Here is a 57,671-nt window from a genome sequence, read left to right on the forward strand (position 1 = left end):
ATACCAGCTGACAATCCCTTCGTAGGCACCTCCGGTGCGAAAACAGCCGTCTATTCCTATGGTCACCGAAATCCTCAGGGGATGATCGTACATCCTGAAACCGGTGATGTATGGGTACACGAGCATGGTCCCCGGGGTGGCGATGAAATCAACGTAATCAAGAAAGGAGCAAACTACGGTTGGCCGGTAATTTCCTACGGCATCAACTACAATGGTACCATATTGACGGAAAAAACCCATGAGCCGGGAATGGAGCAGCCGCTATATTACTGGGTACCCTCCATCGCACCAAGTGGATTGGCTGTGGTAACAAGCAACCACTATCCTGAATGGAAAGGAGATATCTTGGTAGGTTCGCTTAGCTTTGCCTACCTCGAAAAACTAACCTTAAGTGGAAATAAAGTGGTGAAGCGAGAACGTGTCATCGATGGTTTGGGTCGGGTAAGGAACGTGGTAATAGGACCCGATGGGTATATCTATGCAGGTATCGAAGGCAAGGGAATCGTGAAAGTGGTACCTACCAAATAGTCCCCTTTCTTCCGCTTAGCATCTACCCATGAAGCGAATTATGCTGCTCTTGTTGGTGACTATCCTCAGCACATTCCTCGTTGAGGCCCAGCAGGAGCCTCCAATTATTCCCCTTCCCGCAGATTTCTCACTAAACGATGGCAACTTTCTGCTCGACCGGGAGGTTGCCATTCGTTTTCCGAACGAGCTGGCATCAGAGGCTGCCCACTTTCGTCAGGAATTGTTTAGAAAAACGGGCATACCCGTGATTACCCGGTCTGGAACCGATTCACGTATCGAATTGGGGCTGGATCCTGAGTTGACGGATGCGTACCGACTGTCGATCACTCCTGGCCTGATCCAGGTTATTGGGGCTGATCCCGATCAGGTACACCATGGCCTGGTTTCCCTTATTCAGTTAGCCGAAAGTTACATGAGCGATAAGCAGGTGGCAGTCATCCCTTCCTGGCAGATCGAAGACCGTGCCGGCTACGGTTGGCGGGGATTGATGCTGGACGAATCCCGGTATTTTTTTGGTGTTGAAAAAGTTAAGCAGATTTTGGACTACATGTCCTATTACAAGCTAAACCGCCTTCATTGGCACCTAACAGATAGTCCAGGATGGAGAATTGAGATAAAAAAGTACCCCAAATTGGCGCTGGTTGGAGGTATTGGAGATCACCACGACCCAAATAAGCCCAGCGCATTTTACACTCAGGAAGAGATAAAAGAGATCGTTCGCTACGCCGCAGAACGAAAAATCACCGTGATTCCGGAAATTGACATGCCAGGGCACGCTACGGCCGCCAATAGAGCTTATCCGGAGTTTAGCGGAGGCGGATCAGCAGCCTACCCGGAATTCACCTTTCATCCAGGTAAAGAAGCCACCTATACCTACCTGACAGAGGTACTACAGGAGGTAAACACGCTCTTTCCCTCCGCAATGATCCACCTGGGTGGTGATGAGGTCAGCTTTGGAAATGAAAAATGGGCAAGCGACCCAGATGTTAAACGCTTAATGCAACAAGAAGGGCTAAAGGACTTAAAAGCTGTGGAAGATTACTTTATCCAACGAATGGCAGATTCCGTCCTTCACATGGGAAGCAAGGTGTTGGCTTGGGACGAAATGGCTGACGCTACCCTTTCCAAATCCGAAAGTATCATTTTCTGGTGGCGACACGACAGACCCGAGCAACTTGAACTGGCACTCAAAAACGGGTATGCCACGGTGGTCTGTCCCCGAATCCCCTACTACTTTGATTTCGTTCAGGAGGATTTCCATCAATTTGGCCGAAAATGGGCAGGTGCCACTGCACCGCTGCAAGCTGCCTACGAGTTTTCGTTGGATGATCTACCCATTTCCTCGGATTTCGACAAGGATCTCATTCTCGGACTGCAGGCAAACTTATGGACGGAAACCGTACACAACAGTCAGCGGATCGACTTCCTGCTGTTTCCGCGGATCGCTGCACTGGCAGAGGCCGCATGGACACCGGCAGGGGCGAAAAAGTTTGCGGATTTCATGCTTAGGTTAGACGGTCATTTACCTCGTTATGAGCGGGATGGCATCTATTTTTATCATCCAAGGCAGCCTGAATACCATCCTGAGCCGGTGTATAGGCCTTGACATTTCCTCTATTTGATCACCTGAAAAGCAGACGCCTGCCTATTGAACGGCAAGGCGTCTTCATTGCGTAGGTTGAAACGCTCGTTGATCTGACGTATTAGATGATCCACTCCAAACTCGGATCCTGGAATAAACCCTGGGACAGTAATCACTTGGGCCAATAACCCGCCAAACCCCCGGTGCATGACCCCTCTAGGCAAGTAAACCAGATCACCTACATCCAAAGAATACGATTTGAACAGATCTTTGGTCTGCTCTAGGGTTATCTTATCGGGCCGGGAAAGTAAATGTACCTTTTCCGAAGTAATCAATTTGGCTCCTGGTAGCACCATTTGCACCAAGTAAAACTCATCGAAACCTATGTCCACCGGGTGGTAATGGCTAAATGAATCCATAATTCGCACACGATGCGCATTGATCGCATGGTACACATACTCCCCTACCTCCTTTTTCCAAGTAAGCAGAATACGGCGGTACGCATTCGTTTCCGTGGCACATCCACCTGGTTCGTCCGTAATGTTGGGATCCCAGTCAGGCCGTATAAAGGCAGGAATATGATCTGCCGGCTTTTCCGGAATGGTAAAAACCAACATGCTCAACAGGCTATCTGCTTTCATGGTTTCACCGTTTTGAAGCATGATGATATCGCCGACAGATACCTTACTGGAGCGTTCCCCGCCTTGTGCGTCGAAGATCGTGGCAGTACCTCCTCCCTCCTGCAAAAACACCACCTGCGTGAGCTCTTTTGACCCGAGAGACATGGACCTATCCACATAGTGAAGGTCATATCCCGGATTTCGCTTTCTAAATTCCGCTTGTATTTCAGCCAGGCCCTCGTGATTGGCCTGTGAAAGTTTTGCTATTTTTATCTGTTCCTCTTGGGCAAAAACCGGGTTTACGTGGTTTAGAAACACGTAAACACCAAATACCAAGAGCACTTTCAATCGCTTTTCCACTTTGTTATGTACGTTTTACCTACTGATTGGTTAACCTTATGACAGTCATCCAGCAGGCATCATTTTCCCTTTTCTACCTTTTGAATAACTGAAAAAATGCTTAATTTTCCAAGTGTAGCCTTACGATCTGTTTGATTAAGCTGATAGTTGGGCTCCTTTTATATTCTATAACAGCTTAATACAGTAAAATGCCGTACCCACTACGTGCGCCTCAGCCTGCGAGGCGTTTGAGGGATAATTACCTGCGTTTCATGGAGCAGCCCGAAATCCGTGACTTTACCGACCGGGGAGGCGTCGTCTGCCTTGCCTGCAATGGCAGACCTGTCGAAGATTTATGTGCACTGGCTGAACTTGGCCACACCACTTTTGGCGAAAAGTATGTACAAGAGGGCCTACCAAAATTGAAGCAGCTTCAAGCTCGCTTTCCTAACGTACGCAGGCAATATTTCGGAAAGCTACAAACCAATAAGATCAAACGGGTTATCCAATACTTCGACCATGTAGAATCGGTTGCCTCGGAGCGGGAAATAGACCATCTAAAAAAGCATCTCTCTTCCTACGCCGAAGAAGCGAAAAGAACTTTTTTCCTGGAAGTCAATATTGGGCAGGAACCTCAAAAAAATGGTGTCCTACCTCCATATGCCAGACACTTGCTCGACTATGCAACCGAAAACGGACTGCCCATTGACGGGCTGATGGGCATTCCGCCCAAAGGGTTGGATCCAAAACCCTTCTTTGGTTCGTTGAGAAAACTGGCAGATCAATTGCACCTTCCGGGTTGCCAAATGGGGTTCTCAAGAGACTATAAGGAAGCCATTGCGTTGGGATCTACCCATATTCGGATCGGAACACTGGTATTTGAAGGAACCTGTGCATGATCTTACCAAAAAGCCAAATCTACCAGTACATACGAAAGACCTACCGGGCTGTCTTACCGATCATCCCCGGGGTTCTTTTGGATGCCATGGTGCTGATAACCGCCAAAAAGTGGAGTCAATTTGTAAGCATGTTTATACTTGAAGTACTATTTTTTTCGGGTAAACAGGAAGATGCCGAGCGATTGGTAGGCTTATGGGTTCACAAATTCCTCTCGAAAAGAACCGACCCGTTTGATCAATTCCCTGTCGGTGCACCCACAAAGATGCCGCCATCGCAGAGATCTGTTTCGTTTGCATCAGTACTTAGCCGATTCTACGAAGCCGTTGCCCCGCTGCAATCCCAACCCTTTTTGGCATTTGGGACCCTTCTGGGCTACGTAAGGGAAAAGGATTTCATCCAATGGGATAAGGACATTGATATCGGGTTTTTCAAGGAAACAGTGGATCTAGCGAAATTGAAGCGTGGCCTAAGACGGGCCGGTTTTCGAATCGTGGAAGACAGTAGCGATGGTTCTCCCTATAAACTCAAATGCCAATTCGGCAACTCCCCCTTGGTAGAAGTGGTGCTATTTGGGATGGAAAACGGACACTGCATCACCTATGGAGCTGTCATGGGGCAATTTATAAAACGCTACCGAAAGCCGTTCAGGTTAAAAGCGGTTCCGTTTCTGGAGACCACTGTGTATGTCCCGGATCCTCCTGAGGAATTTCTAACCGAGAACTACGGAAATTGGCAGCATCCCCAGCCCATTTACAGCCACATTTTCCACTCAGAGTTAACCGATTATAATTCATCCATTATACGCTTTTATGCCAAGCGCACCTTTTGTGCTCACCTTTTGGAAGGAAATGCCCTCAAAATTACGCACTTCTTGGAGCTCTTTGTACATAAGTACCCCAATGATCCTTTTTGGACTGTACTTCAAAAACGACTAACCCCGTTCCTGCCATGATAACTGTTTATGCTAAAATGGTCGCTGACCTTTTCCACCCCGGACATGTGGCCTTTCTAAAAAGAGCCCGCGAATTGGGAGACCGTCTCGTGGTACACGTTGTTTCCGATGAACGGGTAGCGAAAGCTAAACGGAAGCCCATTATGACCCAGCAGGAAAGGATGGCCGTATTGGGCGCTTGCCGATTTGTGGATGAGGTACGCTCAGATGGGCCAAGAGAGGTAAGTGATGCCTTTTTGGATGATCATGGGTTTGATCTTTTCGCCTACGGGTATTCGGACGAGCGTGAACGGAACACCAAAGCCTACGAATACCGAAACATCTCATCCGAACGTATCCGTATTATACCCTACAGCACGGAGATTTCCACCACCCTACTTATTCAGCGGGTAAAAACGCTGCTTTCCACGGAATGATATGGGCGAAAAGACGCTCTCCTATAGATTCACTTCACGCCTTCCAAAAACAACCAACGCGAAAACATAGGCCAATAGAAAGACAATGACAAGGAGACTGAGGGATTCATCATACCTAAACCGAAATACCTCAAGCCAAACCAGCAGTTGGAGAATCAAAAACGACATCCCCACTACCCAAAGCGGCTTGGCTATTTTCACCTTACTTTCAAAACCTGTTATATCCAGTGGTTTTTGAGGTAGAGGCTCAGCGGTGTTTGATCGTAAAAACCTAACCAGGGCATACCAAAATCCGGCACCCATGAACAATACGGCCAGGATAGGAACTAGCTTGTATTCCCCCGGGCTTACATACACGTAGATCAAAATGCCCACTACCCAGAGCGGGATGAGAAATGAAACATAATTTAGCCTCATAATCGTTTCTAAAAAAACTCCCAACTTACTACAACCAGGGCCCTAGATAACCCGCACTATTTGCTAGCCCAACCTCATATAGTAGACCGCCACAACCACCAATGCCAGGTTAATCAATAGCCGAACCCCAGCCCAAACCTTGGCCCTTTTCGGATAGGCCTTAGACTCGGAGCCCAAATCGTATATCAGCTTACCAATCAACAGAATGTTTACTGCCAACAACGCCAGCACACCATACCACAGAACAAAGGGCCATTCGAAAATGCGTATCAGTCCGGAAAATACGTACGCCGACATAGTTAGCACGCTGGTATTGCTTTGCAGTTCGTTCGGGTGGAAAAAAGAGGTATTTTTAGCTTTCATCGTCTTAGTACGCAAATATATTTCCGACTCACTGAAAAAAAATTTCAGTGAGTCTCCTATTATTTATTTCCTCCAAACCTATCAACCAACTCAACATACGATAATACTATCGGTAGGGAAAAAAAGGGCTTTAGCAATACGATATAAAAGCCGAAAAAACGGATAGAAATCCGCGATCTATCCCCCTAAATATTCAGTTCCAGCTTTATCTGTTTCAAATCAGACAATAAGTCTTCTTTCATCTGCTGGGTATAGATTCGATAAATAGATCCAAGATTTTGATATTCTATAAGTCGTTCGAAATCTCGCATGCGTGCCATCCATGTTACACCGTCCGTTACCAGAAAAAAATAGGTATCGCTTCGTTTCTCAGCAATGATTCGACGAACATCGCCAATTACGTCGCTTTGCTTACTTCCCGTTGCACCATAGGCTTTGACCTCGATTACTATGCTCGGATGTTGGGTCGATGGGATGCAGAAATCAGCTTTGGCGGTGGTAAGTCCCGTTGCGCCAACAAAACTTTTTCTAACCTCATATTGATCAAAAACTTCAACGACCAATTTCTCCACAAAATCTTCCAGGTTTTTACCTCTTCGTTGACCCTTTATCGCGCTTCCCCTTCCGATCTTTAGACGTTCCTGAACAACCTCCTTCCAAGTATAGTCTCTAGACATAAGCCTGTCGAGCGCTTCCAACAACCCGAAATCTTCCAGCCTTTTAACATATTGATCGGGATCCTTCTTAAAAGCAGTTTTGCCATGACCACTCTCGCTGTCATAAAAAATGCCTTTCAGTGTTTCCGTGAACTCATCCTTCGAAAGTTCAAGAACCAACCTAAACAAAGTGATCGCAGCTTCAAAGTTTTGTTCCAGTAAATCGATTAAGTCACTAGCCTTCACTTGGCTATTGACCGCGAATTTGGACAGTATATCAATAAAATTTTCGGAAAACTCATCCTGCCAATCTGTCGCTACAACCCCGAGCTTTGGGATGAGTTCATTTTTTGTTTGTTTGTGCCGCTGCATCTCTATTCCCTACCAATGATTAAAAACTCGCTGACTTTTGACCTCGATACGGTTGAATGATTACCAAAATGATATTTATGCGGCTTTGTCCTTACTTCAATGTTTGTTTTGTGATTCTTCATAATTGCGGCCAAGGTCTCTAAATCAGGGTAAGCATTAGAGGAATAAGAGAGAACTAAGGTGCTTTGCGCAAATTTCCCAAACATCTGATCAAATGCCTCAATCGCCGTTTTCCTGTAAGAAAACGGTGTGAATTTCTTTTTGATTTTCTTCACTTTTGTATTCTCCATTATCTCCTCACCGACCCAGTATTTGGACAACCCTTCCAAAAAATGGTATCTCTTGGTATAGCAATTATCATCTGACGATGGCACATAGGGCGGATCCATATATACCAAATCCGGCTTGTATAGTTTTTCGCTAAAATCAAATACGTTCCCATTAAAAGAGGCATTCTTCTTTCCGTTATCAAAAACTGTAGCATTGTATGCCGCCACTTGCTCAATAAAATGGGACTCCATTGATAGTTGCAAATCCCGCCTTCCGTCGTTGTACTTATCCAGATTGCCAGAGATGGTGAATACACCTCTGGGTTGCTTCTTCAGGCATGACCTAAACAATGCTGTGTACGCCAACGCCTGTTTGTAGGGCGACGATAGACAACGGATGTTGTGACTAACTTTATCCAGAAATACCAAGTCATCTTTATCGTAAAACACCTTGTCAAAAGTCCGCTGAATAAAATCATCCGCGTGACCATCCATATTCAAAAGACTTTCCAGGTCATTCTCATCCAATTGATCTACGTTGTTTTCAATCACGGCTTTTGAAATGACCGAAGAAAAATGAAGAAAATCATTTGAATAAACTTTCTTGTTCATGGACTTCAACAAAAAAGAAACAACACCAGATCCTGAAAAGGCATCAAGAGCTGACTCAAATTCCAAGGAACTAAAAGTTTCATAAATCCACGGAATCAGTTTGTATTTGCTCCCCATATACCTCAGAAGTGGATAGCTCCGCATTCTATTTGAATCCACCTGTTCATTGAGATCGGGTATAAAAAGCTGCTCCATAGGTTAAAAATTAAGTAGGCTTTGTTTTGCTCCTTTGTTTCTGATATACCTCGCTTGTTCTTCCGCGACAGCAAAGACGTTTTCTGAACACTGATATTTATGGGCTTGTTCAATTAGAATATCCGCCACATAGCGCTCCTTAGTCGTCTGATAATCCAAGGAAAAATAGTCTACCAACCCCCCAAGTTTCGAAAATGGAAATTTCTTTTTCCCTCTTTCTATTTTGCTGATGTCGGTATAAGGAAGATCTAAATCTTTGGCCAACCTGTCCTGCGTTAGCCCCTTTAATTCCCTTTGTTTCCTCAAAAATTCACCAAAAGTTGACATTTCAATCACTTGATAAAATTTAACTTGACTGTTTTTTGGCAATATATCGAAAATATTAAAATAATAAATCGAATAGGTGGAAAATTTCACCGTCTACTGTCGAGGAAAACGGTAAAACAGTTCCTGAAACAAACAGATTAATCCTCTTGCTTTTCCGTTCTCCACCATTTCCAACCCAAAACCAGAAAAGACCGGCATTTTTCCGTAATTTCCCACCCTAAACCAAATAGCTCTATAATGACTAGACTTTACATCGTATTTTTCGCACTTGCCTGGATTTCCTGCTCGGGGCCACCATCCCAACGAGCAGAAATCAATGTGGCCGACGGATGGCGCACGCTCTTTAATGGAAAAGACCTGGAAAACTGGCGCATCAAAATCGCCAAACACGAACTGGATGAAAATTTTGCCAATACATTTCGTGTGGAAGACGGCCTCATGAAAGTACGCTATGATGGGTACGAAGCCTTTGATCGGCAGTACGGCCATATATTCTATGACGAACCGTTTTCCTATTACCTGTACCGCGTAGAGTACCGCTTTGTGGGCGAACAAGCCCCCGAAGGCGAAGGCTGGGCCCTGCGCAACTCGGGCGTCATGCTGCACGGTCAGAAACCGGAAACCATGACCAAATACCAGGACTTCCCCATCTCCATCGAAGGCCAGCTCCTGGGTGGAGACGGCACCAACAACCGGACTACCTCCAACCTCTGTACACCCGGCACCAACGTGGTGATCGACGACGAACTCTTTACCCCCCACTGCCTGAACTCCAGTTCCAAAACCTACCATGGAGAACAATGGGTAGTGGCTGATTTTCTGGTTCTGGGCGACAGCATCATCCACCATATCCTGGAAGGGGACACGGTATTGACCTACCATAAGCCCCAGATGGGTGGCGGCAACGTCAGCAACCACAATCCAGACGTGAAAAAAGACGGCCAACTCATCTCCGAAGGCTATATCTCCCTGCAAAGCGAGAGCCATCCCATCGACTTTCGTCGGGTGGAGATCTTCGACCTTTCCGGCTACCAAGCGGAGGGGCGATTGGAAGAAGCTCTACGTGCGCTGCGAAAAGCAGAAGGCTACTAAAAAAATTACCCGAGAAGCTGATTCGCTCACTTCTCGGGTGAAACCATTTCATTGAGCGTATTACAAACTACACCCGTACACCGGTGGTACCTCCACCTGCTAAGGTGATGTCCACCGGCTTGTTGGATTGCCATGAACCTGCGGTAAAATCGGGTACGTCGATCGAGTTGGAGCGATTGGCCACTGACCACTCGCTAAGCGGCGTTATGGCAGACCAAAGCGCAGCATCGTACACATCCTGATCCAACGGAAGTCCGTTTCGCAGGCAATCGATCATGCGCCAGTCCATCATAAAATCCATGCCTCCATGGCCTCCGATCTGCTTGGCCATCTCCCCTACTTTTCGGACAATCTCCGGCGTATATTTTTCCTGTAACGCCTTCATATCTTCTTCCTTCAACCAGCCATGCCCATCGGATACTCCCTCCTGTGGCCATTTTTGCGCCATGGCCTTGGTGCCGCTTACCAAATGAATGCGGGAATACGGACGTGGAGAAGTCACATCATGCTGAATCATAATAGACCGGCCCTTTTTGGTCTTTACCATGGTGGTGTTCATGTTACCGCGATATCTTTCGTTGGCAAATGAATTGTAATAGGAGTCTTCGGCTGCAAGCTTTTGGGCGTGGGCCTGCATCATAAAGTCCTTGCTGGACAACGAGGTTAGGTAGTCCATCTGATCACCCCGGTTGATGTCCATGATTTGGCAGATGGGGCCCAGCCCATGGGTTGGGTATAGGTTTCCATCTCTAAAATTTTCGATCAAACGCCACATTTCCTGATAACCCGACCCCTTTTTGAAATTGAGGTCCATCAGGTCGTGGATATAAGCACCCTCGCCATGAATGATTTCACCAAAATAGCCATCCCGCGCCATGCTCAGGGTCATCAGTTCAAAGAAATCATAGCAGCAGTTTTCTAGCATCATGCAATGCTTCTTGGTACGCTCAGACGTCTCTACCAATTGCCAGCATTCTTCCAGCGTAACGGCAGCGGGCACTTCGGTGGCTGCATGCTTACCGGATTCCATCGCATACACCGCCATAGGGGTATGCCACTGCCAGGGCGTAGCGATGTAGATCAGGTCCAGGTCATCCCTATCTACCATCTTCTTCCAGGCATAGGAACTGCCGCTGTAGGTCACAGGTTTGTGAGGGGTGCCCTCGAGACTCTTAACCACCTTATCCACCATTTCCGGACGTAGATCGCAAAGGGCTTTGATTTCCACTCCTTCTATTTTGCTTAGCCGATTCACAGCTCCAGGTCCGCGCATGCCCAGCCCAATCACTCCCACCCGGACGGTATTTATCTTTGGTGCTGCAAAGCCGGACATGTTGAATCGCTGATTGTGTTTTCTCAGACTTTGGATCTTAACCTGGTCCAATTGCTCCTGACTGAAGCCACTGATTCCTGCTCCAACCAGTCCCATTCCCGCCAATCCGGATATCTTCAGAAAATCTCTTCTTTTGTTACTCATACTTACTGCTATAAAATTAATGTTATCGGGTTTTCGTAGATCAATTGCTCGGAAGGTAAGGTAAATCGCCAATTCCCCGTCCTCTTTTTACATGAACAGTGCTTATATCTTGAAGAATATTTTCTTTTTGTACAGAAAATAGCACAGGTACCACATGGCTCCCAAAGTCAATAGGGAGTTGATCAGCTTTTGGAACGATTCGGGAACACCGATCGCTTCCAAGACGCCCATATTGAAGATTCCCACAAAACCGAAGAGCCACGATCCAAGTACGTTGGCGAATAGATAGATAAAGATCGGGTTCATTCCGACTATAATAAACCCGCGGGTCCAAGATTGCACCTTTTTCATATCCACCAGCCAGTAAAACAACGCCAAGGCAAGCAAGGCCCATCCTCCGGAGGCCAGCACAAAAGAAGTGGTACTGATCCGCTTGATGATCGGCGTCAACGAAGTCCAGTCCAGGGCATAGCCCAATACCAGACTTGCCAGTCCAGCCAGCGCAAAGACTTTGATTTTCTGGTTATCGTCACGTTGGCTCAGGAGGAAGTTACCGCACATAGCCCCCCAGAGCGTGTGCACGGCAGTAGGTATGCAGTTGATGGCTACCCAACCGCCGCCGTTGATCTTACCCATCAACAACATATCGGTGTAGCTGCCAAAATTTTCACCCTTGACAAAGGGTGTTTCCGGGTTGTATAGTCGATACATCACCTCGGTGAGGATCAGCAGGCCCACGGATATGCCAAGTTGAACCTTCCAAGGCTTTTGCAACAAGAAGTAGGTCAAAAGGATGGTAAAGGAAAGTTGGGTAAGCACATTCCACAGCTCAAACACCAACTTTTGGCTGTATACGCAATGAAGACCGGTGCCAAACAGAAACAGCAGAAAACAGCGCTTAAGGATGTGCCGGGTGACCTGTGAATTGTCTCCTCCTGCACTTAGGCGCTTATTGAGGGAAAAAGGCATGGCCACGCCCACGATAAACATAAAGAAAGGCTGTATCAAATCCCAAAACCTCAGTCCATTCCAGGGATGGTGGGTAAACTGAACCATCAGGCTGTGCCCGAAGGAATCTTCCGGAAACATGCCGATCAAGTGACGGTACAAGAGCGCACTCTCTGCAATCAGTAAGAACATAGTGATGCCCCTGTAAGCATCCAATGAAACCAACCGTTGTTGGCCTGTGAGGTTTGGTGTAGACATGTGGAGGGAAAATCGTTAGTCGCTTCAAAATAGGTTTAGATCAAGCAAATTGACTAATCCGAAGAAAGGTCAACCTTCAAATATACTAGTTCCCGACAAACGCCCAAACAACTTTGCTTGGAATGGCTCAAAATACACCGTTCAGCAGAAAACAATAGGCAAAACTTGGGAAATCCATACGATATTGCGGCCAAACTGGTATATTCATAAAAAAATACCTATGAGATACCTTTTGCTTTTACTCGCATCGTTTGCAATAGCCTGCACCGGCACAGCTCCCGGTGATCCTACCGAAACCAAAATCACAACAGAAGCCGATGTGAATCAACTGCTTCTCAAAGACCATAAGCCCGTATCCCTTTACAAAAATCAGCACACGCCGATCAGCAAGGCAAAATTCCCGGTCATCGACATGCATTCCCATACCTATGCCCGCACGGTGGAAGAGTTGGACGCTTGGGTGGAAACCATGGACCGGGTGGGCATAGACAAAACGGTACTGCTTACCTACGAAACCGGTCCGAAATTCGATTCCCTGATGCAGGTGTATTCCCGGCACGAGGGGCGGTTTTTACTTTTCTGTGGATTTGACTATACGGGCTACGACCAGCCGGGATTTGGACCGGCAGCCGTGAAGGAGCTGGAACGCTGCGTAGCCGCCGGAGCGGTGGGTGTAGGCGAACTGGGCGATAAGGGATCCGGATTATTTTACTCCCGGCCTACCAAGGCCTATGGGATGCACGTAAACGATGCCCGCATGAAGCCCCTGCTGGAAAAATGTGCGGAGCTCAATATCCCCATCAATATCCACGTAGCCGAACCTATCTGGATGTACCAACCCATGGATGAAACCAATGACGGCCTGATGAATGCCTTCCGCTGGAGACTGGATGACAAAGAAGGCATCGTAGACCATGCCGGCATGCTGGAAATCCTGGAGGATGCAGTAGCACAAAACCCAAAGACCACCTTTATCGCCTGCCATTACGGTAACTGTTCCTACGACCTGAGCCTCGTCGGAAACATGCTCGACAAATACCCGAACCTCTACTTGGACAACAGCGCAAGGTATGCGGAAACAGCCACCATCCCCCGTACCGTAAACAGGTTTTACAGCCGCTATGCCGACCGAATACTCTACGGAACCGACATGGGCAGAAACGAGGCCATGTACCTGACCACCTTTCGGATCATGGAAACCGAGGACGAGCATTTTTACGACCGGGGGATCTCGGGATACCACTGGCCTATGAACGGCTATGGACTGAGTGAAGAGGTATTGAAGAAAGTGTACCACGATAATGCCAAAAAAATGCTGGGGCTTTGAGCCCGGCAAAATGGCCCAGCTTGGAGAAGGCTGACAAACGAAATGGTTCGATTCCAGTCTACTTCTATTTTTGTAAAGATACTGATTCTTATATTTACTGTGTTTCGCCCACTATAATTAAAGTGAGGTTAGTATCAGTCCCTCTCATCTCCAATTATAATAAAATCTAAATTATTCAACTCAGGAGATAAAATGTTTTCTAATGAAAGCTTGCCTGTTAATTCGTTAACACAAATTTTAAGTAATCTTTGATATCCATCATCATTAAAATTTAATATTATATAATTAAAGGTCGTTAGATCTAGTACTTCCTTATCTTGAAATAATATTTTTGGATTTGTAATTTCAGAAATTGTCAATGTATGCTTTTCATGATCCCATGATAAAGATGTTACATATTTAAGTTTAGGATGCTTACACAAAACATGACTTAGATGATCAATCTTAATTATATCATTTCGCTGAATCAAATCTTTCCAATTTGTTTTTTCCACTGAATTAATTATTAGATTATCTACTTCATTAAATACTTCTCCCGTAGAAGGTATACTAAAATAATCGCTTGCCATTTTCAAGAATTCTCCTGAATTGTACATCCAGAACAATTGTCCAGACTTATCTGCAAACTCTTTTATTAATTCCTCTCGAGGTATAAACATTTTATTTGATGAAGAATCAACCCACCAATCTTCCTTCAGATCATCATTTATGAAAATTATATTTTTCTTATTTTGCACAGAAAATTTGATTATTTGCAACCACAAAATTAAATCACCATATTTTTGGAATCCAATTTTCTTTGAGTTAGAAAAATCCTTATATCCTGGAGGAATTTGATTATCATACCTAAACTTTCCGTGTTCTATAATTTCTAATATTTCATCGAAACTAAATTCCTCTCCTATAATAAAATTCCTATATATAGAATTATAAATTATATCCTCTTTTGATTGTTGATTCAGTTTTTCAATTTGAAGCTGAACTTGTTTATCCAAATCCTTTTCAAATTTTTGAATTTCTGAATCAAGTGCGTCGAAAATTTGGGGATCGAGATATGGATGCTTATCTGATTTTTTCGTTCTTTTCTTTAGTTCATCAAAGTGATTCTTTATACTCTTTAAATGAGAGTTCAAATTAATATATCGTGATTTAGCATTTTGAAAGCCTTTGCCTTTGTTTTTATCTAATTCAAAAGCTACATGGTTTGGAATCCATAAACATCCCTTAGCACGCTCGAATATTTTTTCAAAAATCATAACAGTTTGTTCCGAATATTCGTAGAAGTTGAGTAACGAAGAAGAATCGAATACAAACACACAATTATCCCAAAGTAATTTCTCTTTTTCTTTTGTTATAAAATATTTTGAATATTGGTCTCTCATATTTTCTGTATTGAAGCTGACTAATTATTGCCACTACCTTTTGATCGGCACACCTGCCTACCCTACCGCCGCTTCTGCTTTGCCTTCCTATTTCTCAAATGAGAAAACGCAATTAACGATAAGCTGACACCAAGTAACATCGAGCTAGTTGAAGTGAGCGTCCATTTACCGGTAGCCTCTCCACCAACTAACGAATACAGAACAATTCCGAACGAACCTCCCGCACACGCTAGCAGTACAAATAAAACCATTCTATCTTTTTCCATTTTCCTTAAAGTTAAAGAACAACCTAGATTTCACCCAACACGTGCCGGAAAAGAGACGTTCTGCCTGCACCTGCGCAGAGATTATTTCACCAAGCCTAACCTGTAGTCGCTGTTGCAACCGCGGCTGCTTCGGATCCATTGTACCAAGTGCGGCACCTGATCGACTTGATGTGGTATTGGTTCTTTTAGCTGAACTTGACCCCAACATTAAAGATAAAACCACCTCACTGAAAAAAATTTCAGTGGATCATTTTTTACCAAAGCGATTAACAATATTTCTTCAACCACTCCTAATTACTCACGGATTGGACAGCACAATCCTTCGATATGACGTCAAGGATGGCAAACCGGTATCTTCTACTTCCAAGATGATATGCAGCTCCCTGCCTTTTAAATCGGGCATGGAAAACCGTATTTCGTCGGCATGGGGGGCAGGAAACTGCAGATCTCCGCCCGTACCACCGGCCTCGCGGTAAACCCACCAGTGATACCTCAGCGCGTGCCCATCCGGATCGTGGCTTCCTTTGGCACTTAGCAGCACCTCCGCCGCAACGGGTACCTTGGCCGTTGCCAAGGCTTTGCCCTCGTTTCCATTGAGCACCACCACGGGATTATGATTGGCTCCCGTAAAATCATCGGCTATGTTCCAATCCATACGGGCGGCAAAGTCGTGCTGGTAGGCTTTTCGGAAGCGCCATATAGTGGCCTGATTCGATGCCTCGATGCGGCCGTCGGGCAGACGCACCTCGTCTTGGGTATGCACCGAGGAAGTCCAAATACTACCTGCCTCACCAAAGGACCTATACCGCTCGTATCTTCCTCCCCATCCCCCGTAGGTGGGGCTTTTGTACCAAGCCAGTCCATTTTGGATCAACCCGATAAAGGAAGGGGTATCTCCCTCCATGATGTAGTCCGAGGGAAGGTAATTTTCCCCCAGCGGTCCATGCCCTTCCATCACATGTTCCCGCAACCAAGGATTGTCCACCAACTCAAAATAGTACCCGGGCCCATTTTTATACCATCGGTCTCCGGATATCCCGGTCCAGGTAGCTTTGTAGTACTCACGCCAATTGTCCCCCGCACTGGCATCTACGATGTAAAAAATGTCGGGGAATTCCTGTCGGATCCAGGGGCCTGCAAAATCCTGGTCGGAAATCGCGTAGACACGGATTTTCTCCACAAAACGCTTCACTTCCTCCTCTGAGCGGGTTTGACGCACTTTCCAAAGGGCCTGAGCCAGGCAGTTGGCCCCACCCCAGACCGATACCCATAGCGGTCGGGGATCTGATCTATCCACCGCGGCTATCAGCAAGTCGGATCCGGGGGAGTCCTTGCCCTCTCCTACCCCATCCATGCTGTACAGCGGCAGATGGGAACGCACCACACCGAGTAGTTCGGCTTCACTTGGATAGCCCGAAGAATGGATATCCAGGTTTTTTTTGACCTTCCCGTAGTCCCGAATCAACTGTTCGATCTTATCCTGACGGGTTTGATTGCGGAGGTGGGTACTGGTGGTGGCTGCGATGCCCTCTATGTCCATTTCGTTGGCATACACCAACAGACGTACCAGAGACTGCTGGTCATCGGGCTCGTTGGTGATGTCCGTCAGTACAAACAACCGTTGTTTTGCGGGCTTTTCAAATGCTAGCTGCGTCTGGGCTACAGTCCCACCAACCAAGAACAGTAGGTTAATCAAGAAAGCAAATCGGTGAATCGTCGTCATAGGTAGATCGTTTGGTACAGTGTTTTTATCGAGTCAGGCTGCCTTAACCTGACCTAGTCGAGTATATCTTCCAAAAGCTGTGCATATGCATCGGCATATTGCTGCATGCCCCAATCGGTGGGGTGGGTGCCGTCAACGGTCGCGTCCATGGAGAGACCAATATCTTCTTTTGAAAGGTAATAGATTTCCTCTACCCCTGCACCCAGCAATTGGTTATAAATATCCTGAGACCAACGGTTTACCTGCCTTACGGCCAACTCCCGCTCTCGGTCCGTGAATGCATCGGAATACCCTGCATGTTCCACCAGCACGACGGGCGTGTCGGGATGCGCCTCTTTAAGGTTTAGCACGGCAGTCTTTAACCGGGATTTCACATCCTCCTCAGTCCAATTGGTAGGAACCAAATTGGGGAGGCAATCCAAGATATAGACAGATGCCGGAATCTGATGGATAAACTCCAGTACTTCCGGCTCGAGCCGGCCGTTTCCGGAGAATCCGAAATTGATAACCTCCCGGCCTAACAGTCTGCCCATGATAGCCGGCCAAGCCATACCCGGTCGGGATGCGCAGGCACCCTGCGCAATGGAGGTTCCATATACCACGATGGGTAAGCTACCTACGCCTCTCGGAAGTATACTCAGCTTGGATAAGGCTGCGACACCCAACGTCAATTGATCCACTCCATTGTATAGCGGCAAGTACAAGCGATATTCTTTTGTTGCCGCCGGAGCCGGATTTACTTTAAAGGTATAGGAAACGGTGTCCTTAAACGAGTAGCTTCCCCTCACCCATTGCCAGTTGCCATCTTCGGCCAAAACGTACAAATCCAATCCACTCACTCCGGTCGCCGACATGTGAGGCATTTCCAGGCGGCTGGAAGTTGGGACCAAACGGGCGTGTATTTCTGAGGCATCGGTAGTAAAATGTATCTCCAGCCCGGCCGAATGGCGGGAGAGATTCCACACGGCATCCCTTATTTTTCCTTCGGCTTCCGGAGGTAGGCGGTTATAGCCAATCCCGTCAAACCCTTGGGCATGGATACTGTGGGAAAAATCAAGAGGATCTATCCAACTAAGGTTCTGCTGGGACAGCGCAGGACTGGTTAAAAATGTGGTGACCACCAAAAGGGCAACGACGGCACTAGTATAGCTTGTCTTCATAAGAAAAACAGGATAAGATCAACAAGTTCGGATATTTACGGGGAAATATCAAACCATCGACTCTATAGCTAACGCTACGTCTAAGAAGTACCCTACAAGCTCAGAAGACGGTTGACTAGCTTATCAAAGGACGGGCTCAATCTGATTGGATTTAAAAAAAATTCCGCATCAGCAACGCTTCTATCAAGGCAGTTTGTTTGGTCTGCCAATTGGTTGGATAGTTTTCCAAGGCATTCTTGGCGTGCAATCGAGCCCTTTCGGAGTCGCCAACCTTGTCGTAAATTACAGCTGCTAAAAATTGATTAAAATAATAGTCGCCCAGCTGCAACGATCTTTCCAGGTATTGCAAGGCGTTGTTTTCATTTTCAGCCAAAAGGTGAAAATCCTCCCAGCCTACAGATTTGGGGTCAGAAAAATCAAGATTATCAGGCAGCTCCAATTGGTGATAGGCCAACATCGTGGCCGACAGCATTTCTAAGGAGCGCTTTGTTCTGGGGTACATGCTATTATTAAAATACGTTCTGAAAAATAAAGGAACCTGGGTTTTTTGCAGTAGTCCCTTTTTCGCAACCCGCCTTAGTCTTTTCTCAATATCCCTACTACCATTAAAAAAATAGGTAATTTCCCCCTGCGGGTTTAAAAAGAAAAAGTTAGGGGATACAAAATAATTCGACAAGACTGATTCTTCGTTATTTTCCAGTACAACATTGGTGCTGTCAATACCTGAATGCATAAGCTCACCAATCGATTTAGCTTTCAGCCCGTCCTTATGGCCGTATGCCACATTGATGAACCGAGCGTTCATAAATTCGCCGATCTCACGGTTTGTCCCCAGTCGTTGATAGGTCATCATAGAATACCCACAGTGCGTACTCCCGAACATCACAAAGACGTGCTTTTCTTCTTCCTTTGCTTTTTCCAAGGCCTCTTTGAGCGTGATTGCCTTAAAGTCTACACCTTGACCTATTGATGTAAATTCCACAAAAAAAAGCCCAATAACCAATAATATGGTTTTACAATCATTCATATCATCTTTATATACCTTTCAAAATCAGGATATTAACCTAATTCATTTCAATAAAAACCATAGGTTAGGGCACAACCGAAAAAAGGCACAAACCTTGGCCTCAGGTCAATCTAGGAATCTAACCCGTGCAATTCCCATCCCTAATTTACCACTTACTGCTCAAAGTTACAGCTTTCGCCCTTTAACCTTAAAAAAAATCCCCCTCCGGATGATCGAAGGGGGATTTCATAATGTATCAACTCACCTGTCTGGAACCTTAGGACCTGTCAGCCGTCGGCTTAAGATCAGTCAGACTGGCGATTTTTACCGGGGCGTTACGCTCTATGCTTCTGCGCGCGGCCACTCCAATCAGCACCGACATCACACCGTCCCTGATACCTGCTGAATGCTTGTAGGGATCTTCCGCATCGGGGTTTTTGAAGATTTTATCGTGCAGTCTACGGTCACCACCACCGTGGCCACCCCGCTCGCTCACCACATTGACGAACTGGGGCTTTTCAAAATTCTTGTGTACCACCAATGGCTCTTGATTCATATCGTCCAGGTTTTGGTTCATCTCTGCTGCGTGCAACGCTTCCTGGTCCAAGTTTTCCTTACTCATAAATGGGATATCCAACCAAGCATCTATTCGTCCGTTTTGGCCGTTGAAAGATACCTTCCAGCCTTCGTAGGGACTATAGGTAGTCAAAGAATAGTTCACAACGGCCTTATTTGCATACTTGATCTGCGCCGACATTTTATCGTGTATGTCGATTTCATGACGGTATACGCAACCATCTCGAATATAGCCATCATGATGTTCATTGTTTGCGTAGAGATTCATTTCATGACGACTCTTGGAAATATCCCAATAATACCTGCAATTAGCCTTATGGGCGCAGGATCGGCAACTTTTGCCTCGAAATGGGCCGTTGCTGCCATAATGCTCCAAGGCTCCGTAAGCAAACACTTCCTCAGGATCAGAATCCAGCCACCAATTTAACAAGTCGAAGTGGTGTGTGGCTTTATGTACCCAAAGTGAGCCTCCGTTTTCAGTAACACCGTGCCATCGTCTGAAATAAGAAGCACCGTGGTGAATGTTTAGGTACCAGTGGAAATCGACAGAGGTAATTTCACCTATTTCCTTGTTTTGGAGCAGCTCTTTAATTTTGGTGATATAGGGACTCCATCGGTAATTAAATCCTACAATGAGGTTCTTATTGGACTTTCGCTCAGCATCCAGAATCTGCTGACATTTGTTTTCGTCCGTGGTCAATGGCTTCTCGGTAAGCACATCGCATCCAAACTCGAGCCCTTTAATGATAAACTCGTGGTGGGTTGAGTCTTTGGTGGTGACAATTACTAGGTCTGGCTTGGTTTTGGTGAGCATCTCATCAAAATTAACAAACGTTGGGCAACTGACTCCCATATACTGTTTGCCGTAGGCCAACCGCCCTGGGTTGATGTCGCTTAGCCCTACGAACTCCAACAAATCCCCATATTGCTCCACAAGACGTTTACCCCAAAACGAAATACCTCTTACACCGGTACCCACCAGCACTACGCGCATTTTTCTGTTCATCCCAAAGCCTGTCAACGGCGCAGCAAAGGCAGTGCCTGCTGCCAGCATGCTCACAGCGTGGAGAAAAGACCTTCTTGATAACTTACTTTCCATGGTTATTAAAATTAAGAAACTGCTGAATTTTTAGACATTTTCACCCGCACAGCATATTTGTGCAAACGTTTGCATTTTAGCCAGAATTTTGGGTTTTGTCAACAAAAAATATATTTCGACCAACCTTCAAAATACATTTAGCTAAAACAGCACATGTTAACAAAATTCTACAATCGCACATTTATACCCAACTAAACAATATATTATAATGAATTTAATTCAAAATTAGCGCTTTATTTCATTTACCTCCTTAAGGGATTACCCCCCTATTGATGCTTATTTATAATCGTTTTTAATAATTTGCATGGCTTTACGCCTTATTCCAACCCAAATTTCCTAACTTGGATGGCAGGAAAATAGGGAAATATCACGTAATCGGAGCTTTTTTCCGGTTGTTCACATCCTCTTGGTTCCGACTACACCACTTCAATGGTACCGAACATCGTGAACGTACCACCCTTCTCCAGCTTGAATAGCGTACAACATTTCACCATAAAAGAATAATACCATATGCAAAAAATCAGATGGGGGGTGCTTGGCGCCGCCAAAATCGCCCGCGAAAAAGTGATACCCGCCATGCAGGGAAAGGAACATTACGAAGTAACCGCCATCGCTTCGAGAAGTTACGAAAAGGCCAAAGCTACTGCAGAAAGCTTGGGAATTTTGAAGTATTACGGATCTTACGAAGCATTGATAAATGATCCGGACATCGACGTAATCTATAACCCTCTACCAAACGACCTGCATATACCCTATACCTTGAAATGTATCGAAGCCGGCAAACATGTACTCTGTGAAAAACCGTTGGCCCTGAATACGGAAGACGTACAGTTGCTCATGCGAGCTAGGGATAAAGCAGGCGTAAAGGTGGGTGAAGCGTTTATGGTGGCATCAAACCCTCAATGGAAAAAGGCTCGAGAAATCATTGCTAGCGGGCAACTAGGTACCTTGCGTGCCGTGCAGGGATTCTTCAGTTACTTCAATAGACAAAAAGATAATATTCGGAATATCCCGGAAAATGGTGGAGGTGGGGTATGGGACATAGGATGTTACCCCGTATTCACTTCCCGTTTTGCCTTGGGCGAAGAACCGCAGCGCTTAGCCGCACTACTCGATTTTGATCCGGACTTTGGGACTGACCGAGTAGGATCAGTCATCCTGCAATACCCGTCGGTTCAAATGACCTTTTCCATCAGTACCCAGCTAATGCCCTATCAGCGGATGATGTTCTATGGCGAAAAAAAGGCGCTGGAAGTGCGCATACCCTTTAATGCCCCGGTAGATCAGCCCAACGAACTACATATCCACCACGGGGATATTTTGGGACATCAAGTGGAGGTGCTACAACTTCCGGTAAGTGACCAATATACGGAACAGGCAGAGGAATTTTCGCAAGCGATACTACAGAATACCGATGTACCGGTTAGCTTGGAATCTGCCTATCAAAACACGCGAATACTCCAGGCAATCTTTCAGGCAGCCAAGGAGGAACGATGGGTAAACTTGACGTAAAAGGTTATAATCCGCCTACCGAATACACTATTCTCCCTTCGACTATGGTATGTTGCACGCAGATATCGTCGTTAAAGACCACGATATCTGCGTCCTTTCCTACGGTTAGTGATCCCTTCCGCTGCTGCACACCGCAAATTCTCGCGGGTGTGGTACTCATCATCCGTATAACTTGAATCAAAGGAACGTCTCCCTCCCTCATCATTGTGCGAACGAGCCGGTCAGAAGTAGCTACACTGCCCGCAAAAGAACTGCGGTCCGGCAGTTTGGCAACGCCATCTTCAACAATGACTGCTAACCCATCCTCCTTGTGGCCTAAGATACTCTCCGTGGAAGAAGTACCTGCAGCCCGCATGGCATCGGTAATTAGTGCAATTTTATCAGGCCCTTTTATCTTATAAATGAGCTTTAAAAAGGGTGCGGGCAAATGTACCCCATCACCGATTATTTCCACATCCAGTTCATCCAATAATAGGGAACTTTCAATCACTCCTGCAAAACGAAAAGCATTTCTGCGGGTAACTCCAGACATCCCCGAATACAGGTGGGTAGACAAAGAATAGCCACTCTCTATGGCCGCTAACACCTCTTCATACACCGCATCGGTATGGGCGATTGCGGCGAGTATACCGCATTCCCGTAGTCTGCGGCCAAATGCCAAAGCACCGTCTCTTTCGGGAGCTGCGCTCCAGCGGTTTATTAAATGGGCTTTTGCCAATATGGGCTCATATTCCCTGGGATCTGGATCGCGAATATATCTGGGATCCTGCGCCCCGCGCTGATTCATCGAAAAGTAAGGACCCTCCAAATGTAGCCCCAGAAACGATGCCCCCCGCTTATTTACAGCGAGCGCTTTTTCGTAGATTTCCAAAATACGGAACAAATGAGACGACTCGCTTGTGAGGGTGGTCGGAACCATGGCAGTGGTGCCGTATCTAGCATGCAGTTCCGCAATCTGAAGGAACCCCTCCACCTCTGCGTCCATAAAATCACACCCCCCACCTCCGTGTACGTGGATGTCGATAAAACCAGGGGAAACGTAGTGACCCTGAGCATCCAATTCAGGAATGCCTGGGATCAGCCCATTGTTTCTGTCGATTTTAGCAATTTTGCCATCCTTTATCCATAAACTAGCCTCAGACAACACCTCGAAGGGAGTGATAACCTTTCCGTTTATAATCTGAAAATCTTTGCTCATTGTCTGTTTACTACCCATTGAAGTTACTTCACCTACAAAAGTAGGAATTTTATTGGTTTTGGATGAAAGAACCTGACAGATAAGCCTATCCATCTGGACTGATTACCAGAGGATAGAAAACTTTTATAAATTTTAACTTTAAAAAAGATTTTTTTTAGTTGGTAAAACCATATATTTGTATTCCAACAATTACGTTGTCTTCCTTTATTGTTGGAATTAACCTACTAACTTACTCAAAACCCCACAGGCTTTGCTTGCGGGGTTTTTGGTTGCTTTTGAGTTACTTAGGGCTTTTCAGGCCGGGCTTTGCTCGGATTCTCCGTTCTTAATAGCCATTAAAAAAGCTTTCCCGGATTACTCATCCAAGAAAGCTGATCATCGTGCAATTCTATAAACCCGAGGAAAGCGGACTAACCAAGTGCGGCCACTACACCTCGGTAATATCCCACAGACTCAGAAATTCCCTGTAGTGGTGTTTTCATATCCTTTTCATACTCCAAGCTAACCTTTCCCGTGTATTTCACCTTACGTAGCATCGTTACAAAAGCTGGAATATCAATCACTCCCCTACCCAGTTCGCAGGTCTTGCCTTCCGCTGCAGCAGCGGTTACGTTCTTCAGGTGTATGTCAAAAATGCGGTCCTTGTACTTCTTGAGATCTGCTATGGGATCGTGGCCATCACGAATATTATGCCCCATATCGAAACAAAGCCCGATGCGCTTGTCCAGATCTTTGATAAGGTTCACCGTTACGGTCGCATTCGGATAAAGCTTATCTTCCGGACCGTGATTGTGGATAGCAAAACGGATATTGTATTCCTTCACTTTTTGGTCCAGATAGGGCAAATCCTCATGAAGCGGTATACCTACGATCAGGTCTACACCTACTCTTTTGGCATACTCAAAAGCCCGATCCATTTCCTCTCGGGTGCGGCAATAGATAGGCCCAACCGCATAGCCTGTCACGTTGGATGCCGCCAATTGCGCATGGAAGGCCTTAATGGTGTCTGAATTGGCATCTAGCGGAAGATGAAAATCCTTGATACACAGGTAATTTACCTCCAATTTGTTAACCATCTCCAAGGTATCCTCCAGGTTAAAGTGAACAAATGTATAGCCTGCAAATCCAAGGTGGAAGGAATCTTCTTCCTTCGAAGGCTTCGCTATCGATGGTAGCGGGGATGAGGTGATCGCCGTACCGGCTACGACACCCAGCAATCCCTTCTTCATAAAATTTCTTCGAGTATTGTTTTGTGACATGATGTTTATTTTGGTTTATTATGAGTTATGTTCCCTGGAAAGTTCTACAATCTGTTACAGAAGCAAACGCAAGATAGAGGGTTCTCTTAAAAGTTGGATGGTTTTTAAGCAAAAATTGTGCTTTCTTTACACCAGCAGAATTGCATAGGCTATAAATCGAATAACACGGAAATGAGACCTTACATACTTGCAGAGACTAACTGGAAAGCGCTAAAAGATGAGTCCATCGAATTGGCCGTTTTGCCATGGGGGGCTACAGAGGCCCACAATTACCACCTACCCTATGGCACCGATGTATTTGAGGCCGATGCCATAGCGGCAGCTTCCGGAAAAATCGCATGGGAAGCAGGTGCCAAGGTCATGATCCTACCCACCATTCCATTTGGTGTAAATACGGGACAAGCAGACATTTACCTGGATATAAATTTAAATCCCAGTACTCAACTCGCTATTCTGAAAGACATCGTAGCCGTTCTACACCGACAGGGAATTCCTAAACTACTTATACTAAACAGCCACGGAGGCAACGATTTCAAAACCATGCTTCGCGAAATCGGACTGATTTATCCAGATATGTTTTTCAGTACCTGCAACTGGTTTCAGGCCATGGATAAAACGGAGTATTTTGATGAAATGGGCGATCATGCAGATGAGATGGAGACCAGCCTAATTCAGTACCTACATCCCAGCCTGGTACTACCATTAGAAGAAGCCGGAGAAGGAAGGGAAAAAAAATCCAAAATCAGCGGCCTGCGCGAGGGCTGGGCTTGGTCGGAGCGTAAATGGTCGATGGTCACCCAAGATACCGGTATTGGTAATCCCAAATGCTCCACTCCCGAAAAGGGTGAGCGCTTCCTCAGGGATGTGAGCCAAAAACTCGGTCAGCTTCTCATTGAAATTGCTTCCGTAGACATTCAAAATCGGTATGAATAAACCTCGAAAAACAATGCAAAAACTCATCTATTTGGTTCTATTCGGAACACTGCTTATACAGATGAACCTGAACGCACAGGAGTTTACGAGACAGGATACCCTGCGGGGCTCAGTGACACCGGAGCGCGCTTGGTGGGATTTGGTGTACTATGACCTAGACATTCAGGTAGACCCGGACGCCAGGACAATCGTCGGCAAAAACACCATCTATTACACCGTCCTAAGTCCCAAACAAGTTATTCAAATCGATCTACAAGAACCCATGGAGGCCAAGACGTTTTTGCAGGATGGCAAAAAGCTGAACTACCGTCGTGAAGGTAATGTGTATTTTGTGCAACTGGAAGAACGGCAGCGGACGGGTGATTTAAATGCGATCGAAGTATCGTATGGTGGTGAACCCGTAGTAAGCACCAATCCCCCTTGGTCAGGAGGTATTACCTGGTCTACCGACAGCAATGGCAACCCGTTTATTGCCAACTCCAACCAAGGCGACGGTGCCAGCATTTGGTGGCCTTGCAAGGACCACATGTACGACGAGCCAGACAGTATGCAAATCAGCGTTAGGGTGCCAAAGCCCTTGATGAACATCTCCAACGGACGGTTGAGAAACGTGATTGAACACCCCGATCATACCAGAACCTTTCAATGGTATGTGGACAATCCGATCAATAACTATGGAGTAAACATCAGTATAGCTGACTATGCACAATTTGGTGAGATCTATGTGGGTGAAAAGGGTCCTTTGACCCTTGACTATTTCGTGCTTCGGGAAAACCTAGAGAAAGCCAAAGAACATTTCAAAGATACTCCGAAGATGATGCGTGCTTTTGAGTATTGGTTCGGTCCCTACCCATTTTATGAGGATGGGTTTAAACTTATTGAGGTTCCCTACTTGGGAATGGAACATCAGAGTGCGGTTACCTACGGCAATAAATACCAAAAAGGGTACCTGGGAAAGGATTTTAGTGGAACTGGATGGGGGATGACTTTTGACTACATCATCATTCACGAGGCGGGCCACGAATGGTTTGCCAACAATATTACCTACAAAGACATCGCCGATATGTGGATACACGAAAGTTTCACTACCTACAGCGAAGCCTTATTCGTCGATTACCATTATGGGAAACAGGCCGGAAATGAATATATTATTGGTGCCAGGCAGGTCATCCGGAATGACAAGCCCATCATTGGGATCTATGACCTGAATCAGCGCGGATCCGGAGATATGTACTTTAAAGGTGCCAACATCCTACACACCCTGCGCCAATGGGTAAATGACGATGAAAAATGGCGGCATATTCTTCGGCAGATGAATCGTGAATTTTACCATTCTACTACCACTTCAAAAGAGGTAGAAAATTTCCTCATACGGGAAAGTGGATTACCGCTTGGCCCCTTCTTCGACCAATACCTCCGTACGGCTGATGTACCCATCTTGGAATGGAAAGCCGAAAACGGCAAGCTAGCCTATCGTTGGACAGAGACGGTAGCCGGATTTTACATGCCTGTACGTGTGGTACAGGGGGACACTACCCACACACTCCATGTAATCAATGAATGGCAAGTAACCGATCAAGTGAATCCCCATACCCCGTTTGAAATAGATCCTAACCTGTATATCTTTCAACAAAATAGCCGGTAATCAATCGGAGAAAAATTATAAAACGAAAATGCAAGAAAACGTTAAAATCGCCATTATCGGTTGTGGAAACCTCGGTTTATCTATAGTCAACGGCTTACTGGACAGTCCCGATTTTACCGGAAAAAATCTAGTGGTCACAAAACGACATCCCGAAAGCCTCTTTTATTTACAATCCCAGGGAATCACGGTTTTGGCAGACAATAAAGAAGCCGCAAAAGACGCAGACTTGGTAGTCTTGGGGGTAAAACCCTACAATGTGTCCGCTGTCTTAAAGGAAATTAAACCGGTATTATCTAAGGACAAACAAATAGTCGTATCCCTGGCTACGGGCATCACACTAGACTTTATGGCCGATCACCTGGAGGCTGGCACCTCGGCATTTCGCGTCATGCCCAACATAGCGGCGGATATACAAGCATCCGTTACCTGTCTTTGCGGGGCGAACTTCAGCGAGGACGACGAAATCATGGTGAAGAAAGTGTTTGGCTGTATCGGGATATGTATCACAATCGAGGAACACCTGATGGAAGCAGCCACCGTACTTGGGGCCAGTGGGATTGCCTTCGTGTTGCGCTTTATGCGTGCAATGACGCAGGGAGGTATTCAAATCGGATTTGACGCGAAAACGGCAAATAAAATTGTCACCCAAACGGTGATGGGTGCTGCGGAATTGATTCAAAAGAAGGGACTCCACCCCGAGGCTGCTATTGACAAGGTAACTACACCCAAAGGCTGTACCATTGAGGGGCTGAATGAAATGGAACATCATGGCTTTAGCGCTGCGATGGTCCGTGGGGTATTGGCATCGTACCGATTAATTGAAAAAGGATGAAGAAGGTTCTTGTTTGGCTATTGGGTGCTTCGGTAGTACTGGCCATTGTTTTTATGGTAGGCCCCAAGGAAAGCACCCGTGACCTTAGTGGTTCGTACCCCGAAGTGCCAAGTGATTTGGCATTGCTGGAATCCTACGTCAAACAGGGCGAAGATTCAGTAGTGGGGCTTAAACCCAACAACGAAGCCCGCATTGTTTGGGCTAACCCCCAAGAAAAGTCAAAGACACCGTATAGCATCCTGTATGTACATGGCTTCGGTGCCAGTCAAATGGAGGGAGACCCGGTACACCGGACGATTGCCGAGCATTTTGGGGCCAATCTGTTTCTCACCCGCCTTCCCGAACACGGCATCGACCGGGAAAATGCATTTGAATACCTCAGTCCCGAAAAATTGGTTCAAGGAGTGCGAGATGCCTACACCGTTGCCGCCCAGCTGGGAGATCGCGTAATTGTGATAGGGACCAGTATGGGAGGTGCATTGTCTTTGATACTAGCATCCGAACGCCCCGAAATACACGCGGTGTTGCTTTATTCCCCCTGCATTGTGGAGTATGGAAATCAATTGGAACCCCTTTTTCAGCCTTGGATGAAACAGTTAATGAAAGCCACCATGACAAATGACCAAGGCGTACAGGAAGTGCCAAGAGAGGGAGATAAGGCCAAATATTGGGCTAACCGGTACCATATCAATGCCTACACCAGTCTAGCAGTTATGCTACGCAGCACCATGACCCCAAGTACCTTTTCAAAAGTATCACAGCCGATATTGATGGCATATTACTACAAAGACGAAGAAAATCAGGACAAAGTAGTTTCGGTACCTGCCATGTTGGAAATGTTTGAGGCGATCTCAACCCCTGAAGCTAAAAAGGTTAAAAAGGCCTTTCCCGAATCAGGAGACCATGTAATCGCTTCCAGCATTACGTCCAAGGATTGGGAGGGTGTATTGGAAGAATCTATCCGATTTCTAGCGGAAGTAGTGAACGTTCCCCAAGCAACGATACCAAGCCTCTTACCTGAATAAGAAAAACCATACAACGGATCCCTAAAAGCCCGTTTGCCGTTGTAGACAAACGGGCCATTTATGAATCGCTTCTAGGGAAACCTTATTAAAAGCCACTGGCTATTCCGATAATAAAACTAATTACCAGTAATACCAGAAACAAGTAGAAAATCACCTTTGCTAAAGAGGCCAACCCAGAAGCTATCCCAGTGAATCCCAAGATAGCAGCGATCAATGAAAGTACCAGAAAAACAATGATCCAAGTTATCATAGCGTAAAACGTTTGGTTAGTTATACCCCTTACGTTACAAACACTATTCCACGAATGAGCGAATGGAAAATTATTTCCCTTTGAATTAAAATTGTTCCAGTATTTTAATCCGTTTTTCAATAGGCGGGTGCGTAGCAAAAAGACCGGTGATCATACTCATTATTCCCGAAGATTTATCGGGTCGGTTCTCAATAAACATCTCCGCCACATCCTCACTTTTCACCGAGGCAACCCGATAATTTCCTGAAATTTTACGCAATGCTGAAGCCAACGCCATAGGGTTTTTCGTCATCTCGGCAGCACCACTGTCGGCCATGTATTCCCGCTTGCGGGATATGGCAAATCGAAATAACATGCTTAGCAGAAAAGCGACAAACGCAATCACCATGGCAATCAAAATAGCCCTGTTGTCTTTGTTTTCTCGCCTTCTTCCGCCTCCATAGATCATGTTGCGGAATAAAATCTGGGCCACAAAGGAAAAAATACCCACAAAAATGACCGAAACAATCAAAAGCCTCACATCCTTATTCCGGATATGCATCAACTCATGGGCGATGACTCCTTCTAGCTCTTCATCGGTAAGCTTGTCAATAATTCCCCGGGTCAATGTGACGGTATAGGTTTTTTCATTGATGCCGCTGGCAAAGGCATTCAGCGCCGGATCTTCAATTACATTCACTTTGGGCATCCGCATTCCTTTGCTCATACAAAGATTTTCTACTAAGTTATACACCCGCATATTGTCCTTTCGCTCCAGACTTTTAGAACCAGCTGCACTATTGATCAGATGACTGTGAAACAGAAAAGCAATACCAAACCAAATGGCCACTGCGATCAGTACACCCGGGATGGTTTGTACAAAAACCTCGTTGACATCGTAAGCAGGCCCGGTCTCGTACTGAGGCGTCGTGAGGTAAAGGAACGCATAGACCGCCGCAAGGACTAACAAAGGAAAGCCCAAAAGCAGCAAAACCGAACGGGTATTGTTTCGGCGGATTTGGGTGTGAATCCCTACATACTGAGCCATAAATTGTTAAAATTTGATCTCTGGGGCTTTGTCCATACGGTCTCTCTCTGATCCACCCAAATCAAACATTGGTTCGGTATGAAACCCGAACATGCCCGCAATGAGATTAGCAGGAAAACTCTGTACCGCCACATTGAACTCTCTTGTGGCGGAGTTAAAAAACCTCCGAACCGCCGCCAATTTATTTTCCACGTCCGATATCTCCGCCTGAAGCTGCATAAAATTGGTATTTGCTTTCAGATCCGGATAGGCTTCCACTTGAATGCGCAATCCTTGCAGTGCCGTGCCTAGCTCTTGTTCAGCGGCAATTTTACCTTCGATGCTGCCGGCATTCATTGCGCGTGACCTCGCTTCGGTCACACGAGTGAGTACACCAGCCTCATGTTCCATATACCCTTTAACCGTATTTACCAGTTGGGGGATGAGGTCATGCCGTTGTTTAAGCTGCACATCGATATCCGCAAAAGCGTTTTCTCGATTATTCTTCAGCGCCACTAACCTGTTATAAAGGGAAATGACAAAAAGCGCCAATACGATGACAACGATAAGGACAATCCATGTAGTGCTCATAGGGGTTATGTTTTGGTCGGTTGAATAGTAACCTAAAATTAGACAATTACAAACGGATACACTATTGCGAAGGCCATTTAAATTCCTGCATTTCTGGTTATATTTGGAAAACTATACGAAACTATCCATGAAAAAGTTTGTAGGCCCCGTAATTATCGGATTGGTAGTGATCTTATCCATTGTGATTTGGTGGAGATATTATTTTGTGTTTGCGGAAGGCGTTAAGGCCGGAAATCTGAATTACTTTGAAAAAAAGGGATTTATATTCAAGACCTGGGAAGGAAGGCTGGTGCAAGACGGCTTCCAAAGCCCCAACCCCGGTGATTTGCAAAGCAATGAGTTTCGGTTTAGCACAAATAGTGATTCTGTCGCCGTGATACTTGAAAGGTCTGGTGGACAGTTCGTAGAACTGCGCTACAAGGAATACCTAAACCCCTTGCCCTGGCGTGGAGCCAGCAAATACGAAGTCACCGAAATTGTCCAAATCCGCAATTCTGGAAGAGAAGGACTTCCCATGCAATAGGGAAAGGCAAACCGGATAATTTTATTTTTCTTCAAAAGTGGGCTATTAAGTTCACTTTAAAAGGTCTATATTTTTTATTTATAACAAAATCAACTATTATACACTTCCAACAAATCGACTCTCAGAAGGAAGAAAAAAAACAGGTAAGCAAACTATCCATGCAAAATTGCACGGTATCAAGCACCATCCCAAAAGAATCCTAGTACCTGCATTACCTACTCTAACTAGAAATGCTGAAATGGCTGAAATTAAAAACCTATGGGATAAACGTTTAAAAGCCTCGCTATCTTTGCTTTTTAGCGGAAAGGTCGCATTTCTCACATCCACAACCGGCCCTGCCCTTAGAGGATATTCGAAAAAACCGCCGGTATATCCAACTAGAAATCACCGTCAGAAAAAGTAATCCAACCAGTATATCCTGCCAATTCATCAATAACGAAGTTTATATAAGGGTGATCGAGATGATCCATCACCCGATAAAATCGCCTGGTTCAGCGAATGCGTATGGCTATTTCCCCCAAATCCTAAAACCCCTTCCATTAGCTTTCCGTGCGTCATCACCTATCTCGTTAACTAAACAGTTGATAAGTAAAAAGCGCTGCTAAATATGCAACAACCGTCATGATCACTGTCTGTAAGAGTGGCCACTTCCAACTTTTTGTTTCCCGATACACGACAGCTAAGGTGCTCATGCATTGCATCGCAAACGCATAAAAAACCATCAACGAAAAGCCGGTTGCCCGATCAAACACCTTTTCACCGGTGTCTGGACGGGTTTCCAATGACAATTTTTCCCTAATGGTAAGTTCATCTTCTATATCGCCACCAATACTGTAAATAGTGGCTATCGTGGCTACAAAAACCTCCCTTGCCGCGAACGATGTAATGAGCGCAATACCAATCTTCCAATCATACCCTAAGGGACGAATTGCCGGCTCTATCGCCTTTCCCATGATACCAATGTAGGAGTTTTCCAGCTCTTTTGAGGCGAAAAAGCTTTCCACCTCATCCATTTCCTCCGGTGCGGACTCCGCAAAGGCAGCTTCCTTTTCCAACCTCAGTGGATCCATTCTGGAATTGGGTCCATAAGAAGCCAACACCCATAATATGATGGAAATGGAAAAAATGACTTTGCCGGCTTCCAGGACAAATACCTTAGATTTACCGAACATGGTGAGGAACACAGCCTTCCACCGAGGCATTCGGTAAATGGGTAAATCACAAATCAAATAACTTTTCTGCCCCTTTTTTAACACAAATTTCAACGCCAAGGCACCCAAAAATGTCGCCGCTATTCCCAGTAAGTACATGAAAAGAAGCGCTATGGCCTGCATGTTAATGCCCCACACAGGATCTGACGACACGGTCAGTCCAATCAAAATAATGTATACAGGCAGCCTGGCCGAGCAACTCATCCAAGGAGTGACCAAAATCGTGATCAATCGTTCTTTGTTGCTACTGATATTTCTGGCGGCCATGATGCCTGGAATTGCACAAGCCATCCCGGATATTAGCGGAACCACACTCTTTCCATGAAGGCCAAAGGGCTTCATAATACGGTCCATAAGAAATACGACACGCGACAAGTAACCGGTATCTTCCAAAAAGGCCAGAAACCCAAACAACAAGGCAATCTGAGGAATGAATATGACAACTCCCCCAATCCCAGGGATTACACCTTCAGCCAGTAAGTCTGTAAACACACCCGCTGGCAGTGCTTCGTACACAGTAGCACCTAGGGATGCGAACGCAACATCTATCCAATCCATGGGTAATTCTGCCCAAGCGAAAATAGCCTGAAAAACCAATAACATGATTGCCAAGAAAACCAAATACCCAAAGATTGGATGAAGCATCACGCGGTCAAAAGCCAGCGTAAACCCGCTCTTCCTTTCGCTTCGTTTGACTACACTTGTTCTAAGCAACTCGGCAATTCGTTGGTATCGCTTTACCGTCTCGGCTACTTGAAGCTTTTCCAAATCAACCCCGTGTTTTTCCGCTTCACTGCACAGCCAGAGACGATCAGCACCTGACAGGCTTGCGCTCTTGGCCGAAAAAACCAACATTTGAAAAGCTTGGTAGGCAGTCTTCAAGCAGTACTTATCTTTAATCGAAGCTGTTAATGCCGCAGGCAAAAAAAGTCCTACATCTATCAGCGGTGGTGCAACCTCGAACCTATTGGAAAAAATCAACTCCTTGATCGACTCAATACCTTCGCTCTTTCGGGCATCTGTCAGAATTAATGGAACCCCCAGCTGCTTGTAGAGTTCAAATACCTTAATATCTACCCCATTTCTCTCGGCAAGGTCTTTCATATTTACCAAAAAGGCCATCGGAATACCCAAATCCATAACTTGGGTACCAAGCAAAAGACTCCGCTCTAGGTTGCATGCATCCAAAATCACCAAGACAAAATCCGGCCTTTCCTCCCCTAATCCATTGAGTACCCGATGGGCGATTTCTTCATCCTCGGATTTCGGATACAGGCTGTAGGTTCCTGGTAGGTCAATCAGCTGATAAGAATCAGAACCCTGCCTAACAGTACCGACCATCTTGTCTACCGTGACACCCGGATAATTGCCTATCTTTTGATTTAACCCGGTAAGGTGATTAAATATACTGGATTTCCCGACATTTGGATTACCGATGATCGCTATGGATTTCACTCGGTTGCCTGACTGGACTATATCCATAACCTCAGGAATAATCAACATCCAAAACTACCAAATTTGCCTCTTCTTCTCGGAGAGCAATTAGGTGGTCATCGATCAAAAAAGCTAAAGGCCCGCCAAAGGGTGCACGCTGTATTAGTTGAAGGGATTTCCCCGGAAGGATCCCTATCTCGAGGAAATTTATCGAAAGAGGAGATTCCATTATCTCCCGGATTTTGTACCGGGTACCAAACGGGATTTTTGAGGTTTTTACCATGTGTGGAACACTAAGTCCGAATCCTTTATTAAGATTAAGTCAAAATTAAACGATTATTTCTTTGAACCCAAATACAGCAAAAAAAATTCCCCGGTAGTTGCTACAGGTAAAAAATGAAATCCGGCTCTTAGGATTGTCGCAGAACCGGATTTCAAATAAAATAAACGAAAGCTTCTAGTATAGTACCCTTAAAGAAACCTGCCTTGGTCGTATTTTCAAGCTCCCTATTTCCGAATCAGTAGACGAAGTGTTTGCACATGTCCCATGTCGGAAACCAAGTGTACAGTATAAACGCCGGCATTCAGTTCATTCAGACTGACCGTAACTGAACCGGAAAGAATTTCCCCATTTCCGAGACTGGCAACAATGCGCCCCTGCATATCGGAAACGAATAATTGATCAACCTTTAGAGAAGCTGGAATATCCACCGTTACATGGTCACGAGTAGGATTTGGATACAGAGAAGCATGCCCACGTATTGTTTCTACTCCGGGAATTTCCAATCGATTCACACTTACACGTGGGTTGTTCAATACCCGTTCATTCCCTGACAATGAGGAAAGTTGAATGATAGACAAGCCGGATATACTCGCATTATTTACCGCCCGTACCAAGTTTAGATTCAATATTCCATCGCTGACTATCACGCCATCGAATACCAGTTCTGTGGGTTCATTATTCCCTTCTACGAAAATGTCAAAATTTTCCTTGACCAATTGCCCTTCTAGGAATATGTCAAAAACCCGCAATCCCGGAGCTGCTACTGGCCCGCCCTTTCCAAACCAAAGTTCGTTGTGGTAGGTTTTTACCGTATAGATGCCGTTTTCTACTGGCAGCGCATAAGACAGGTTCGTAGAAAAACGCTCTGTTTGAAACAAAGGACTGGAACTTGCCGCCGAATTACTATACGAATTATTACTTGAATAGATGGAAGGTGTAAGTGCGTCACCGACATAATCGATGCCATTCCAGTTGACCGTAGTTGTGCTACCGGTGTTAAAATGCCATTGATTGAGCGGCGCTGTTTCCAACACAATAATTTCCAATTCATCTGTCGCCGTAGCATCTTCTCCATTTGTTACGGTGAGAACTACAGAATAGACGCCAGGTTCGGTAAAGGTTTTGGTCAATGCCGCCAATTCAGAAGATGTTCCGTCTCCAAAATCCCATAAATATCCAAGCACGCCTTCTCCGATGGAGTTTTCAGCATTAAAAGACACTTCCAGCGGTGCCACCCCATTCAGAATTGATGCCTCTGCAACGGCACTTAATAGCGTTTGATCGTCTGCCGAAGTGATGGATATACCGGAAATAGTGGCGTTGTTCACCACGGCACTCAAGGAAATATTCAATACACCGTCTATAACGAGTATGTCTTCGTAGGTAAAAGCGACAGGGCCATCAGCGGATGCCAAAAATAAATCCACATTTTGATCTACCACAGCACCTTCTACTCCGATATTAAACACCCGGTTTCCAGGTTGACTAGCAGGCCCGCCTCTGCCGAACCAAAGTTCATTGTGATGCGTCGTTACGTTGTATATCCCGTTTGGAACAGGAATGGCAAATTGAATATCTTTTGCAAACCGTTCCGTATGGTAAAGCGGATTGACACCCGATATAGTCGTTGAATTCGTTCTACCTCCGACCACATAGCTTGGGAATCCCAAATCTCCTTGGTACACATTTCCATCCAACGTAGCAGTGTTGCCCGTACCTGCATTCAAGTAAAACCCAAAGCTGGGTGGTGCATCGAATACACTGATCTCTATGGACTCAGTGTCTTCCGTACCGAAGGCATCAGTTACGGTAAGTCTAACTTCATATACCCCTGGTGATGAGTAGGTAAACAACGGGCTTTCACTGCTTGATGATGAACCATTTCCAAAATCCCAAGCAAAAGATAATGGCTGCACACCCGACGACTCTGATCCGGAAAACTGTACCGTAAGTGGTGCTATCCCGCTGGTATTGGAGGTACCTATCCGTGCGATTGGAACAGCATTACCCCCCTCCTTGCTTATCAGTTGAAATCCTGATATGGTTGCATTATTAACCTGGGCCACTAAAGAGAGGCTAAGGATGCCATCGGTTACCTCTACATCCTCAAAAGAAAACGAGGTCGGCTGGTTATTCGAAATCTGAAATAGATCGATATTTGTTTGTACGGGAATTCCCTGAACGATAATACTAAATACCCTCTTACCTGGTCCGGCCTCACCCCCATTTGGCTTTCCAAACCATGTTTCATTATGGTACGTGATCAGGTCATACACCCCGTTAGGTACTTCGACCTGATAGGATAAGCTACTGGCGAATCGCTCAGTCTGAAACAATGGCTCTGAGGCAGCCTGACTATTGCCATAGACCCTACTTTGCGTAAATGATATCCCGGCGCTATTGTCAGACACAAACAGATTTCCCTCGTAATTCACATTTTGATTCGAACCTGCGTTAACAAACAAGGAAACAGGCTCAAAAACACCGTCTCCGGTCAATAGCATCGTTTGCTCGTTACCATCTCCGAAAACTATTTTCAATTCGGCACTTGCCGAGATATTGGTGCCTATATATCCCAAGGTAATCTCTTCCACATGGCCGGCGGCCCAAAAAACATCTTGGCGTTTATTGCTTGATAGCCAAATAAAGGAATCCGCATCCTCACCTTCAATCTCCATAGAGCGAACGTAAATACCTGAGTTTCCACCAGCCACTGTTAAGGAAGCCACCGAATTCACTCCCTTCTTCACATTCAATTCAGAAGCCATTTCAAGGTCACTGGCACGCAATGTCACACCCATCGGTTCATCAAAACCAAAATATTCCATGTTCTTTTGATTTCCGTCTCCCCGGTTTGGAGATCCCCCGAGAACGTATAGCCCCTTACCGGACACGATACCTTGCGTACCGTGCCTAGGGAAGTTCATGGTGGCAATCGACTGCCACTGCTGAACTGAGGGATCGTAGAATTCGGTCACATCAAGCGCTGATTCAGCATCTGGAACCTCCCCACCGGCAACGATAAGCTTTCCTAGGTAGTTGTTGGTAATCGCTCCTGCACGCGGTGTAGGCAGGTTTTGGTCCTCTGGAAGTGTAGACCATGATTTATCGAGAAAATCGTAGACATCCACCTCCGGAATAACAGGTCCAAAAACACCTCCAGGACCTCCGGTTTTCCTTCCACCCGCCACGTACATCTTATTGCCAATGACTGTTGCAAAAAAGTGATCCCTTGGTCTCGGAGAATTATCGAGAATCGTCCATTCACCCGTTTTGGGATTAAACTCATCAAGGAAGTTGACATAACCATCCCTATGCCCACTTTTATTCCCATTTACTAGGTAAAACTTGTCACGGTGGAGGACGAGCCCCGCACCTCCTCGTCGCCTTTCTTCAGGAATTTCAGGTCCCATGATCCAAATTTTATTCGAGGGATCAAACAACCAAATATTTTCCGCCGGAACTTCATCGGGGTAATTGTTTGTTTCAAAAGCCCCTATCACCCAGATATATCCTCCGTATTCAATTGCCTGAAAATGATTGAAATCCTTCGGACTGATATTCTCCAGTGACTCCCATTTGTCTTTCTCAAAGTCGTAAACGTCAATCGTTCGGGCATTTTCACGACCACCCATCAGGTAAAAATTCTTGCCCGCCTGTACAAACGCGTTTTCATGCCGACCTGTGTAGGAAGTTGACTCATCTCGTAGCGTCCATGATTGGGACTCCAAAGGAGGGCTGATGGTCCATGTAAAATTAAAATACTCTGCATCCGAACTGATTTCATCCTCATCGTCTATCGTTACCCTTACCCGATAAGGGCTGTTTGCCAGGGCGTCGTCGGCAATCTTACCATAAATTAGCCCATTGGTGGGATCGATAAACAATCCTGGGGGCAGTCCTGATGCTTGGTAACTCAAGTTCCCGTCTCCTCCACGCGCTCTCACTATTAAAGAACCGTCAGGTTCATCTCCTGCAAAACTGATTCGATCCTCAAGCACATCGAACAGAATGGGTGTTTGAATGGGCTTGCCCACGATCTCAATACCATTCACCAAAGGATTCTCAATGATTTTGACAAAGTTAATAGTGAGTTCGCCGTCCTGCAGCAACACAGGATAAGATTTCATACCGCCCACCTTGTGACCAAACTCCGTGACCAGATCCATTTGTGATGCGACCACTTCATCTTCAATCTCAATGTCAAAGACCCTTTTTAACGGTGTAGAAGTACCGTCAAAGCCATTTCCCATATACAAATTGACAATATAGCTGCCATTTGGAAGTGGAATGCGGAAGGTCATTTCAGGATCTGTCGCAAAACGTTCTCGATTAAAGAGGGCTGTATAGGTTTCATCTGAAATATAGGCCGGAATGGAAGGATGCCGGTCAGCGGCGTTAAAAACATTGGTAAATCCGCGACCGGAATTAACGGAATACTCGGGTGTATTCATGGGTCCAGTCAGCGCATTTGCCAGCCAATTGGGCGACCCGACTCCACCTGCCAACTGCGGCCCTCCCGCATTGATCCGTAACAATAACTCGACGTCCTGCTGTACATCTACCTCAAAGCGCTGCTCAACAAAAAACCCACTTTGATCAGTCGCCCGAATCGTAACAAGCCCGTTGGCCTCGTCGTTTGGAAAATCCAAGGTCAGGATTTGATCCGCTATACTGACTCCGATTTTTGGATCGGTAATCTCTTCTACCGTAAAGGTAAGCTGCTGAAGCCCTTCGTTATCATCAAAATACTGACCCAAATTGATTTGAAGATCCGGATCATCCATTAGCCTGGAAACCTTCGAAAGTTTTCGTATGGCAAAGGGTTGTTCTCCGATAACCCTGAAGTAATTCCAAACACCTATAAACGACTTTTCGAAATCACGGGAAGTTCCATACACCCCAACCGCCAAGGGGCTGGACTTGTCCTGCACGGCGGTCAGAATTGGCCCGGCCGCTAGCATTGACCCTAAATAAACCACCGGTTCGTTATCCAGTTTGAAAAACGGCCTCACTTCTCCACTATAGGGATCTACTTCAAATCCTAATTTGATCAGCGTATTGGGGCCAATATCGTCGAAAGGAATGTCTACAAACAGCGAATCCGCCTGAGGCACATCTGAGATCTCCTGAACAGCCACTACGTGTGATTTAGTAAACACAAGCTTGAAAAAATCCGATTGGGTACCCGTACCCATCTGAATGCCCACTTCCCCTGCACCATCAAAGTCAAAAAGCTGACCGGGCGAAGCCAGTCCGATAATGCCGGCAGAAACCACAAAAGGCCCTGTTTCAATTCCGACAATCGCTCCAAATTGGAAACCTTTTTCCTGACTATTAACAGGCCCATTGGCGGTTCCCCCGGTGAGGGAAATCTGAATAGCGCCCGCGGTACCACCGAAAATATCATTTGGACCCGGCCTTACCCGATCTCGGTCTATCCAATTCATCCAATTGGGATTAGGCGCACCATTATTCATGAAGCCGGTTAACCCGAGTCCCAAATAACCATACTGTCTTCCTTCCGTGTCTATTTGATTGGTAAATAGCTCGTTGTCTATAGGCAGGTCATTGGGATCTCCAAGTTGAATTGGATCCTGCCAATCTTCCAACCCGTCACCATCGTCATCCAGATCATTCAAATCGGATACCAAATCCTGATCATAGTCGCTTGGACGGGAAGCTCCCGAGCAATAATCAGTAGCATTATCTAATTCATCCTGATTGGTATAACCATCGTAATCATAATCCGCCAGGGGATCAAAGTCAGGATCGTCGATTTCCACGCAAAAGACATCATCCGCCGGAGTCAATACCATAATCCGGTTATCGAAAGTAGCTACCCAAATCGTCCCTGGAAATATCTCTCCGTCGCCATTGGTAGAGATCCCAAGTGCATTTCCTCCATTTAGGTTCCATTTTCCTACTTCTATGCTTTTAAGCGATCCGTCTTCATTCAATTGGACCAAATGGAGGTCTCCTCCATTTTTTCCGGCGATCAGTGCACCCTTCAATGCTCCGTTAAAATTTGAAGCCTTATATTCATCTATACCATTCGTATTGTTGGGAAACACCGTTACGATAGCAGGCGGTGGGCCATTTGGATTACCTAGCGTAGGGGCTATAAAATCGGCTTCGGCCGGGTTTGCCATTGATAGCGGTACGGGAGGCCAGTTCGCGGGCAGGCTATTCGCCGCATACTCTTCGTAGCCTGCACCACCAGGGGCAACTGGCTCCATGATTTGTGTGCGAAAACCATCGGAAGGGGTGAAAAGCGGCGTGATATTAGCCCAGTTGCCATCATCTCCTACAAACTTAGTATATAGACCGGCACCCCCTGGTTCATAGGGAAAGGAACTTCCCTGGGCATATGCAGTTCCAGGATTGGCACGAATCGGCGTAGGATGACCACCATAAAAAGAGCCAAACACATAGGACTCCAAATCCGCGGTAATTAGTAGCAAGTGATCCTGATTGTCCACATGCTCACCACCCAATGTAGGATTGAGGGGGCCATTTCCGGGCTCGTCCGGGTCGTACGCATTACTCACCAAAGCGGGATCTCCCTCTCCTATTGGCAACCCTCCCCAGTTTATGTTAGCACCGTTGTCCGTCGCAAAAACCTTTCCAGACTCGGTAACCACCAAATCATACGCATTGCGAAATCCCGGCGAAAAAACCTGCACTGGCCCATTTTCCACCACCATGGCCATGTTTAACCCATCGTTTCCGCCAAAGGGATCGTTTACGTCTACCCCGTTGTAATTAGGATCATTGGGGTTGTAAATGCCGTTTAAATTTGGGCGAGTCGGATCGTCAAGGGTTGGAATATCATAAATGAACTTGCGCCCCGATACGGCATCTGTAGATACACCCAACAAGTCAATCGCCTCCAAATCCACGCTCAAAATCGCAGCCGAAAGCGCATACTCTGTGATGTAGGCAAAATTCTTTGACGGAGCTCCGGCATTGGTTAATCCCCCACTGGCAACCAATAAATAGGGTTTACCACCGATCTCCGTATATTCAAGCCCATTGGTTGAATGATTTTCCTCTGACCTTGGCAAGCCCCTAACGATATCAACGGCATCCCAAGTAGTGCCATTCCAAATGATTCTAGTGATAATTCCGGAATTGGTGTCCAATAACTTATCACCACTAGGTCCACCCCACTTGGGATCGGAGGATGTGGCGTAGATTACCGGATTTGAAGATGTTCCGGCCACGGTAATTCCTGTGATCTGCCGGTTATTTCGATTGTCAAAGGCAAGCGAACCGGTATCATCGTGATTTGGAATCTCCTTCACGTGCATCAATACTTCCTCTCCAACGACTTCATAACTATTCGGACCACTTTTGAAGATGGTATATACTTTAATTACGCCGTTTAGTTGTGCCACATACAGCCGTTCGTCTGGTCCGAATTTTAGCGAAGTGCCAAAATTAACCGGATCAAATTCCTTAAAATCGAGCGAAGCCTGGTTAAAGCTTATGGTTTGTGACTGCAGCATGGTAGCGGCTGCAAAAAACAACAGAGCGAAAAGAGATAGCTTTTTCATGGGTTAAAAATGATAACTAAATTCCTTTTGGTTTTGACGCAAACACACCCCTCCTCAAACGATAGGGAATCTAAGTATAAAATTAAGTATTATTTTCGAATATCCGTCACATATTATACGATTTTTTTTATTTGTAATTCGTTTTTATGTATATAAATATAAAAATAAAAAAGCAGAACTTATCAGGAACAAACCCTGTTAAGCATCCAAAGGTAAATTTTTGGCTCGCAGATGTCCACAAAACAAAGTCAAACAATCTTAATACTAATCTTAGGAGCACTAAGCACAATCAGTCCTTTTTCGGTGGACATGTACCTGCCAGCTTTCCCCTCCATAGCCAAGTCGCTTGATACAACGATATCCGACGTGCAGCTTTCTCTAACAAGCTATTTGATTGGCATCGCCATAGGCCAGCTGTTTTACGGACCACTTTTGGATCGATACGGAAGAAAGAAACCGTTGTACGCTGGGATGGTAATATATGTGTTGGCTTCTCTGGGCTGCGCCATGGTGGAATCAGTTGAATCACTAATTTGGATGAGATTCCTGCAGGCTATAGGAGGGTGTGCCGGGATGGTTGCTGCACAGGCTTTGGTGAGAGATCTATTTCCGGTAAACAAAATCGCCCAAGCTTTTGCACTTCTTACGTTAGTGATAGCTGTTTCTCCGATGATCGCTCCTACCATTGGGGGATACTTGGCCACAAAAATGGATTGGCATTACCTATTTATTGTGCTTGCGGCCATCACAACGGCAATTTTGTTTCTTTCATTGGTCTACTTGCCGGATGGCGCCTCACCGGATCAACAAATTTCGTTGAAACCAATGGAAGTAATAAGAAAATATATCTTTGTCCTTAAAAACAAACAGTTTCTCACCTATATCCTTGTGGGCGGCATCGCGGGCGCTGCACCCTTTGCCTACATAGGTGGTTCCTCGGACGTATTTATTAACCTCTATGGTCTGACAGAAACAGAGTACGGTTGGGTATTTGCTTTTCTGGCGACCGCCATGATCGGCTCTACTCAGCTAAACCATTTGTTGCTACGCAGATTCCGCAACCAGCAAATCGTGATCACAGCCCTCTCCTATCAACTGGTGGTAGGTGCCATTATCTTTTTGGGTATCTATTTGGATTGGTTTAACGTGCAGATGTTCATTCTTTCTCTTTTCGTTTTTTTGACCGGGCATGGACTCAGCATCCCTAACGCCGCCGCACTTTCGTTGAGTCCATTTAGTCAAAATGCGGGCAGCGCTTCCGCGATGATGGGATTTATGCGCATGGCCATGGGAGGTTTGGTCACCGGATTAGTCAGCCTATTTCACGACGGAACCGCCATCCCCATGGTTTTGATGATGTTCGTTTGCATTCTCTTGGGACTGGTAGTGCTTGCCTTTTACTACTCCAAAAAGCTCTTTTTAAGAAAGGAAACCGTAAGGGTAAAAACTTGGGCGTAGATGCATCGCATCCGGTATTTTCCCATAGCTTGATTTTGCAGGCATCATCCCGATTATTTCAATGGATTTCCCTACCTTTGCACTTTATTTTCCAAAACCCAGCCAGTATTACCCATGATTTCAGTAGATAATCTTACCCTTAAATTTGGCAAACGCACCCTTTTCGAAGAAGTAAATCTCAAGTTCACGCCCGGCAACTGTTATGGCGTAATCGGAGCCAACGGAGCCGGAAAATCCACTTTTTTGAAGATACTTACCGGGGAAATGGACAGCACTTCTGGCCAAGTCAACATCACTCCTGGGCAACGAATGGCTGTATTGTCTCAAAACCACTTTGCCTTTGAGGAAGAAGATGTGCTCAAGACAGTCATCATGGGTCACCGAAAGCTTTTTAGTATCATGACTGAAAAGGATGCCATCTACCTAAAACCCGACTTCTCGGAAGCCGATGGAAACCGAGCCGCGGAACTAGAGGCTGAATTTGCAGAAATGGACGGTTGGAATGCGGAAAGCGATGCCGCTGCGCTTCTTTCGGGCTTGGGAGTAAGCGAAGACTTACATGGTAAGCTTATGAAAGAATTATCAGGAGATCAAAAAGTAAGGGTTTTATTGGCTCAAGCGCTTTTTGGAAACCCGGACATCCTGATACTCGATGAACCCACCAACGACCTGGATGCAGAAACCATCACCTGGTTGGAAGACTTCTTGGTAAACTTCAAAAATCTCGTCATAGTGGTTTCGCACGATAGGCACTTTTTGGATACCGTTTCCACTCACATTGTGGATATAGACTTCGGAAAAATCAATATCTTCACAGGAAACTATACTTTTTGGTATGAGTCGTCCCAACTTGCTGCTAAGCAAAAATCAGATCAAAACAAGAAAGCGGAAGATAAGCGCAAGGAATTGCAGGCCTTTATTGAGCGATTTTCTGCCAACGTCGCCAAATCCAAGCAAGCTACTGCCAGAAAAAAGATGCTGGAAAAGCTGAACGTAGAAGAGATTAAACCGTCGAGCAGAAAGTATCCTGGCATCATCTTCAAACCAGAACGGGAAGCTGGAGATCAATTGCTGCTTACCGAAGAACTGGGACTTCAATCCGAGGGCAAGGTATATTTCCGTGATGTCAATCTCATGGTAGACAAAGGGGACAAAATCGCGTTCATATCGCGCACCAAGCAAGCTGTAACCAAATTTTTTCAAACCATCATGGGCGAGGTTCCGACTCAGAAGGGCTCCTTTAAGTGGGGGGTAACCATCAACAAAGCCTACCTTCCAAACGATAACTCTGCATATTTCAATTCAGATTTAAAGTTGATCGATTGGCTTAGTCAGTATTCCGATAACCAAGAAGAGGCTTATGTTCGAACCTTTTTAGGAAGAATGCTTTTTACGGGCGAGGAATCTTTCAAGAAAGCCTCCGTATTGTCCGGGGGAGAAAAAGTGAGGTGCATGGTATCGAAAATGATGCTTCAAAACCCGAATTTCCTTGTCTTAGATGAACCTACAAATCACTTGGACCTGGAATCTATTCATGCGTTGAATAATGCGATTATAGACTTTAACGGAACAGTGCTTCTTTCTTCCTTTGACCATGCCTTTGTGCAGTCGGTAGCCAATAGGATCATCGAGTTTACCCCGGGAGGGACGATCGACCGAAGACTTCCCTATGAAGAATATTTGGAAAATCCTGAAATCCAAGCACTCCGAGAGACAATGTACGGAAAGAAATAACCTTTAGGGCAATTGCTAGCGGTATCTATAGGTCTATACCTGCTTTTCACCATTGCCATCGGTGCATGGGCTTCCAGAAAAGTAAACAGCGCCAATGACTTTATGCTGGCAGGCCAGCAATTGCCCTTGTTTCTGAGTACCTCGGCGTTATTTGCCACTTGGTTTGGCTCAGAGACCATCTTTGGTGCCTCTTCGGAATACTTGGAGCATGGTCTGTTAGGTGTCATAGAGGATCCGTTCGGTGGTGCGCTTTGTTTGGTGTTGTTCGGTTTATTTTATGTAAAACCCATCTACCGCATGCGGGTCAGTACCCTTGGGGATGTGTATGTACGACTGTTCGGTAAAAAGATCGGATTCATCGCATCGCTGTGTATGGTGCCCGCATTTTTCGGATACACGGCGGCGCAACTTGTGGCGCTGAGTCTGATCTTGGGGGCGGTAACCGGCGTTACCCTTATACCGGGAATCTTGATTAGTGTGGCCATTGTGGTTCTTTACACCTTTTTGGGTGGGATGTGGGCCATTTCTATTACCGATTTCATACAGACGTTGGTGATCATTGTTGGGCTTATCTGGGTGACCGTCGTAATTCTAGAGGAAGCCGGTGGCGTGAGCGATATATTGGCGGAAGCGCCACCCGAAAGCTTTAAGTTTTTTCCAGCACCTGATTTCTCATCCTGGGGAAGTTATTTTGGAGCTTGGGCCATTTTAGGGCTGGGAAGTATTCCCAGTCAGGACATTTATCAGCGGGTAATGGCTTCCAAGTCAGAGCGTGTTGCCAGGCGCTCTCTATACCTCGCTGCCGGTTGTTATCTAACCTTCGGATTGTTACCTTTACTCATTGCGCTTGGGGCAAAGACGCTTTATCCAGACATATACTTAGAAAATCCCCAAATGCTCTTGCCGCAGATGGTTCTGCAACATACCGGATTGGGTGTACAAATCATCTTCTTCGGTGCCCTCCTTTCTGCAATCATGAGTACTACAAGTTCTTCCCTACTAGCTCCCGCAGCCATCCTTTCGGAAAACATATTCAGGCAGTTTCTCCGGCCGTATTCAGACCGAAAGATGCTTTGGTTGTTGAGGTTAAACGTTATGGCGGTTGCCATCGTGGCGGTTTTTATGGCTACCTGGAAGGCAAATATTTATGAATTGGTGGCGGATGCTTCCATCTTGCTGTTGGTATCGCTTTTTGTACCACTCACCGCCGGGTTATATTGGAAAAAGGCCTCCAAACCTGGCGCTGTTCTTTCCATTTTCTTGGGCATGGGTTCTTACTTTATCTTAGATCAGTTTACCTTTGCAATCCCTTCATTCCTCTTGGCCACTGCATTTAGCGCATTGGGCATGGCGGTTGGGACCTACATCAAACCGAAAAATCCAAAATGCAATCCAATTATCCGGTAGTTCAGTTAAAAAAGGGCAAAGAAATCTCTCTACAGCGTAGACACCACTGGATTTTTTCCGGTGCCATCGCCAAAATAGACGGGGGACTATCTGCCGGTGATCTGGTAGAAGTGGTGGATGAAAAAGGAAAGTTTCTTGCGATAGGCTTTTTCGGCGAAGGATCCATCGCGGTGCGAATCGCGGCATTTGAACAAAGTCCCCTGGATACTTCTTTCTGGATCCGATTGCTTAAAAAGGCCCACCGGCTTCGGCAGCTACTTGGCCTAACCGACAATCCGGACACGAACGTATACCGCCTTTTTCACGCTGAGGGAGACCTAATGCCCGGATTGATCATTGACTTTTACAATGGAACGGCGGTGGTACAGGCGCACCACGAAGGTATTCATCGGCATCTAGTAGAAATTACGTCGGCTCTGCAATCCATCTATGGAGAGAAACTGAAGGCGGTATACGACAAGAGTAAGGCCACGCTTCCTAACGCCATTGCCGTTACAGACGGTTTCGTTTTTGGGGCTCCCGAAACGCAACAAGTCAGCGAATATGGTAACTTCTTTGAAATTGACTGGGAAAAAGGACAAAAAACCGGATTCTTTATCGATCAGCGAGAAAACCGTCAACTCCTCGGAAGGTATTCCGCAGGCAAAAAGGTACTGAACACTTTTTGTTACTCGGGAGGTTTTTCGGTTTACGCCTTGAGTCAGGGTGCTAAAGAAGTCCACTCGGTAGACATCTCTGCAGCAGCAATTGCCCTAACGGATCAAAATGTAGCCATTAACCGCCTTGCCGGTGACCGACATAAGAGTGTTGCGGCGGATGTAATGCACTATCTAAAAGAGGTAAGCCAAGACTTTGAAATAATCGTATTGGACCCCCCTGCATTTGCCAAACATGTCCGTAGCCGCCATCAAGCGGTACAGGCATACAAGCGGATCAATAGTATGGCTATCAAGAACATCCGTCCGGGGGGTCTTTTATTTACCTTTTCCTGTTCCCAAGTGGTGGACATGTCGCTCTTTACCCACACCATTACCGCCGCAGCCCTGGAAGCCAACCGACAAGTTAAAATCATCCACCAACTCACGCAGCCTGGTGACCATCCGGTCAATATCTTTCATCAGGAAACCGCCTACTTGAAAGGGCTGGTACTCTATGTGGTCTGATGACACCAAAAGAAAAGCAAGACAGCTCCTTAGCTACAAGGGCATCGTTATAGATAAACAAGACAATGGTTCCAATTGAAAATCAGTATTTTCTACCTCTCCAGCCATTTCCCCAAGTATTCCTGACGTTCTTGGGTTGTTCGGGTAACGATTCGCTGCGCAGCACCTGTGGCTGGGCTGGGAAGCGCCTCGAGCTGTACCCCTTCACCGGCTGGGAACTCTGAAGAAAGAATCAATGGCTTACGGTCAGACAAGTAATTTAAAAGCTGTGGCAAGTCATACGCTTTGCCAGAATACGGAACGGTATAGGCTGTCATGGAAGGGTCATATTGAGGATCTTTCACCAACTCCTGAAAGGAAATTAGTGGATTTACCAACGCGATTTTTGAAATATTGGCATTAAATGCCGCTGCATGAAGCAAGACCGAACTCATGGCACCTTTGGCTAGGCCACGAATCTCAGTAGCCTTTTCTTTTTCCTGAAGGACGCTTACCAAGCGGTTGGCATCGCCGGCGTGTATGCCGACAATACTCCTGCCTATCAGAATACTTCCAAACCACAAATTATAAGAATGCCCTTCAAAATTGGAATCTCCGGTAAATCCCCCTTGTCCCATTTCTCCGACATTCAGCAGATCCGGGGCCAATACCATTGCACCCCCCCGCACCAAAGCCTCCATATCACCCTGAATTGCCGCATCTGTACCTTTACCGGACGGATCCAGGTATAAAACAGCCTTGGTGGTTGCTTGATTTGGCTTCAAAAGCAGGTAGGGAATCCAATAGTCTCCTTCTCCCTTCATCAGGTGCTTCTCAACAGAATATCCATCTCGCTGAAATCTCCCAACCATCATCGACTCCGCGGGATGTTTCGGTGCCACGTATCCCGAAAGATCCTGGGCTGTGTTCACCAGGTCATTTGGCAGGTCGGGCAACACTGCGAGTACACGCTGATTAAGATCAACTACACGTTTTCCCTTATAAGTTGTGAGCACCTGGCCGGTCCGCGTGACCTGAAGGTCTTCCACAGAAAGGGTATCCACCGGTTCATCCCTGGAATGTCCTGGCAACCGAAGGTGACGCTGAAAAAAAGCATACATAGCCTCTCTGTTTTTTGGCGTAGAGGCATGTGGGGCATCGTCCTCAACCATCTCAAACTGTCCTTCGGCTCCATAGCTTTGATACACTTTCTGGATCTGAGAGGCTGCCTCTCTTGCCCCTTCGATATTGAATATATCCCGTGTGGTGGTGATCATCAAGTTGGGCTTCGGTGCACGGACTATCAACAAGTCCGGCTGATCCAACCCCTGCTGTATGCCCCTGTAAAAATTCTGTTCGGCATCCTGAGGTCCATGGGTAAGCCACAAACGCTTGAAATTGGTAATGTAGTTTTCCGGGGCCGATGCGTATATTCGTTCGTCAAATGCCGCAATGTACGAAGACTGTGTGCCTCCGCCCGATCTCCCCGTAATGCCTATGCGTGAGGCGTCAACTTCCTTACGCGTGAGCAAATAATCCACCGCTCGAATGCCATCCCATATCATGTAGGTCGCTTGAGAGGTACCGGCAATAAACGCCTGCGCTCCTGGGTAAGAATGCTGCTTGGTAGGTCCTCCGATGGTGGATTCGTTTGTCACAGGGTCGAAATATTCCAGCCGCTCCCCTTGGCCTACCGGATCAAACGCAAATACAATAAACCCTTTGGCAACCAGGTTCAATATCATGTGCTGATAGGTTGCGCTTCGGTAGGCCTCTGCCGCATGACCACTGCAGAATAGGATGGCCGGGGCTTTACCCCGTAACCCATTGGGAATAAACAGTGTGGACGTTACATAAAAACCGGGCTGTGATTCAAACACCACATGCTCCAACGAAAATTTTTCCTTTTCAATCCGGCGGGTGATTCGCGGATTTAGCGGCGTCTTTTCAGGAAATGGCCCGACAACATCCAAAAGCGTCCTTTTGGTCCACTCTTGTCGCGCCTTCCACTGATCCAGGGATCCAATGGCTGCAATCGCTGCATCTCGCTTATCCAATTGGGAAAACGCCTGTACCGTCAAATGCTTATAAAGCGCATTGGGCCCATCCTTGAAGTTAACCCAATGGGGCTGGATAACCTTTAAATCCTCCTGGGCCGATAAGATACCGGGAATCTGTAAAACGAGTAAAAACATACTAACCGTGATACGAAAGCGCCTATTCAGAGCCATTTTACTACCGGCCAAGCTCATTTTTTGGCTAGAGAAACCAACACGCAATCTATCAATGCTCCGCATCAGACTCCAGTTAGGGAAGTGTGAAAGCTCTTTTATACATTTGTCAGTACGTTGGATATCTGAAGAATCAGTGAAGGGCATAACGCTTGTAAATTTGCCTGAATAGGTGTGTTTGCTAGGTTCTTCTTTTTTCATCGGATAGGTACTTCAATAATCCTACTTGTATCAATTCCTAAAATGTCAACCAATCGCCAAAATGCTAGCAGTACGTCGAAAGGCCCCACATGCATAAGCCTGGCTGATTTTTGACTTTGCAATGCACCATACCCTTCAATGCGTTTGGTTTGGTGTCGGTGCCCACCTTTCCCTGGGAGACAATATTTTAAAACGATCAGAAAAATTCATTCATTTACTTATGCCTCGTTCAAAGGTAGTATTTTTTACCGTTATTTTTTACCGGACCTGATTGTTCTTCTCCTCGAGACTACAAGTAAACAGGCGCAAAAATTTCATCCCTATGTTACACTAAAAAGCTTACCCACTGTGTGTTGGAAAAAACACAAAGGGGTAAGCTTTCGTTGGGACTAGTCGACCTTTCAGACTTGATCCGGAACCACATAAGGTGGTCTGCTAGGCCTGGAAAGCATGGTATCCGCCTCTGAATCATTGGCAAATTTCTCATACTCGCCCATAAAGTTTAATCCCCTACCTAATCTGTAGGAAATATTTGCCATTAGGGGCAATGCAGAAGAATAGTGTCCTTCCCTTATGTCACAATTAAGCGCATATCGGTCATGTTTGCGCACAGCATCCAGGAAGTTAGCATAATGCTCTGAACCGCCAGGGGCGGCCATGAGATTAGATCCGCCTCCTGCTTGGGGTTGTGCCTTTTCTGACTGGGCAAAGGGTTCTTTCTCATCTTTTCGAAATGCCTTCCAAGTACTCCCGTTTAGCTCCAAATAACCGTCCGTGCCATAGAAAACATTTCCGATGTGGGTATCCAAGCTGGATTCCCCGTTGGTATATCTACCCCTTGTTTCAAACTCCAATACTTTGCCATCTGCATACTTGAAGATGGAGGTCTGGGTATTGGGGGTTTCCTGTGAACATTCCGAAGGGGAAATGCCGTATATACCACCGGTGGAGTAAACCGATATGGGATGTTCATTTTTGTTTAGTCCCCAGCGAGCCACATCAAATTGATGCGGACCTTGATTTCCGGTATCTCCGTTTCCGGTATCCCAATGCCAGTGCCAATTATAGTGTCCTCGTTTTTCATTATAGGCCCGATAGGGTGCAGGGCCTAACCACAAGTCGTAATGCAGGCCTGCAGGTGGCATGGAATCCTTGGCAATACCGAAGGAATGGCGCGGCTTGTAACAGAGGCCTCTTGCCATGTACACCTCACCGATTCCGCCCTCGTGCAAAAACTTCATCGCCTGCATGACGTTGGCAATGGATCGGTTTTGGAAACCCGTCTGCATCACCACGTTGTATTTTCTGGCTGCTTCGATCATCTTACGCCCCTCAAATATATTGTGGCTGGCAGGCTTCTCCACATAGACGTGTTTACCTGCCTGCGCAGCCCAAATAGCTCCTAAGGCATGCCAATGGTTTGGGGTAGCAAACGAAACCGCATGAATCTCTTTGTCCTCAAATACTTTTCGCATGTCATAAGCCGTACCTGGCTTGTCTCCTGTCTGATCCTGAACTAACTTGACTTTTTGCGCCCAAGTATTTTCATCGACATCGCAAAGCGTTTTAATAACTACATTGCGACTATCTTTTAGCTTACAGAATTGATTGATGTGGTTGGTTCCCTGGCCCCTGATTCCGATTACGGACAGATGCATACGGTCATTGGCTCCCATGATATTACCATAGGATTTGGCACTCATGGTCATTCCCGCCACGGCAATCCCTGCACTCCCCATTAAACTCTTCTTAATAAATTCTCGTCTTTCTGTCATGTTACATTGTATGGTTACTTGGTTATGAAATTCAGTTACTCGCAGGAATTTTAAAGCTTGCTGACCATTTGGTCAAAAAGCTGCTTTTCCTTTTGCAACGCTGCGATTTTATCAGATGGATTGCTATGCGCCTCCAAGAGAATCCAACCCTCATAATTTGCGCCGCTGAGCAACCCGAACAAATCCTGAAACGGATAGTTGGTTTCACTGAAGGCCCGGCAATGGGTGGTATCACCGATCCATTGCTTTACCATGTTAAAGTTAGCTGTCAAGCCGGGCTCCTTCAGGTCGGTGTCATTGCTGTTCCAGCAGATCACCACATTCTTTTCAGTCACTTGGTCAAATATTTCCTTCATTACCGGAAGTTCTTGTGTGATACGACCATGAACTTCCACTCGGATCAACTGACCGTAATCTTGCGCAAATTTCCCAACTTCGTTAAAAGAGGCAGCAATTTGTGCAATGGTTTTTTCTCTCGCTACGCCTTCCGGAAGGGTATTGGGCTTCACCTTGATTCCAGAGGCACCTATGTCCTTACATAGTTTGATGTATTCCTTCGTTCCCTCTATATTTTTACGCAATACGGCGGGTTCAGGACTGTGGTATTCGTAGTTGCTTCCATAGCCCAAACAAGTCACCGGACTATCCTTAAAGCGCTTCTTCACCTCCTTGCGCGCTTTCTTGGACAGGCTGATTTCCACACCATGGGCATGCTCGGTTCTCAGTTCCACCGCGCCATAGCCAGTTTTCTCACACGCAGCGATCAATTCGGGCAAGGTCATATCCTTACCCCATTGGTAGGTAACCAAGCCCAATTTCAAAGGAGCCCTGCGCGCGTACACCGGCTGTATAGACGCTGCACCCAGTAGTCCAACTGCGATACCGGAGGCCAACCCCCGTTTTACAAATTCCCGTCTGTCTAACAATTGTTTCATTTTTGGTTATTTTGGTTTCAAGCATTGATTAGTTCAATCGGGCTTTGGAAATCCTACTTCCATACTACCCCATCGTTGTGTTTTATACCATTGGGAGGGAAAGAAATTTCACCGCTAAACACATACAGATCCTGTTGATCCTCCAGCGTAACGGCACTCTCGTTGAGAGTGCCATCGGCATGTAATGCCTTGCTGAGGTCCAACCCCAAATGTTTGGCCAGAAAGGGATATACGGCTTGACGCTTCTTCTCGTCGTATCCGTGCTGGTCTTCCGGTATGTGGACGTTCTCAACAGAAGTAGTACTCCCCATTAGGGAATAGATATGCTGCAAATGCGGGTATTCTACCTCCGGGTTATTTTTTGTCCAATCTCCACCTACTGAAACCAATAGCATGGGTCTTGGCGCTGCCAGGCCCGCAATCTCCACGTTGTTGGTCTGGAAATTTTTTGCCCTGTGAATCTGCATCCCGCTCTCACATACACAACCCCCAAAGAAGTGGGCCGACACCATGACCACCGGTACGGATACGCTGACACGGTCATCCACCGCGGCTAATAAAAAGGACTGGGTACCACCACCCGAAGCACCTGTCACAGCAATTCGCTCTGGATCCGCTCCTAATTCCAACAAAAAGTCCACACCTCGAATGCTATTCCAAAGCTGTTGCTTAAGGGCATCGGGATGCTTGTGTTCCCATCCGATCTCTTCCATTTCAGCATACCCTACGGCATCGTATGCCCAAACCATCGCTCCCATTCTGGCCATACTGGCAAACCGCTTTTGCGCATCAGCCCGATACCTGCCTACATCACCCGGCTGACCCCAATGCCCATGCGGGCTGAGAATTCCCGGTAAACTCCCCGTAGCACCGGAGGGCTGATACAAGCTACCGGTCACAAACACCCCTGGCAAACTCTCAAAAGCCACGTTTTGCACAGTATATCCGTCAAATTGCCGCTTTTCTCCAAAAATGGCATTAAGCGGGTTCTTCTTGGGTGCTTTATCCAAGCCGGTTCCCTTAAGGATTTGGCGACGAATGGCATTGGCTCGCTTTTCCCAAGCTTCCTTATTTAGGTAGGTTTGCTTCATCTTTAGCAGAAAAGCAGCCCCCTCCTCCTCCGTCCAATGGTTTCCCACACAGAGCATGGTTTGATCTACCGGCTTCCGCTGCGCATGTAGGGATGAAGACATCGCGGCGAACATCAAGCAGGTAAGTACTGTCAGGTAAAATGGTTGGTGGTGACTTTTAGCTATCATGGGTGTATTGTTAGTAGCAATTTATGCATCATTTGAGCCATTTATCGAACCAATCGAACGCTTCCTGCTGCATAGCCTTGTCAAATTTATGTGGACCTGGATAGTACGAACAACGGTACTTGTCAGATGCCCCTGCTTTGTCAAAGACCTCTGCGAGGATGTTATCGGCCCTTTCCATTTCAGGCATGGTATATAGCGCATCGTCTATGTCGTTCAGCACCAACGTGGGATTTGGTGCACGCAAACCCAATATCTCCGGAAAATCCAGCTCTTGCGGCAATATGGGCACATAGGCCATCCAGGTATGGGTAAATGACTTATGCAACAAGAAGTCCGTCCACGTGCTCATAAATCCCACACAAACCGCACAGCTAATCCGGGGATCCAGACCACCGGTCATTACCGTCCGAAGTCCGCCTCCGGAAAGACCCGCACAGCCGATCTTTGAGGTATCCACATCCTGACGGGAACAAAGCACATCCAATGCCGCCCGGTCCTCCGCAAGGAAGACGCCCGGCCAGGTGGTACCGGCACAAAAAAGGGATTTGGCCATTACATGTTCGTGGTTGCCTGCCCAAGTATTGTACGCTTCAATATTCTTGGGGTCTTCCGGGTTCTCATCCGTAAGTCCGTGGCGCTGCCGCTCTGGGACATCGGAAAGCATCACCCTGCGACTGGCAAAGGTAAAAGCATCTGCTACCAATACTACATAGCCTCGCTTTGCGATTTCATTGGCCCAGGCTGTACCCTCATAATAATGATCCTGATGGGCGACCATCAGTTCGTGTGGATTGTCACTGGTACGGGTGATTTTACGCAGGCCAAAATACTTGTTGCCGCCGTGACAGTGAAGCCCAAGGATAGCAGGGAGTTTCCCCGTTGCTCCTAGTGGCTTCAGTACTACCGCTTTGGTAGGGTTGCCATAAGGTAACTGCCAACTAACCTCTTCCACCTGTAACCCATCGTAGGAGTAGGTACGGTGCACGGTAACCTGAGGGGTAGGACCCAGATCGGGAATACCCAAACGGTCTTTCACCTTCTCCAGCGCCTGCTGCTTCCATGCGTCGAGGTCAGTAAATTGCCTGTTTCTAAAAGAAAGCCTCGGAAGCCCCTCTAAATGGAGCGAATTGGCCCAAGATCCGTAACCACCTATTAAATTTTCCATGAGCGCTTGTCGGTTATCGAGTTGAATGCGTTGGCCTTCCATGGACCAAACCGGCCCAGTAGCCAACGCCATGCCAGCAAGTCCAGTGGTTTTCAGAAAATCTCTTCGGTTTCGTTTCACGTGATTGTCGCTATTGGGTGGAATTCGTTATTTTTTCGCCATTTCCAACGCCGAGGTGGTCACATAGTACTTGGCGATCATGTTAGGCACCTCCCAATCAGGCAACTCACCCGCTACGAGGTACTCTAGGTATTTTTCGGTTACTTCACGGAAATGGTCTTCATGGCTCGTACGGAATGCCTCGGGGATTTCCACCCTCCATGCATTTGCATCCGTGACTTTCACTACGCCGAGTCCCGGAAATTTCCCACTAAGCTTTTGTACCGCCGCAAAGAGCTGATCCTGATATTCTTTTAACCCGGTGGAAGAAAGAGGCTCTATGTACAGCTCCGGCCTGTAGTTTTCTTTTTTATCCTGCCGGATCACCAAGTTGGCCTTGGTGCCGCGCATAATGGAATAATGCGTGTCGGCAGAGCCCTCGGGAGCCACGTAGTTCCAGATAACAGAAACCTTGGCATGTACACCATTGATTTTGTAGTTGATTTCTCCATTTCCATATACCTTTAAAATACCGTCTTCGATATAGGGGGCCAAATAATCCGGAAACTCTTGCAATCCAGTAGAACGGGTAAACTCTTCCAAGGTCAGGTCGGTAGGCCATCGTGTGGCATTGATCAACTCAATATCGGTCGTATAATCAATGATTTTTCCGGGAAAACATTCCCACTGCACCAAGTCCACCAAATGCGTGGTCACATCCACAATTCCCTCTCCCTGTTGCGTCACATCGTAAAACCAACCCGGTCTTTGGAGTGGCTTACCAGATACCGTCTTATAAAAATGGTGAACACTTTCTTTGGTCACCGCGGGTTCTTCGACGGTACCGTTTTGCAGGGTCCCAAATACTTCTTCAACCAGGCTGAACTCTTTCTGTAGGATGGTGCTGATTTCAAACCGTTCTGTCATGATGTCAAAAAGCAGTACATCGTTTTTTTCGGCAACCTCAAACGCTTCCTTCAGCACCGCAAATCCCGCGGGATCAATGGCCATTGGCTTATCCGCCAACACATGAAATCCTCCCTTTACGGCAGCCAGCAGGTTTTTGGTCTTGTTTCGGTTGTTTCCGGCCGTCACCATCACGTTACCCTTCTTTTCTGCGACCATCTTTTCCAAAAAATCATCCCCTGCATACACCTCCATCTGCCAGTCGGTGGGATCCTCCGCACGGGTATTGTAAGACTCAATCGCCGCTAGATAAGCCTGAAGGTCCGGTCCCGCAGGAGCATAGACATGTACTTTGGGGTCAACCTGCGGGTAAGTAGCCTTTTTCACCAGGTGGGCATGAAAGTGCCCCGGATCCAAAGTGACCAATTTGATCTCATTCTCTTTTCCTTCAAATTTGGTTTGGGTAGTTGTTTCCATTTTAGTTTCACTCGAGCAGGAAAGGGTTAAAAATAAGGAAGAAAGGCAAACGCCTGTCAAAAACCTAGACGATACATTCATAGAAATTGGTGATTTATTTGGTATTAATTTGAAAATTAGGATTTAATGAGCTGATTTCAAAGGCCTAGGATGAAACCCACATGGCTCTCCGGTCTTTCTTGGGAATAAATATAGAGAAAGAAAAAGAAGAATAAAACAGAATTGTGCGCAATCGATTGCATTTAATGGATTAAATTCCTAATATTCCCAAAAATAGCCGTTTTACTCCCGCAATTCAATGAGTAAAAAAGACAAAGCCACCATCCACGACATCGCCAACAAATTGGGCATTACTGCATCCACGGTCTCCCGGGCGCTGAACAACCACCCGAGGATCAGTGCCCGCACCAAAGAACTTGTGCACGAAGCGGCTAAAGAAATCAACTACAAACCAAATTCCTTTGCGGTGGCCCTACGAAACGGACGAAGCCGGCTCATCGGAATTATTATACCTACGGTAAACAGAAACTTTTTCTCCTCCATCGTAAGGGGTATTGAAGAATACGCCAACCAACACGACTACCGGGTCGTCATCACCCAATCATACGACAATTACGAAAAAGAGAAGCAAACCGTCAATGCCCTGATCGATGCGCAAGTAGACGGCATCATGGTGTCCCTGGGAAAGAATACCACGGCCTTAACACATTTTAAAAAGGCGATTGAAAGGGGTATCCCCCTTGTATTTTTCGACAGGGT

General features: G+C 46.2%; 46 protein-coding genes (2 of these 46 cut by a window edge). 18 read left to right on the plus strand and 28 right to left on the minus strand.

The features are described 5' to 3' along the window. A protein-coding gene (locus tag IAQ59_RS00945; RefSeq protein ID WP_245189344.1) for a PQQ-dependent sugar dehydrogenase crosses the window boundary here: on the plus strand, window positions 1-528 show its final stretch. The gene continues 594 nt to the left of window position 1, outside the view; only the last 528 of its 1,122 coding nucleotides appear in the window; its start codon lies beyond the left edge, outside the window; it ends in the stop codon at window positions 526-528. Between the two features lie 28 nt (window positions 529-556). Next, entirely contained in the window at window positions 557-2,134 is a 1,578-nt protein-coding gene (locus tag IAQ59_RS00950; protein ID WP_245189345.1) for a beta-N-acetylhexosaminidase, read from the plus strand. 8 nt (window positions 2,135-2,142) lie between these two features. On the opposite strand, the gene IAQ59_RS00955 is transcribed toward IAQ59_RS00950, so the two are convergent. Continuing rightward, window positions 2,143-3,090 carry a hypothetical protein gene (locus IAQ59_RS00955; protein ID WP_209328885.1) on the minus strand — a complete coding sequence of 316 codons (948 nt, stop codon included), beginning with the start codon at window positions 3,088-3,090 and terminating at the stop codon, window positions 2,143-2,145. A gap of 188 nt (window positions 3,091-3,278) precedes the next feature. On the opposite strand from IAQ59_RS00955, the gene IAQ59_RS00960 reads away from it, so the two are divergent. The 3 genes from IAQ59_RS00960 to IAQ59_RS00970 are packed head-to-tail and all read left to right on the plus strand — an operon-like array spanning window position 3,279 to window position 5,337. Then, entirely contained in the window at window positions 3,279-3,968 is a 690-nt protein-coding gene (locus tag IAQ59_RS00960; RefSeq protein WP_209328886.1) for an alanine racemase, read from the plus strand. Next, complete coding sequence (locus IAQ59_RS00965) at window positions 3,965-4,921, plus strand: LicD family protein (protein ID WP_209328887.1); 957 nt, start codon at window positions 3,965-3,967, stop codon at window positions 4,919-4,921. Before IAQ59_RS00960 ends, IAQ59_RS00965 begins: the two co-directional genes overlap by 4 nt. Continuing rightward, complete coding sequence (locus IAQ59_RS00970) at window positions 4,918-5,337, plus strand: FAD synthase family protein (RefSeq protein ID WP_209328888.1); 420 nt, start codon at window positions 4,918-4,920, stop codon at window positions 5,335-5,337. The genes IAQ59_RS00965 and IAQ59_RS00970 overlap by 4 nt, the downstream gene beginning before the upstream one ends. A 21-nt stretch (window positions 5,338-5,358) precedes the next feature. On the opposite strand, the gene IAQ59_RS00975 is transcribed toward IAQ59_RS00970, so the two are convergent. From IAQ59_RS00975 to IAQ59_RS00995, 5 genes are all read right to left on the minus strand, one after another. Continuing rightward, window positions 5,359-5,754: a hypothetical protein gene (locus IAQ59_RS00975; RefSeq protein WP_209328889.1), complete on the minus strand. Its 396-nt coding sequence runs from the start codon at window positions 5,752-5,754 to the stop codon at window positions 5,359-5,361. A gap of 63 nt (window positions 5,755-5,817) precedes the next feature. Continuing rightward, window positions 5,818-6,051 (minus strand): hypothetical protein, encoded by a 234-nt coding sequence (locus IAQ59_RS00980; protein ID WP_209328890.1) that lies wholly within the window; start codon window positions 6,049-6,051, stop codon window positions 5,818-5,820. 251 nt (window positions 6,052-6,302) lie between these two features. Next, a complete protein-coding gene (locus tag IAQ59_RS00985) occupies window positions 6,303-7,145 on the minus strand; it encodes a DpnII family type II restriction endonuclease (protein ID WP_209328891.1) in 843 nt (280 codons plus the stop codon). A 2-nt stretch (window positions 7,146-7,147) separates the two neighbouring features. Continuing rightward, window positions 7,148-8,221: a DNA adenine methylase gene (locus IAQ59_RS00990; protein WP_209328892.1), complete on the minus strand. Its 1,074-nt coding sequence runs from the start codon at window positions 8,219-8,221 to the stop codon at window positions 7,148-7,150. Between the two features lie 3 nt (window positions 8,222-8,224). Beyond that, a complete protein-coding gene (locus IAQ59_RS00995) occupies window positions 8,225-8,590 on the minus strand; it encodes a helix-turn-helix domain-containing protein (protein ID WP_209328893.1) in 366 nt (121 codons plus the stop codon). Between the two features lie 195 nt (window positions 8,591-8,785). On the opposite strand from IAQ59_RS00995, the gene IAQ59_RS01000 reads away from it, so the two are divergent. Continuing rightward, window positions 8,786-9,640 carry a 3-keto-disaccharide hydrolase gene (locus IAQ59_RS01000; protein WP_209328894.1) on the plus strand — a complete coding sequence of 285 codons (855 nt, stop codon included), beginning with the start codon at window positions 8,786-8,788 and terminating at the stop codon, window positions 9,638-9,640. 67 nt (window positions 9,641-9,707) lie between these two features. Here IAQ59_RS01000 and IAQ59_RS01005 read toward each other — a convergent pair whose 3' ends face one another. Next, window positions 9,708-11,117 (minus strand): Gfo/Idh/MocA family protein, encoded by a 1,410-nt coding sequence (locus tag IAQ59_RS01005; RefSeq protein WP_209328895.1) that lies wholly within the window; start codon window positions 11,115-11,117, stop codon window positions 9,708-9,710. A 102-nt stretch (window positions 11,118-11,219) separates the two neighbouring features. Next, a complete protein-coding gene (locus IAQ59_RS01010; protein ID WP_209328896.1) occupies window positions 11,220-12,323 on the minus strand; it encodes an acyltransferase family protein in 1,104 nt (367 codons plus the stop codon). A gap of 220 nt (window positions 12,324-12,543) precedes the next feature. Between IAQ59_RS01010 and IAQ59_RS01015 the strand changes: the two genes are divergently transcribed. Beyond that, the gene (locus tag IAQ59_RS01015) at window positions 12,544-13,650 is read left to right on the plus strand and encodes an amidohydrolase family protein (RefSeq protein WP_209328897.1); all 1,107 of its coding nucleotides are present in this window, start codon (window positions 12,544-12,546) and stop codon (window positions 13,648-13,650) included. Between the two features lie 134 nt (window positions 13,651-13,784). On the opposite strand, the gene IAQ59_RS01020 is transcribed toward IAQ59_RS01015, so the two are convergent. The 5 genes from IAQ59_RS01020 to IAQ59_RS01040 all read right to left on the minus strand — a co-directional run bounded on the left by IAQ59_RS01020 (window position 13,785) and on the right by IAQ59_RS01040 (window position 20,862). Beyond that, window positions 13,785-15,032, minus strand: coding sequence for a PIN-like domain-containing protein (locus tag IAQ59_RS01020; protein ID WP_209328898.1), 1,248 nt, complete (start codon window positions 15,030-15,032; stop codon window positions 13,785-13,787). Window positions 15,033-15,596: 564 nt separating this feature from the next. Further along, window positions 15,597-17,021: a DUF1593 domain-containing protein gene (locus IAQ59_RS01025; protein ID WP_209328899.1), complete on the minus strand. Its 1,425-nt coding sequence runs from the start codon at window positions 17,019-17,021 to the stop codon at window positions 15,597-15,599. A gap of 53 nt (window positions 17,022-17,074) precedes the next feature. Next, complete coding sequence (locus IAQ59_RS01030; RefSeq protein ID WP_209328900.1) at window positions 17,075-18,181, minus strand: SGNH/GDSL hydrolase family protein; 1,107 nt, start codon at window positions 18,179-18,181, stop codon at window positions 17,075-17,077. A 151-nt stretch (window positions 18,182-18,332) separates the two neighbouring features. Beyond that, a complete protein-coding gene (locus IAQ59_RS01035) occupies window positions 18,333-19,208 on the minus strand; it encodes a thioredoxin family protein (RefSeq protein WP_209328901.1) in 876 nt (291 codons plus the stop codon). 256 nt (window positions 19,209-19,464) lie between these two features. Next, complete coding sequence (locus tag IAQ59_RS01040) at window positions 19,465-20,862, minus strand: Gfo/Idh/MocA family protein (protein WP_245189346.1); 1,398 nt, start codon at window positions 20,860-20,862, stop codon at window positions 19,465-19,467. 510 nt (window positions 20,863-21,372) lie between these two features. Between IAQ59_RS01040 and IAQ59_RS01045 the strand changes: the two genes are divergently transcribed. Beyond that, entirely contained in the window at window positions 21,373-22,374 is a 1,002-nt protein-coding gene (locus IAQ59_RS01045) for a Gfo/Idh/MocA family protein (protein WP_209328902.1), read from the plus strand. A 4-nt stretch (window positions 22,375-22,378) separates the two neighbouring features. Here IAQ59_RS01045 and nagA read toward each other — a convergent pair whose 3' ends face one another. Both nagA and IAQ59_RS01055 read right to left on the minus strand, forming a co-directional pair. Continuing rightward, entirely contained in the window at window positions 22,379-23,572 is a 1,194-nt protein-coding gene (gene nagA / locus IAQ59_RS01050) for an N-acetylglucosamine-6-phosphate deacetylase (RefSeq protein ID WP_209328903.1), read from the minus strand. A 410-nt stretch (window positions 23,573-23,982) separates the two neighbouring features. Then, window positions 23,983-24,831 (minus strand): sugar phosphate isomerase/epimerase family protein, encoded by an 849-nt coding sequence (locus tag IAQ59_RS01055; RefSeq protein ID WP_209328904.1) that lies wholly within the window; start codon window positions 24,829-24,831, stop codon window positions 23,983-23,985. A gap of 171 nt (window positions 24,832-25,002) precedes the next feature. On the opposite strand from IAQ59_RS01055, the gene IAQ59_RS01060 reads away from it, so the two are divergent. Genes IAQ59_RS01060 through IAQ59_RS01075 form a run of 4 tightly spaced genes read left to right on the plus strand, consistent with a single transcriptional unit; the run spans window position 25,003 to window position 29,266 of the window. Further along, window positions 25,003-25,764 carry a creatininase family protein gene (locus IAQ59_RS01060; RefSeq protein WP_209328905.1) on the plus strand — a complete coding sequence of 254 codons (762 nt, stop codon included), beginning with the start codon at window positions 25,003-25,005 and terminating at the stop codon, window positions 25,762-25,764. 13 nt (window positions 25,765-25,777) lie between these two features. Beyond that, entirely contained in the window at window positions 25,778-27,409 is a 1,632-nt protein-coding gene (locus IAQ59_RS01065; RefSeq protein ID WP_209328906.1) for a M1 family metallopeptidase, read from the plus strand. 28 nt (window positions 27,410-27,437) lie between these two features. Next, entirely contained in the window at window positions 27,438-28,241 is an 804-nt protein-coding gene (gene proC, locus IAQ59_RS01070; protein WP_209328907.1) for a pyrroline-5-carboxylate reductase, read from the plus strand. Then, a complete protein-coding gene (locus IAQ59_RS01075) occupies window positions 28,238-29,266 on the plus strand; it encodes an alpha/beta hydrolase (RefSeq protein ID WP_209328908.1) in 1,029 nt (342 codons plus the stop codon). Before proC ends, IAQ59_RS01075 begins: the two co-directional genes overlap by 4 nt. An 85-nt stretch (window positions 29,267-29,351) precedes the next feature. Here the strand turns inward: IAQ59_RS01075 and IAQ59_RS01080 are convergent, their stop codons facing one another. From IAQ59_RS01080 to IAQ59_RS01090, 3 genes are all read right to left on the minus strand, one after another. Further along, window positions 29,352-29,516 carry a DUF1328 domain-containing protein gene (locus tag IAQ59_RS01080; protein WP_209328909.1) on the minus strand — a complete coding sequence of 55 codons (165 nt, stop codon included), beginning with the start codon at window positions 29,514-29,516 and terminating at the stop codon, window positions 29,352-29,354. 85 nt (window positions 29,517-29,601) lie between these two features. Then, window positions 29,602-30,543 (minus strand): M48 family metallopeptidase, encoded by a 942-nt coding sequence (locus IAQ59_RS01085; protein ID WP_209328910.1) that lies wholly within the window; start codon window positions 30,541-30,543, stop codon window positions 29,602-29,604. 6 nt (window positions 30,544-30,549) lie between these two features. Continuing rightward, the gene (locus IAQ59_RS01090) at window positions 30,550-31,113 is read right to left on the minus strand and encodes a LemA family protein (protein WP_209328911.1); all 564 of its coding nucleotides are present in this window, start codon (window positions 31,111-31,113) and stop codon (window positions 30,550-30,552) included. Between the two features lie 127 nt (window positions 31,114-31,240). On the opposite strand from IAQ59_RS01090, the gene IAQ59_RS01095 reads away from it, so the two are divergent. Next, a complete protein-coding gene (locus IAQ59_RS01095) occupies window positions 31,241-31,636 on the plus strand; it encodes a hypothetical protein (RefSeq protein ID WP_209328912.1) in 396 nt (131 codons plus the stop codon). A gap of 283 nt (window positions 31,637-31,919) precedes the next feature. Here IAQ59_RS01095 and IAQ59_RS22685 read toward each other — a convergent pair whose 3' ends face one another. From IAQ59_RS22685 to IAQ59_RS01115, 4 genes are all read right to left on the minus strand, one after another. Further along, complete coding sequence (locus tag IAQ59_RS22685; RefSeq protein ID WP_209328913.1) at window positions 31,920-32,066, minus strand: FeoB-associated Cys-rich membrane protein; 147 nt, start codon at window positions 32,064-32,066, stop codon at window positions 31,920-31,922. A gap of 139 nt (window positions 32,067-32,205) precedes the next feature. Further along, the gene (gene feoB, locus IAQ59_RS01105) at window positions 32,206-34,350 is read right to left on the minus strand and encodes a ferrous iron transport protein B (RefSeq protein WP_245189347.1); all 2,145 of its coding nucleotides are present in this window, start codon (window positions 34,348-34,350) and stop codon (window positions 32,206-32,208) included. Continuing rightward, complete coding sequence (locus tag IAQ59_RS01110) at window positions 34,334-34,564, minus strand: FeoA family protein (protein ID WP_209328914.1); 231 nt, start codon at window positions 34,562-34,564, stop codon at window positions 34,334-34,336. Before IAQ59_RS01110 ends, feoB begins: the two co-directional genes overlap by 17 nt. Before the next feature lie 224 nt (window positions 34,565-34,788). Then, window positions 34,789-42,123, minus strand: coding sequence for a malectin domain-containing carbohydrate-binding protein (locus IAQ59_RS01115; RefSeq protein ID WP_209328915.1), 7,335 nt, complete (start codon window positions 42,121-42,123; stop codon window positions 34,789-34,791). Window positions 42,124-42,354: 231 nt separating this feature from the next. Between IAQ59_RS01115 and IAQ59_RS01120 the strand changes: the two genes are divergently transcribed. The 4 genes from IAQ59_RS01120 to IAQ59_RS01135 all read left to right on the plus strand — a co-directional run bounded on the left by IAQ59_RS01120 (window position 42,355) and on the right by IAQ59_RS01135 (window position 47,885). After that, window positions 42,355-43,581, plus strand: a complete 1,227-nt coding sequence (locus tag IAQ59_RS01120) for a multidrug effflux MFS transporter (RefSeq protein WP_209328916.1) — start codon at window positions 42,355-42,357, stop codon at window positions 43,579-43,581. A gap of 114 nt (window positions 43,582-43,695) precedes the next feature. Further along, complete coding sequence (locus tag IAQ59_RS01125; protein ID WP_209328917.1) at window positions 43,696-45,315, plus strand: ABC-F family ATP-binding cassette domain-containing protein; 1,620 nt, start codon at window positions 43,696-43,698, stop codon at window positions 45,313-45,315. A 12-nt stretch (window positions 45,316-45,327) separates the two neighbouring features. Beyond that, entirely contained in the window at window positions 45,328-46,722 is a 1,395-nt protein-coding gene (locus IAQ59_RS01130; RefSeq protein ID WP_209328918.1) for a high affinity choline transporter 1, read from the plus strand. Next, a complete protein-coding gene (locus IAQ59_RS01135) occupies window positions 46,701-47,885 on the plus strand; it encodes a class I SAM-dependent rRNA methyltransferase (protein ID WP_209328919.1) in 1,185 nt (394 codons plus the stop codon). Before IAQ59_RS01130 ends, IAQ59_RS01135 begins: the two co-directional genes overlap by 22 nt. 92 nt (window positions 47,886-47,977) lie before the next feature. On the opposite strand, the gene IAQ59_RS01140 is transcribed toward IAQ59_RS01135, so the two are convergent. The 6 genes from IAQ59_RS01140 to IAQ59_RS01165 all read right to left on the minus strand — a co-directional run bounded on the left by IAQ59_RS01140 (window position 47,978) and on the right by IAQ59_RS01165 (window position 56,993). Further along, window positions 47,978-50,059, minus strand: coding sequence for an alpha/beta hydrolase family protein (locus IAQ59_RS01140; protein ID WP_245189348.1), 2,082 nt, complete (start codon window positions 50,057-50,059; stop codon window positions 47,978-47,980). Between the two features lie 638 nt (window positions 50,060-50,697). Next, entirely contained in the window at window positions 50,698-52,071 is a 1,374-nt protein-coding gene (locus tag IAQ59_RS01145) for a Gfo/Idh/MocA family protein (RefSeq protein ID WP_209328921.1), read from the minus strand. Window positions 52,072-52,121: 50 nt separating this feature from the next. Then, the gene (locus IAQ59_RS01150; RefSeq protein WP_209328922.1) at window positions 52,122-53,006 is read right to left on the minus strand and encodes a sugar phosphate isomerase/epimerase family protein; all 885 of its coding nucleotides are present in this window, start codon (window positions 53,004-53,006) and stop codon (window positions 52,122-52,124) included. A gap of 53 nt (window positions 53,007-53,059) precedes the next feature. Then, on the minus strand, window positions 53,060-54,265 hold the full coding sequence (locus tag IAQ59_RS01155; protein WP_209328923.1) for an alpha/beta hydrolase family protein: 1,206 nt from the start codon (window positions 54,263-54,265) through the stop codon (window positions 53,060-53,062). A 28-nt stretch (window positions 54,266-54,293) separates the two neighbouring features. After that, entirely contained in the window at window positions 54,294-55,550 is a 1,257-nt protein-coding gene (locus tag IAQ59_RS01160) for a twin-arginine translocation signal domain-containing protein (RefSeq protein ID WP_209328924.1), read from the minus strand. Between the two features lie 27 nt (window positions 55,551-55,577). Continuing rightward, on the minus strand, window positions 55,578-56,993 hold the full coding sequence (locus IAQ59_RS01165; protein ID WP_209328925.1) for a putative oxidoreductase C-terminal domain-containing protein: 1,416 nt from the start codon (window positions 56,991-56,993) through the stop codon (window positions 55,578-55,580). 217 nt (window positions 56,994-57,210) lie between these two features. On the opposite strand from IAQ59_RS01165, the gene IAQ59_RS01170 reads away from it, so the two are divergent. Further along, window positions 57,211-57,671, plus strand: the 5' portion of a protein-coding gene (locus tag IAQ59_RS01170; RefSeq protein ID WP_209328926.1) for a LacI family DNA-binding transcriptional regulator. Its footprint extends 607 nt past the window's final position; only the first 461 of its 1,068 coding nucleotides appear in the window; its start codon is at window positions 57,211-57,213; the stop codon falls past the right edge of the window.

Origin of the sequence: Lunatimonas salinarum, assembly GCF_017811155.1 — a bacterium.
Classification (GTDB): Bacteria; Bacteroidota; Bacteroidia; order Cytophagales; family Cyclobacteriaceae; genus Lunatimonas; species Lunatimonas salinarum.

Coding starts and splice junctions, on each gene's coding strand:
- IAQ59_RS01150 (WP_209328922.1), bottom strand. CDS start 53,006: ATGAAACAATTGTTAGACAGACGGGAATTTGTAAAACGGGGGTTGGCC.
- IAQ59_RS01025 (WP_209328899.1), bottom strand. CDS start 17,021: ATGACGACGATTCACCGATTTGCTTTCTTGATTAACCTACTGTTCTTG.
- IAQ59_RS00970 (WP_209328888.1), top strand. CDS start 4,918: ATGATAACTGTTTATGCTAAAATGGTCGCTGACCTTTTCCACCCCGGA.
- IAQ59_RS01140 (WP_245189348.1), bottom strand. CDS start 50,059: ATGTTTTTACTCGTTTTACAGATTCCCGGTATCTTATCGGCCCAGGAG.
- IAQ59_RS01085 (WP_209328910.1), bottom strand. CDS start 30,543: ATGGCTCAGTATGTAGGGATTCACACCCAAATCCGCCGAAACAATACC.
- proC (WP_209328907.1), top strand. CDS start 27,438: ATGCAAGAAAACGTTAAAATCGCCATTATCGGTTGTGGAAACCTCGGT.
- IAQ59_RS00950 (WP_245189345.1), top strand. CDS start 557: ATGAAGCGAATTATGCTGCTCTTGTTGGTGACTATCCTCAGCACATTC.
- IAQ59_RS01125 (WP_209328917.1), top strand. CDS start 43,696: ATGATTTCAGTAGATAATCTTACCCTTAAATTTGGCAAACGCACCCTT.
- IAQ59_RS01095 (WP_209328912.1), top strand. CDS start 31,241: ATGAAAAAGTTTGTAGGCCCCGTAATTATCGGATTGGTAGTGATCTTA.
- IAQ59_RS01020 (WP_209328898.1), bottom strand. CDS start 15,032: ATGAGAGACCAATATTCAAAATATTTTATAACAAAAGAAAAAGAGAAA.
- IAQ59_RS01030 (WP_209328900.1), bottom strand. CDS start 18,181: ATGAAGACAAGCTATACTAGTGCCGTCGTTGCCCTTTTGGTGGTCACC.
- IAQ59_RS01000 (WP_209328894.1), top strand. CDS start 8,786: ATGACTAGACTTTACATCGTATTTTTCGCACTTGCCTGGATTTCCTGC.
- IAQ59_RS01055 (WP_209328904.1), bottom strand. CDS start 24,831: ATGTCACAAAACAATACTCGAAGAAATTTTATGAAGAAGGGATTGCTG.
- IAQ59_RS01035 (WP_209328901.1), bottom strand. CDS start 19,208: ATGAATGATTGTAAAACCATATTATTGGTTATTGGGCTTTTTTTTGTG.
- IAQ59_RS01075 (WP_209328908.1), top strand. CDS start 28,238: ATGAAGAAGGTTCTTGTTTGGCTATTGGGTGCTTCGGTAGTACTGGCC.
- IAQ59_RS01135 (WP_209328919.1), top strand. CDS start 46,701: ATGCAATCCAATTATCCGGTAGTTCAGTTAAAAAAGGGCAAAGAAATC.
- IAQ59_RS00990 (WP_209328892.1), bottom strand. CDS start 8,221: ATGGAGCAGCTTTTTATACCCGATCTCAATGAACAGGTGGATTCAAAT.
- IAQ59_RS00980 (WP_209328890.1), bottom strand. CDS start 6,051: ATGTCGGCGTACGTATTTTCCGGACTGATACGCATTTTCGAATGGCCC.
- IAQ59_RS01040 (WP_245189346.1), bottom strand. CDS start 20,862: ATGGAAAGTAAGTTATCAAGAAGGTCTTTTCTCCACGCTGTGAGCATG.
- IAQ59_RS01015 (WP_209328897.1), top strand. CDS start 12,544: ATGAGATACCTTTTGCTTTTACTCGCATCGTTTGCAATAGCCTGCACC.
- IAQ59_RS01155 (WP_209328923.1), bottom strand. CDS start 54,265: ATGATAGCTAAAAGTCACCACCAACCATTTTACCTGACAGTACTTACC.
- IAQ59_RS01005 (WP_209328895.1), bottom strand. CDS start 11,117: ATGAGTAACAAAAGAAGAGATTTTCTGAAGATATCCGGATTGGCGGGA.
- feoB (WP_245189347.1), bottom strand. CDS start 34,350: ATGTTGATTATTCCTGAGGTTATGGATATAGTCCAGTCAGGCAACCGA.
- IAQ59_RS00985 (WP_209328891.1), bottom strand. CDS start 7,145: ATGCAGCGGCACAAACAAACAAAAAATGAACTCATCCCAAAGCTCGGG.
- IAQ59_RS01110 (WP_209328914.1), bottom strand. CDS start 34,564: ATGGTAAAAACCTCAAAAATCCCGTTTGGTACCCGGTACAAAATCCGG.
- IAQ59_RS01065 (WP_209328906.1), top strand. CDS start 25,778: ATGCAAAAACTCATCTATTTGGTTCTATTCGGAACACTGCTTATACAG.
- IAQ59_RS01115 (WP_209328915.1), bottom strand. CDS start 42,123: ATGAAAAAGCTATCTCTTTTCGCTCTGTTGTTTTTTGCAGCCGCTACC.
- IAQ59_RS01080 (WP_209328909.1), bottom strand. CDS start 29,516: ATGATAACTTGGATCATTGTTTTTCTGGTACTTTCATTGATCGCTGCT.
- IAQ59_RS01165 (WP_209328925.1), bottom strand. CDS start 56,993: ATGAATGTATCGTCTAGGTTTTTGACAGGCGTTTGCCTTTCTTCCTTA.
- IAQ59_RS00975 (WP_209328889.1), bottom strand. CDS start 5,754: ATGAGGCTAAATTATGTTTCATTTCTCATCCCGCTCTGGGTAGTGGGC.
- IAQ59_RS22685 (WP_209328913.1), bottom strand. CDS start 32,066: ATGAATTGGCAGGATATACTGGTTGGATTACTTTTTCTGACGGTGATT.
- IAQ59_RS01060 (WP_209328905.1), top strand. CDS start 25,003: ATGAGACCTTACATACTTGCAGAGACTAACTGGAAAGCGCTAAAAGAT.
- IAQ59_RS01120 (WP_209328916.1), top strand. CDS start 42,355: ATGTCCACAAAACAAAGTCAAACAATCTTAATACTAATCTTAGGAGCA.
- nagA (WP_209328903.1), bottom strand. CDS start 23,572: ATGAGCAAAGATTTTCAGATTATAAACGGAAAGGTTATCACTCCCTTC.
- IAQ59_RS01045 (WP_209328902.1), top strand. CDS start 21,373: ATGCAAAAAATCAGATGGGGGGTGCTTGGCGCCGCCAAAATCGCCCGC.
- IAQ59_RS01145 (WP_209328921.1), bottom strand. CDS start 52,071: ATGACAGAAAGACGAGAATTTATTAAGAAGAGTTTAATGGGGAGTGCA.
- IAQ59_RS00960 (WP_209328886.1), top strand. CDS start 3,279: ATGCCGTACCCACTACGTGCGCCTCAGCCTGCGAGGCGTTTGAGGGAT.
- IAQ59_RS01010 (WP_209328896.1), bottom strand. CDS start 12,323: ATGTCTACACCAAACCTCACAGGCCAACAACGGTTGGTTTCATTGGAT.
- IAQ59_RS01090 (WP_209328911.1), bottom strand. CDS start 31,113: ATGAGCACTACATGGATTGTCCTTATCGTTGTCATCGTATTGGCGCTT.
- IAQ59_RS00965 (WP_209328887.1), top strand. CDS start 3,965: ATGATCTTACCAAAAAGCCAAATCTACCAGTACATACGAAAGACCTAC.